The sequence below is a fragment of the Betaproteobacteria bacterium genome (assembly GCA_009377585.1).
Taxonomy (GTDB): Bacteria; Pseudomonadota; Gammaproteobacteria; order Burkholderiales; family WYBJ01; genus WYBJ01.
Genome location: WHTS01000045.1, coordinates 1 through 45,134 on the forward strand (window position 1 = coordinate 1; position 45,134 = coordinate 45,134).

General features: G+C 61.8%; 38 protein-coding genes and 3 pseudogenes. 12 read left to right on the top strand and 29 right to left on the bottom strand.

What is annotated here, in order from left to right; translation table 11 throughout:
- Nucleotides 1–124 precede the first annotated feature (124 nt).
- From GEV05_15305 to GEV05_15315, 3 genes are read right to left on the bottom strand one after another with little or no spacing between them, the layout of a single operon-like run.
- Complete coding sequence (locus GEV05_15305; protein MPZ44737.1) at nt 125–670, bottom strand: hypothetical protein; 546 nt, start codon at nt 668–670, stop codon at nt 125–127.
- Nucleotides 671–694: 24 nt separating this feature from the next.
- Nucleotides 695–1,930, bottom strand: coding sequence for an ImmA/IrrE family metallo-endopeptidase (locus GEV05_15310; GenBank protein MPZ44738.1), 1,236 nt, complete (start codon nt 1,928–1,930; stop codon nt 695–697).
- 45 nt (nt 1,931–1,975) lie between these two features.
- Nucleotides 1,976–2,197: a hypothetical protein gene (locus tag GEV05_15315; GenBank protein MPZ44739.1), complete on the bottom strand. Its 222-nt coding sequence runs from the start codon at nt 2,195–2,197 to the stop codon at nt 1,976–1,978.
- A gap of 186 nt (nt 2,198–2,383) precedes the next feature.
- Between GEV05_15315 and GEV05_15320 the strand changes: the two genes are divergently transcribed.
- Genes GEV05_15320 through GEV05_15330 form a run of 3 tightly spaced genes read left to right on the top strand, consistent with a single transcriptional unit; the run spans nt 2,384 to nt 5,106 of the window.
- Entirely contained in the window at nt 2,384–3,586 is a 1,203-nt protein-coding gene (locus GEV05_15320) for a nucleotidyltransferase (GenBank protein MPZ44740.1), read from the top strand.
- Nucleotide 3,587: 1 nt separating this feature from the next.
- On the top strand, nt 3,588–4,022 hold the full coding sequence (locus GEV05_15325) for a hypothetical protein (GenBank protein MPZ44741.1): 435 nt from the start codon (nt 3,588–3,590) through the stop codon (nt 4,020–4,022).
- On the top strand, nt 3,985–5,106 hold the full coding sequence (locus tag GEV05_15330; GenBank protein MPZ44742.1) for a patatin: 1,122 nt from the start codon (nt 3,985–3,987) through the stop codon (nt 5,104–5,106). The genes GEV05_15325 and GEV05_15330 overlap by 38 nt, the downstream gene beginning before the upstream one ends.
- 410 nt (nt 5,107–5,516) lie before the next feature.
- Here GEV05_15330 and GEV05_15335 read toward each other — a convergent pair.
- The 15 genes and pseudogenes from GEV05_15335 to GEV05_15405 form a co-directional block, all read right to left on the bottom strand.
- Nucleotides 5,517–5,633: pseudogene (locus tag GEV05_15335) on the bottom strand (transcriptional regulator).
- A 15-nt stretch (nt 5,634–5,648) separates the two neighbouring features.
- Nucleotides 5,649–5,972 (bottom strand): hypothetical protein, encoded by a 324-nt coding sequence (locus GEV05_15340; protein MPZ44743.1) that lies wholly within the window; start codon nt 5,970–5,972, stop codon nt 5,649–5,651.
- 18 nt (nt 5,973–5,990) lie between these two features.
- A complete protein-coding gene (locus GEV05_15345; GenBank protein MPZ44744.1) occupies nt 5,991–7,151 on the bottom strand; it encodes a hypothetical protein in 1,161 nt (386 codons plus the stop codon).
- A 91-nt stretch (nt 7,152–7,242) separates the two neighbouring features.
- Nucleotides 7,243–9,588, bottom strand: coding sequence for a DEAD/DEAH box helicase (locus tag GEV05_15350; GenBank protein MPZ44745.1), 2,346 nt, complete (start codon nt 9,586–9,588; stop codon nt 7,243–7,245).
- A gap of 35 nt (nt 9,589–9,623) precedes the next feature.
- On the bottom strand, nt 9,624–10,514 hold the full coding sequence (locus GEV05_15355; GenBank protein MPZ44746.1) for a nucleotidyl transferase AbiEii/AbiGii toxin family protein: 891 nt from the start codon (nt 10,512–10,514) through the stop codon (nt 9,624–9,626).
- The gene (locus GEV05_15360; protein MPZ44747.1) at nt 10,511–11,329 is read right to left on the bottom strand and encodes a hypothetical protein; all 819 of its coding nucleotides are present in this window, start codon (nt 11,327–11,329) and stop codon (nt 10,511–10,513) included. Before GEV05_15360 ends, GEV05_15355 begins: the two co-directional genes overlap by 4 nt.
- A gap of 492 nt (nt 11,330–11,821) precedes the next feature.
- The gene (locus tag GEV05_15365) at nt 11,822–14,098 is read right to left on the bottom strand and encodes a DUF559 domain-containing protein (protein ID MPZ44748.1); all 2,277 of its coding nucleotides are present in this window, start codon (nt 14,096–14,098) and stop codon (nt 11,822–11,824) included.
- An 81-nt stretch (nt 14,099–14,179) separates the two neighbouring features.
- Nucleotides 14,180–16,228, bottom strand: a complete 2,049-nt coding sequence (locus tag GEV05_15370; protein MPZ44749.1) for a diguanylate cyclase — start codon at nt 16,226–16,228, stop codon at nt 14,180–14,182.
- A gap of 225 nt (nt 16,229–16,453) precedes the next feature.
- On the bottom strand, nt 16,454–16,798 hold the full coding sequence (locus GEV05_15375) for a transcriptional regulator (GenBank protein ID MPZ44750.1): 345 nt from the start codon (nt 16,796–16,798) through the stop codon (nt 16,454–16,456).
- On the bottom strand, nt 16,795–17,139 hold the full coding sequence (locus GEV05_15380; GenBank protein MPZ44751.1) for a toxin: 345 nt from the start codon (nt 17,137–17,139) through the stop codon (nt 16,795–16,797). The genes GEV05_15375 and GEV05_15380 overlap by 4 nt, the downstream gene beginning before the upstream one ends.
- Before the next feature lie 718 nt (nt 17,140–17,857).
- The gene (locus GEV05_15385) at nt 17,858–18,184 is read right to left on the bottom strand and encodes a hypothetical protein (protein MPZ44752.1); all 327 of its coding nucleotides are present in this window, start codon (nt 18,182–18,184) and stop codon (nt 17,858–17,860) included.
- 427 nt (nt 18,185–18,611) lie between these two features.
- Entirely contained in the window at nt 18,612–19,985 is a 1,374-nt protein-coding gene (locus tag GEV05_15390) for a hypothetical protein (protein MPZ44753.1), read from the bottom strand.
- A gap of 107 nt (nt 19,986–20,092) precedes the next feature.
- Complete coding sequence (locus GEV05_15395; protein ID MPZ44754.1) at nt 20,093–20,464, bottom strand: hypothetical protein; 372 nt, start codon at nt 20,462–20,464, stop codon at nt 20,093–20,095.
- Nucleotides 20,307–21,044 (bottom strand): hypothetical protein, encoded by a 738-nt coding sequence (locus GEV05_15400; GenBank protein MPZ44755.1) that lies wholly within the window; start codon nt 21,042–21,044, stop codon nt 20,307–20,309. The genes GEV05_15395 and GEV05_15400 overlap by 158 nt, the downstream gene beginning before the upstream one ends.
- Nucleotides 21,045–21,109: 65 nt before the next feature.
- Nucleotides 21,110–23,236: a CoA-binding protein gene (locus tag GEV05_15405; protein MPZ44756.1), complete on the bottom strand. Its 2,127-nt coding sequence runs from the start codon at nt 23,234–23,236 to the stop codon at nt 21,110–21,112.
- 71 nt (nt 23,237–23,307) lie between these two features.
- Here GEV05_15405 and GEV05_15410 point away from each other — a divergent pair, with 71 nt between their 5' ends.
- Together GEV05_15410 and GEV05_15415 are read left to right on the top strand one after the other, a co-directional pair.
- On the top strand, nt 23,308–23,628 hold the full coding sequence (locus GEV05_15410; protein ID MPZ44757.1) for a hypothetical protein: 321 nt from the start codon (nt 23,308–23,310) through the stop codon (nt 23,626–23,628).
- 18 nt (nt 23,629–23,646) lie between these two features.
- Nucleotides 23,647–25,020 carry a hypothetical protein gene (locus tag GEV05_15415; protein MPZ44758.1) on the top strand — a complete coding sequence of 458 codons (1,374 nt, stop codon included), beginning with the start codon at nt 23,647–23,649 and terminating at the stop codon, nt 25,018–25,020.
- Between the two features lie 30 nt (nt 25,021–25,050).
- Here GEV05_15415 and GEV05_15420 read toward each other — a convergent pair whose 3' ends face one another.
- A complete protein-coding gene (locus tag GEV05_15420) occupies nt 25,051–26,019 on the bottom strand; it encodes a tripartite tricarboxylate transporter substrate binding protein (GenBank protein MPZ44759.1) in 969 nt (322 codons plus the stop codon).
- Nucleotides 26,020–26,691: 672 nt separating this feature from the next.
- Here GEV05_15420 and GEV05_15425 point away from each other — a divergent pair.
- Together GEV05_15425 and GEV05_15430 are read left to right on the top strand one after the other, a co-directional pair.
- On the top strand, nt 26,692–26,982 hold the full coding sequence (locus tag GEV05_15425) for a hypothetical protein (protein MPZ44760.1): 291 nt from the start codon (nt 26,692–26,694) through the stop codon (nt 26,980–26,982).
- 240 nt (nt 26,983–27,222) lie between these two features.
- A complete protein-coding gene (locus GEV05_15430) occupies nt 27,223–28,302 on the top strand; it encodes a hypothetical protein (GenBank protein ID MPZ44761.1) in 1,080 nt (359 codons plus the stop codon).
- 164 nt (nt 28,303–28,466) lie between these two features.
- Here the strand turns inward: GEV05_15430 and GEV05_15435 are convergent, their stop codons facing one another.
- Complete coding sequence (locus GEV05_15435) at nt 28,467–29,855, bottom strand: hypothetical protein (protein ID MPZ44762.1); 1,389 nt, start codon at nt 29,853–29,855, stop codon at nt 28,467–28,469.
- 36 nt (nt 29,856–29,891) lie between these two features.
- Entirely contained in the window at nt 29,892–30,230 is a 339-nt protein-coding gene (locus tag GEV05_15440) for a hypothetical protein (GenBank protein MPZ44763.1), read from the bottom strand.
- Between the two features lie 106 nt (nt 30,231–30,336).
- Here GEV05_15440 and GEV05_15445 point away from each other — a divergent pair, with 106 nt between their 5' ends.
- From GEV05_15445 to GEV05_15455, 3 genes are all read left to right on the top strand, one after another.
- Nucleotides 30,337–31,374, top strand: coding sequence for a tripartite tricarboxylate transporter substrate binding protein (locus tag GEV05_15445; protein MPZ44764.1), 1,038 nt, complete (start codon nt 30,337–30,339; stop codon nt 31,372–31,374).
- Nucleotides 31,375–31,393: 19 nt separating this feature from the next.
- The gene (locus GEV05_15450) at nt 31,394–31,678 is read left to right on the top strand and encodes a hypothetical protein (GenBank protein ID MPZ44765.1); all 285 of its coding nucleotides are present in this window, start codon (nt 31,394–31,396) and stop codon (nt 31,676–31,678) included.
- 210 nt (nt 31,679–31,888) lie between these two features.
- The gene (locus tag GEV05_15455) at nt 31,889–33,001 is read left to right on the top strand and encodes a hypothetical protein (protein MPZ44766.1); all 1,113 of its coding nucleotides are present in this window, start codon (nt 31,889–31,891) and stop codon (nt 32,999–33,001) included.
- A 129-nt stretch (nt 33,002–33,130) separates the two neighbouring features.
- Here the strand turns inward: GEV05_15455 and GEV05_15460 are convergent.
- From GEV05_15460 to GEV05_15490, 7 genes and pseudogenes are all read right to left on the bottom strand, one after another.
- Nucleotides 33,131–33,262: pseudogene (locus GEV05_15460) on the bottom strand (IS3 family transposase).
- 167 nt (nt 33,263–33,429) lie between these two features.
- Nucleotides 33,430–33,657, bottom strand: a complete 228-nt coding sequence (locus tag GEV05_15465) for a hypothetical protein (protein ID MPZ44767.1) — start codon at nt 33,655–33,657, stop codon at nt 33,430–33,432.
- 106 nt (nt 33,658–33,763) lie between these two features.
- Nucleotides 33,764–34,765 (bottom strand): tripartite tricarboxylate transporter substrate binding protein, encoded by a 1,002-nt coding sequence (locus GEV05_15470; GenBank protein ID MPZ44768.1) that lies wholly within the window; start codon nt 34,763–34,765, stop codon nt 33,764–33,766.
- Nucleotides 34,766–34,910: 145 nt separating this feature from the next.
- The gene (locus GEV05_15475; protein MPZ44769.1) at nt 34,911–36,344 is read right to left on the bottom strand and encodes an Asp-tRNA(Asn)/Glu-tRNA(Gln) amidotransferase GatCAB subunit A; all 1,434 of its coding nucleotides are present in this window, start codon (nt 36,342–36,344) and stop codon (nt 34,911–34,913) included.
- A gap of 178 nt (nt 36,345–36,522) precedes the next feature.
- On the bottom strand, nt 36,523–37,500 hold the full coding sequence (locus GEV05_15480; GenBank protein ID MPZ44770.1) for a tripartite tricarboxylate transporter substrate binding protein: 978 nt from the start codon (nt 37,498–37,500) through the stop codon (nt 36,523–36,525).
- 398 nt (nt 37,501–37,898) lie between these two features.
- On the bottom strand, nt 37,899–39,587 hold the full coding sequence (locus GEV05_15485) for an amidase (GenBank protein ID MPZ44771.1): 1,689 nt from the start codon (nt 39,585–39,587) through the stop codon (nt 37,899–37,901).
- Nucleotides 39,588–40,275: 688 nt separating this feature from the next.
- Nucleotides 40,276–41,247, bottom strand: coding sequence for a tripartite tricarboxylate transporter substrate binding protein (locus tag GEV05_15490; GenBank protein ID MPZ44772.1), 972 nt, complete (start codon nt 41,245–41,247; stop codon nt 40,276–40,278).
- 308 nt (nt 41,248–41,555) lie between these two features.
- Between GEV05_15490 and GEV05_15495 the strand changes: the two genes are divergently transcribed.
- Entirely contained in the window at nt 41,556–42,524 is a 969-nt protein-coding gene (locus GEV05_15495; protein ID MPZ44773.1) for a tripartite tricarboxylate transporter substrate binding protein, read from the top strand.
- A 1,291-nt stretch (nt 42,525–43,815) separates the two neighbouring features.
- Here the strand turns inward: GEV05_15495 and GEV05_15500 are convergent.
- Nucleotides 43,816–44,171, bottom strand: a pseudogene (locus GEV05_15500) (integrase).
- 637 nt (nt 44,172–44,808) lie between these two features.
- Here GEV05_15500 and GEV05_15505 point away from each other — a divergent pair.
- On the top strand, nt 44,809–45,134 hold a 326-nt coding region (locus GEV05_15505), incomplete at its 3' end, for a tripartite tricarboxylate transporter substrate binding protein (protein ID MPZ44774.1).

Consider the following 45,134-nt stretch of genomic DNA (forward strand, 5'->3'; position numbering starts at 1 on the left):
CAGCTAAAGCTGACCGGCTAAAGCCGGTGGCTTAAACCTTGTGATCGATAGTGAAGCGAAAAAATCTGGCGGCAGCGAGTCCCGTTGTAAAGGACTGCCGCTCGTCCCGACGCCAAGGTCTGATTCAGCGTCTCGCGCAACTTTCCAAACTGAAAAACCACGCAGACTTTTCCCTTGTCACTGCCGTTCGCATAGTGCCTCCATAGATGGTCCGAGTTCTCCATAGAAAGGCAGCATGCGTAGGTTCGCGTCCGCGCGCGGGCGTAGCTTCGAGGAGTATCGATTCGGTGCGGAGAATGCGAGCCTCTCCGATCAGCTCGATGGCGCGCCGGCGAAATCGCTTCTTCTCGTCCGATGCAATGTAACATCCCGTGGTCGCAGCGAGTGCCAGGCACGCCGCTTCTCCCCGCCCCATCACATCGCGCAACTCGGCGAAGAGTGCCAGGGCTTCGATCGTGTCGACGACTATCTGCCCGAGATGGCCCGCAGCTATCGCCGCGGCGAGAGTGTCCTGCTGCGCCTGGTTCGTGATTTCCCCCACCACTTCCTCGGGTACGAGGAAGCGATAAACATCGAGCTTGCCGAGAAGCGGTAGCTGACCGATTCGCAGCAGATTGATGAGAACGTTCGCGTCGGTGATGACGACGACTGTCTCGGCGTTCGTGGCCATTGATTACGCTCGCGCCGAGGCGGGTCAATCCAGTTTCGCAGAAGCAAGGGTGACATCGAGATCGTTCTGACCTAAGTGAACCATGGCCGCTAGTTCAGCAAGCTTCGTGCGCGTGATCTCGTCTCGACGATAGGCTTCCAGCGCAAGAGCAAGAAAGCGCCGACGGAAATCGTCGCGCGACAAGTCTTCCAGCGGAGCTTCCGGTGCTGCGAGGAAGTTCGCGATCGTCTGCCCCGCTCCGCTGTCTTCTTCGGCCTTGAGGCGCTGGAATTCGCGCTCGTCGATCAGCCGAAGGTTCTTGATGCGATACAACGCCGAGATCCGGCTCGCCCCGAAGTGGTGAGCGAGCAATGCAACATCGTAGAGTTGGATGTCCTGGGATCCGGGCGCGGCGCGTTGCTCGACCTGCACCGCCTCGGCTTCGTCGAACACGGCGATCTGCGCGCGGCTTGCCCCTCCCTTGCCAAACGCGAGCACGAACTGCGCGACACCGTCGGCCGGCATCAGAAACTCCGCGGCGAATGCGTTCGCGCGAACTTCGAGGAGATCCGAACGATTCTCCGCGCGGCTGATGGCACCGGCTCGGTCCCGATCCAGCAGCACGTGACCGTACTCGTGAGCCAGGGAGAAACGCTGGCGGACCGCCGCATGTTTCGCGTTGATCACGACGAACACGCCGATCGTGCTGTCGACAAGCGTCAATCCCGAGATATTTTCAGGGAGCGCGACAACCGCGGTGCGAATCCCCTGAGACTCGAGCAAATCGCTCAAGTCACCGATTGGCGCCACGCCGAGCCCCAGCCTCTGCCGTTCCTCGGTGGCGACCTTTTGGCCCTGCTGAATGGCGTCCCAGCGCGATTTCGGAGCAGGCAATTCGTAAGACGCGGTGAGCAGCTGAACCCTGTCTATTTCGAGCAAACGCTCGAGATTGGTCATCTCGTGGCCTAGCGCCAGGCTGTCTTGCAACGCCTTCACTAGATCGGCCTGCTCTGCGAGCTCGGCATCGGAACGAAAAAGCGCTGCGAGCGCATCGCGCTCGACGAAGGAATCTGCAAAGAAAGACTTGATGTCGCGCCCCACGGCGTGAGCGATTCGATCCAGCTCCAGACTGGAAACCGAGCGCGTCCCAGCCTCGATCTGCCCAATCGCCACCCGGTTCAGCCCTGCGAATTCGCCCAGTTGCTCCTGCGTAAGTCCGCAACTTTCCCTGGCGGACCGAATCCGCCGCCCTAGCTCCTCTCTCGTCAGTTCCATTCGCATCCCCCGAATTGGCCTTGCGCATGATGTATTATCTTGCTAGTATTGTCAATAAATGGATTCAATGAAAGGCATCATGACATGAGCGCAGCCATACACCAGTGGACCGCCGCCCTCGCCACAGGGGCCGTTTTGCGCTCTCGTGAAGTAGACCGCGGCGAGGCGACCGCCGCTTGGCCGCTCGCGGGTGGCGGCCTCGCCGCCCTGCTCACGAAGCTGCCGGATGTGCTTGAACCCGCCGCCTATCCACACCACCGCCAGTTCTTCCACAGCGTGGCCTTCGCGGCCGTCGTGGCGGCAGGCTGGAAGGCGATTACGAGTGGCAGCCGCAATCCGATGAAGGCCGCTTCTGGCGCAAGGTCGGGATGATCGGAGCCTACCTCTGCCACCTCGCCCTCGATGCGCTGGCGGCGCGTTCGCTTCCGCTGGTGGGGCGGTGAATATAGGAGCATCGCGATGCACGCCGATCCCAAGTTGACCGAACTCACCTCGCACAAGCGGCGGTTACTGGTCGGAACACTCGATGCGCTGTTCGCGCAGATCGATTTGACCGACAGCCAGTACGAGACAGCGAAAAACCGGTACGAAGCCGTGAGCGCCTGGCTTGCAGAAGGCGAATCGCCGTTTCTGAAGGTCGCCTCGATCTACGCGCAGGGGTCAATTGCAGTTGGCACTGCCAACAAGCCGATCGGGCGCGCCGAATTCGACGTAGACCTTGTATGCCATCTGCCCTCCGTGGGTGCTACCTCCAATCCAGCTGCGGTCAAGGCACTGATCGGCGATCGACTGAAAGCCCATGCCACCTACGCTTCGATGCTCGAACAGAAGCGGCGCTGCTGGCGCCTGTGCTACGCGAACGAGTTCCACCTCGACATCACGCCGTCAATTCCCAACCCAGCATGCGGCAATGGCGGTGAGTTGGTGCCGGACAGGGCGCTGTCGGTGTGGAAGCCTACCAATCCAAAGGGATACGCGGCACGGTTCGAGCAGTATGCAGCGTTGCGGCCGAGGCTCTATCTGCGCGAGGCCGCGGTTGCGGCGAAACGCGCGGAGGTGGAGGACTTTCCAGAGCAGGAAATGCGCAAGCCTGCCTTGAAGCGGATTGTGCAGCTTCTGAAGCGGCATCGCGACGTGTGGTTTGCCGCCGCCAAGCGCAGCGAGCTCGCGCCCATCAGCATCATCCTGACGACCCTCGCAGCGCGGTCCTACGCACATTGCACCGCCCGGTTCGCCTACGCGGACACCTACGAACTGATTCTCGACGTGGTGCGCCGCATCTCCGATTTCATCGTGGTCGAGGAGCGAAACGGAAGGCCGTTCTACTTCATCGAGAACGAGACAACTGCCGGCGAGAACTTCGCCGACAAGTGGAATCTCGACCAGCTCCTTCCTCAAACCTTCTATGTCTGGCACAGGGATGCCATCGCCATGCTCGAAGAACTGGTCGGCATCGACGGAAAGGATCGACTCGGCCAAGTGCTTCAGAAATCCTTTGGCGCGAGTCAGGATGCTGTTCGGGGTGCAATGGCCCCGCTTGCTTCCGCAGTCGGCAATGCGCGGGCGGCAGGATCGCTGCTCATCGCGCCGAGCTTGGGCGTCGTCACGTCGCCTGCGGCTGGGCGCGTAGGCGTTCGCCCGAATACGTTCTTCGGCCGGTAGCGTGCGAAAAGTCCACGACCCCTGGCTCAGCCCTGAACAGCAGTGGTTGCGTCTTCGGGCAAGCGCAGTCTGCCGTGGGCACGGCGTCGCGCGGCGGGGTGAACTGGTCTGGGACATGCAGATCCGGCCGTCGCCACTCAGCCGGCTGTACGCCGTCCGCATTCGCTACCGGCGCGGCGATACGCCCGACGTAGTGGTCGTCTCACCGGACCTCAATGAGTTGGCAGACGGTCGGTATCTGCCGCACGTGTACTCGACGAAACCGGTGCGGCTCTGCCTCTTCGATCCGCAATCCGCGGAATGGTCCCCCAGCGCCTCGATCGCGGACACGATCGTGCCCTGGACCTACCTGTGGCTTTTCTTCTTCGAGGAATGGCTGGTAACGGACGAGTGGAAAGGTGGCGGCCGCCATCCGGAGGTTCGCGATGCGGCCTAAACGGCGAGTCCTCGCGATCGACGGTGGAGGGATCAAGGGCATGCTCGCTGCGGCATTTCTCAACACTGTCGAGACCACAACCGGAAAGCGGATCGCCCACCATTTCGACTTGATCGCTGGCACGTCGACCGGGGGCATCATCGCGCTCGCCCTGGGGTTGGGTCTGTCAGCGCGCGAGATCGTCGACTTCTACGTCCGGGAGGGGCCTCGCATTTTCGATCAGACGGACACGACAAGGGCGAAGGGAGTTGTGCAAGGATGGTTGGCCAAGATGCGTGCGTGGAGACGCCGCGGCCAACAGTTTGCCTGGCCGAAGTACGAGCCGGAAGCCCTTCGTGAAGCGCTGACGACAGCCTTCGGGTCAAGGACTCTTGGCGATAGCACGTTACGTCTCGTGATTCCCGCCTACCATGGCGACAAGGACGATCTCTACGTCTTCAAGACTCGCCATCATCCCCGTCTGCAGGTGGACTGGCGGGAACGAGCAGTCGACGTCGCGCTGGCGACCGCGGCGGCGCCGACCTACTTTCGAGCGCACGTCATGCCGAACGGTGCGCCACTGATCGATGGTGGCATCTGGGCCAACAACCCCGCAGGTGTCGCCGCTGTCGAAGCACGGAGCGTGCTGGGCTGGAAGGACGATGACCTGTTCGTCTTGAGCTTGGGCTGCACCGAGGAGATCTTCGATGTCCCAACGTCAGCCGGCTACAAAGACCTATTGCTGAGGTCGACGGAGCTTTTCATGCGCGGGCAATCTCGAGCCTCGGCAGGCACTGCGAAACTATTGTGCGGCCACACGGAGATGGCACCGCGGTATTTCCGATACCAGCCCGTCGTCCCTCAAGGAAAGTTCGCGCTGGATAGCGTCGCGATGATCGACCGTCTACGAGGCCTTGGGGCGAGCTGTGCACGAGACGCTCTGCCGCCCCTTGAGGCATTCTTCTTGGACACGCGCGCTGAACCGTTCGTCGCGGTCGATCGTGCCGCTCCTCATGAGCGTTCATCAGCTTTGAACACGGGCGATCAAGTCGCAACCGGTATTGGGTGGCACGATTCGACTAAGGCACTCCGGGGCGCTCATTGATCTTTTCCGATCTACCGTCAGAAATACCGTCAACGTAGACTTGGTCGGTAAGATTGTTCCTTATAATCAATGCCTGCAATTCTCGTTGATGATGTTAGTTACAAGTGTTCCTCGATAGTAGTCGATAGTCTCCGAAGGCCCCCCTACTCCCACTCAATCATCAACGGCACCGATAAACCGTTGTCACGTATAGAACTTTTTTCAACATGTAGCATTTCTACCGTCAGATCTACCGTCATTTGCATCTGATACCCAAAATTAGCATTCAGCATCTATCGCCTACTATCGAAACCTATCGACGTTCCAACGCGCGTACCCTTCAGGATCTATCGGTACATATCGCTGGCAACGTTTTTCTCGCCATGCAAGCTTTCGGTATCTATCGAGGACCATCGGCAGCGCAAATTCAGCGGCATACACCGGTGGTCGAATTCGCGCAGCGTAACCTGCTCCATCACGCCAACGGCATGCAGCCCCTTGGCCGTCTCGTGTACAGCCTCAAGAATTGCCGATCTGGTCTTGCGCATCGCAATCAACCTCCATCAACTCCCGTACCAGCGACGGTAAGCATCAATCCATTCCGCCCCCTCTGGCCGCGGGTCGGGCATTGGCAGATCGAGGATTGGGATTGCTTGAGTCGCCTTTCCACGCGAGCAAATGGCGACGATTTGGTCGCGCTTGGTGATATCGACCTTGGCAACCGTTACTTCCTGCCCAACCACCTGGGTCACGAATGGAAGGGCGAGATTCTCCTCGATCATCGCGAAGAACCCGCCAGCCTGCTCCGATTCGTCGTAGGCGTCGGTGGTCGCCTCCTCGATCAGCTTATCCAGATATTTCGTGCCAAATTGCGATGTCTTTCTCATTTTCGCCTTCTATCATTGCTACGACTTCTTCCAGAGCCCCGCATCGGCCAGACGCCGGACCAAGGCACCGCGTTTTCCATGCCGGGCCATGAATTGCGCCAATTTCCGGTCGAAGTCGGCTCGGGAGGCGCAAAGCGTATAGGCTTCGGCTAACTCGACGAGAGCGCGTTTTACCTCATCGTAAGCAGAGGCGATGCCACGTTCGGCTCGGGTATCGGCAACTTGCCAGCACTGGTCGAAATCAGCAGCCAGTGTGCGCAGGTAGGTTTCATGCTTGGCCCGCCGCTCAGCTTCAACCTTTCTGCGCTGCACCGCTTCCTGCTTTTTTCTCGTTTCGGCAGCGGACGCAGCCAACTCCTGAAGTTCGGCGACAGTACGCCGGCGCGGTTCAGGTTTTCCAATCGGCTGCTGTTTGCGCTGCCAAGCAAGGAATCGTAATTCCAGCCGACGCTCGGCTTGCTGCGCGTGTCCTGTCAGGAGCAGTTTGAGCACTGCTATTTTCTCTGCCGTTGGAAGTTCGGCGATCCAGGCGTCCGCTTCCGGATCGCTCTTGGTATCGAGGTCGGGTGCTTGCTGGTCAGGCAATCCGGCCGCTGTAATCAGGTCCCGACCGATTTCGAGAAATTCCGCCAGCGATTGCTGGGCAGCGGTCAGTCGTGAAAGACCGCGCGGCGGCGGGGGCTCGGTGGCATCTTCGTCAACTTCGCCGGCGCTCACGCCGGCCAGCCAGCCGAGATACAACGGACGAATGTCGCCACTCAGCAGTTCGTCGCGCAATGGGGCCAGCCGGCCCATCCAGCCACGCCCATCCTCCTCGGCAAAGCGATCGTAGTTGTCACTCTCGCTCAGTGCCCATTCGAACAGCCAATGTGTTTTCGTCTGCTCCACCGAAAAAGCGGATTCAGTTTCAAAGGTCCGGAGAGTCTCAGCATCGAAAGCACCCCTTGGCACCCGCAAGTATAGACTGCAAGTACACCAGTTAGCGACATAGACGTGAGCGTCAAAGTATCGCCGCATCCAGTCGACTGGATCTCCCTTGAGATTGCCCCACTGGTAATCATTGACGAAACTGGTCGGAGTAATGCTGGCGCGAGACGAGCGCGAGCGCAACTCGGCCATTTGCTTCGGCGTCAGTGGTTCATCGATGGCGATGAATTCGTAGTACTGGTACTCGCTCATGCCAATTCACTTTCTTTGAAATCGGGCCATTTCTATTTCAGGTATCTTCATCCTAAATTCGTCGGACTCGAACGATGTGATTGATGATAAGTCACTGCCTGATTCGATACCCCATAGCCTTGTATCCGCGCTGGCGCTTGTCCCACATTCGTAGAAGCGCCGGGTGGTCCGTGTCAACGAAATCGATGATTCGCACGTCTGTCTTGGTGGCATGCTCTCGATGCAAGCGCCCGGCGTATTGCTGCAAGGTTCCCTTCCACGAAACCGGCATCGCCAGAACCAGTGTGTCGAGAGGAGGATGGTCGAAGCCCTCCCCTACCAGCTTGCCGGTCGCAAGCAGTACGCGCGGAGCGTTCGGTGGTAGAGCCTCGAGTTGCCCAATAAGCGCCGCTCGCTGCTTCCGTGACATCCGGCCATGCAGTACGAACGGTGGCGGAATCTTTCCATCCAATACCGCCGAAATGACATCGAGATGGTCGGTGCGCTCGGTCAGCACCAGCACCTTGCGGCCTTGGCTGAACGCGTGTTCGATTTCGGCGGAAATTGCGACCGTTCGAGCCTGATCGTTGGCGAGGTGCCGAAACACATCCTGAATTCCCGCGTCAGTCGGGAGGTCGATGCGTGCATGTAGCGAATACGCCACCACCTCCAGGTCGCGCGGGGCGCCGGCAGGTTTTGCTGCCGTGTGCCGAATCGGGCCACACTGCATGAAGATGATCGGTTGCTGGCCGTCGCGGCGGAACGGTGTGGCGGTCAGGCCGAGCACGTATTTCGCCTTGGTGCGCTTCAGAATGGCGTCAAATGACACCGCGCCGACGTGGTGGCATTCGTCCACGATGACGTGACCGTAGTTCTCGACCAGCGAGTTCACCTCGCCCTGCCGTGACAGAGACTGCATCACCGCTATGTCGATCTTCCCTGTGGGCTTGGCTTTGCCGCCGCCGATTGTTCCGATCGTGCCCTTGCCGATGCCAAGGAAGGCCTGCAGACGCTCCTGCCACTGTTTGAGCAACTCGGTGCGGTGTACCAGTACCAGGACGTTCACGCCACGCTTGGCGATCATCGCTGCCGCCGCGACCGTCTTGCCGAAGGCGGTAGGCGCGCACAGCACGCCAGTGTCATAGCTCAACATTGCGGCAACCGCCGATCGCTGATCGGAACGCAGCTTACCGACGAAGGCGACTTCCAGTGGCTCTCCGCCGTAACGCTCATCACGCAGTTCGCAGCGGATACCGTTGTCCCTCAGCAATTCCTGCACGGCATCCAGGCATCCGCGCGGCAGGGCAATGTGCTGCGGGTAGTTCTCGGCACTGCCAATTACGCGCGGTTTGTCCCAGACCGACATCCGCATCGCCTGTGCCCTGTAGAACTCAGGGTTCTGGAACGCGGCAAGGCGGATCAGGCGGTTGGCCAGCGATTGCGGCAGCTGCGCCTTCTCGAAGTAGATGAGATTGCTCAACGTCACAGTGACTGACTTCGGCATTGTCCCCGGCAGCTGCTTCGTCGACGGGGCCGAACGCTTCCACGGCGTAACCAAGTCTTCTTCGTCGATGAAAGTGACGTCCAGTGGATGCGTCCTGCCCGTGGCACGCAGGATGGTCGGCTCGATGTCGTGCGGTGCCATCGGATGGATGGACGCCAAGAACGCCCACTGGTCGTGGTAGGGATGCAATTCCGCATCAACGAAAACGCTACAGCCGTTCTCACGAGGCAGCTTCTGCAAGGGCAAAGCGATCAGGTTGCCAAAGCCGCCCTTGGGCATCGTGTCCTGATTGGGAAACAGGCGGTCGTAAGACTCCAACTTCAATTGCCGGGTTCGCGAGCAGGTGTGGCTGATGATGGCCGTGCCCAGGCGACGGGCATCGCGGGCCGAGACCCGGCCAGCGAAAAACACCCAGGCATGCGCCCCTTTGCCGGAGCGCGAAATCTCAAGGACAACGGGTACGCCAAGTTCGCCACACGACTGCACGAAGGCGCGGGCGTCCTCTCTCCACTCGGCTTCGTCGAAATCGATGGCAAGGAAATAGCAGGTATCGTCCTCCAGCAGGGGATAAACGCCGACCGTGTGCTCACCAGCCAGATGGTCGTAAAGAACCGCATCCGACAGCGGGATCAGTAGTCGGTTGCTACAGTCCCCGCACTTGATGCGCGGCTTTTCGCAGACACCGGCACGCCACTCGTTGGCGCAGGCCGGCGAGTAACCCGACTTGGCCGTGGTCTTGCTCTCCCAACGGATCGGGTAGACATCCGTGCGTCCCCGGAACAACCGGCGAAACAGCGCAACCTTATCGGTAGTGGAAAGCCGTGAGGGCCCCGGCGTTGAAGCTGGCGGCACGGACTCCGGCAGCGCGCGCCATTGAATGCCGTTCGCTTTCAGTAGTGCGATCAGACGGGCGTTTTCGGCCCTTAATTCCGAAGATGGATCGCGGTCAACCATGGACCAGGTAGCCCGTAATCAAGTCGTCCGCAAGATCACACACGCTGCAACTTATCCCGTGACGTCAGCAGTCCCGGAAATCTTTTCACGCGCAATTCTTCGAGCACCGGTTCCGCGAGCTTCCACCCCTCTCCGCCGATCCTCGCAATCAGCTCGATCCAAACCCGCTCGAACGCATGGATCGCATCCGCCTCTCCAAAACGAATACCCGCCGGCAGCAGTGGCGTGATGTCCTCTGTCAGGCTCCGGGTGAGTTTTTCCAGCATGCGCTGCTCGGCCATCGCGCGGGTGATCGGGTTGCCTTCAAGTGCTAAGTAGTGGTCAAAGCATGCAATGACCTTGTCCGGGGCCAGCGTTAGTTGCTCCAGTCCCTGATGCAAGTCGAACAGGTCGCGGCTCGCGCGTCGCTGCAGCAGCGCGCGCAGCTTCGTGCCGAACAGCTCCTCGGGCTCGAAAGACGCGATCTCGGTGGTTCCTCGGTACCAGTCGTTTTCTAATGCAAAGGGGTACCGCTTGATGCCGAGCAGGTTCGTGTGCTCCCGAGTGTTGATCTCGATCTTGAGCTTGAGCGTTGCCTGCGAATCGACCTCGGGCGTGAACTTGAACACCAGATGCATCGAGTGACCTGCCTGCTCCCTTTGGCATCTTCCAAGCCACGACAATGCGTCGCGAATTGCATCGACCGTTGCACCGATGGGTTCGGCCTGCATCTGCACCAGGTCGATATCTTCCGAATAGCGCAGCGGCTGCTTGAACAGCAGTTTGTGGATGGCCGTTCCGCCGCGGAACGCTATCTTGTCCTTCAACGCCGGCGCATTGAACAGGTCGCACAGCGCGCGACTGATGATCAGATCCTGCTCAACCTGCCTCAAGTCCGGCCAAGGCGCCTTGACACTCCACGCCTGCAGGAAGGCGGTGGGAATCATTCTGTGATCTCCACCTTTTCATTGATCATGAGCTTCCATTTCGCGTTTCTCTCGTGAGCCTGCGCCAGCGCTGCCACGATAGGCTTCGCGGCGGGATCCAGTGGCAGCATCGTCTTGGCTCGCTTGACGAAGGGCTCCAGCGCATGGGCCTGGCGACCATGCCCCACCTGATCAAGCAAATAACCGAGCCGTCGTACCGCCGAATTTTCGTATGCGGCAGCCGCCTTTGCCAGCGAGCGCGGATTGGCTTTGGCGCCGATGTCCTTGGCGATCTGCGCGACTGCGTTAATTCCAGCGGCCTTGTGAAAGTAGCGTACGCAGTCGAGCAGCGTCAGTTCGACGCCGGCTACATTGGCAAATCCGGTGTCGCTCTTCATCTTGCTCACCAGTTTGGGCGTATTGATCTGAGAGAATGACTCGGCAGCCTGGTATAGGAATTGCACGCGGTGACGGCCAAGGTCGAAGTCGCGCAACTGCCTGGGCACAACGATCTGGAAGACCATGGTGGCCTGATGCGATGAGCCGTGGAACGCCGCCGCACGCAGCAACGAAATGCGGTAGTCGATCCCCTGATGCTTCATCAGCGGGTCGATCCACTTCACAGGGTCTGGCGCGCCGGCGATCCGGTCTTCCGGGCGCAGGATGAGATAGAAGCCGTGCCTGGGATTCGCCAGGCGGCGCTTCTTGATCGAGCGCGTGATCGCTGCGGCGAGCGCCGCCGGCTTCAGGTCAAGCGCAGCGAGAGCCTCATCTCCAGAGAAATAGGCGCGGCCGCGAGAGAGCAGATCGTCGAGGTAAGAGTCCAACGTAGCCATTCCATAACATATTCAAAACTCGATGAATTATCAATAGTTTTGCATATGTTTTGGGCTACTCCCACTCAATCATCAACGGCGCATGCAAGCCGTTGTCTCATCTCGAGCTTTGCGCTGCGAGTAAGAATTTTACCGTCAGATTTACCGTCAATCCCAATGGCATACCCGAAAACTGCATTCACCATCTATCGGCATTTATCGAGGACGATCGGCGCTCGGGCATAGGCCACCATTCGAGATGTATCGAGATCTATCGGTCGCGGCAGGGCTTGTTGACGGCGTCAACCAGCCCTGTTGCTGATCGAAAATGGCGCTGAAAACATGCCGGCATCAAATGACATAACTCATTGTTGCGAAGCGCCTATTCGTGAAGGTTTTTACCGTCACGGGCGCACTCTGAAGGCAGCTGCGTGCCGAAAAATAGCAAAAATGGCCGCCATCAAATGCCTTAACCGATTGCCACACAATGAGTTTTTGAGCATTTTTTTACCGTCAGGTCAGTCGGGCTGGGGCATTGTGTTTGAGTGACCGCAGAATTCCGTCCAGCACGAGGTCCAACTCCTTGCCTACGTCTTCGGCAAGAAAGCGCAACACCAAGTATCCGTTCTGCTGCAACAGCTGATCCTTACGGCGGTCGCGTCGGTATACAACGGGATCGCCGAGATGCTGCGCGCCGTCCAACTCAACCGCCACACGGGAATCGGCGCACAGGAGATCGACCTCGAGTCTTCCGACAGCATCGAACGCGATCGGCAGCGAAACGTTGAGGCGGAAACGGCCTTTGGTTTCCGACAGGGTCTCCAACCGTCTGTAGAGAAACGCTTCGCTCGCGCTCCGGGCTCGGGCGGCACCGTCGGAATCTGGAAGCACCGTCTGAGCAGCATGCAGGAACAGACTTGCGAGCGACGTGTCAACTCCATCGCGCACGAGCCTGCGTACGCTGCCAGAGTAATCGCGCTTCCAGAGTGGATCGGTCGGTAGCGGCACATCGGCAGGCCACCCCGGGATGGCGCTGGCAGGCAGGAGGATCCTGTAGCCAATTCCTTCATAGCCACGACAACGCCGGTCGAACATCCGCGCCAGCATAGGCACATTGAGGTCTGCGTAGTCGTAGATGCGGACGTCGCGCTTGCCCTCGTAGAGACGGTGCAGCCGGCCGGCGTACTGGGCGATGGTGCCTCGCCACGAAACAGGAAGCGTCAGAAACAACGTATCCAGTCGTGGATCGTCAAAGCCCTCTCCCACGTGCTTACCCGTTGCCAGGATTACCCTGGCTTCCTCGCGGGGGATGGTCGCCAGCCGGGCGGCCATCGCCTGTCGCTGTTTTTTTCCCATCCCCGCGCGCAGTACCACCACGTGAGGGACGCTTGTCGCGAGCCCGCGCTCGAGGCGATCGAGGTGGTCGTTCCGCTCGGTGAGCACGAGTGGCGAGCGCCCGCTACGCACGGACTCGACGACATCCTCGCAGATGCGTCGAGTGCGCGGCTCGTCGCCGACCAGGTCCTGGTATAGAGTCAGAAATTCGACCCGCTTGTCCGGGTCAGCTTCCTTGATCGGCTGAAAGTTCGTCGGTTGCACGATCACAATGTGCTCAAAGGGCCGGATTGCCGCCTGTACCCTTGCGTTCACGCGATGGCGAACGGGTCCGCACTGCATGAAGATGATCGGATGGTGTCCATCCTTGCGGGCCAAGGTAGCAGACAATCCCAAGACAAACCGCGCCTTGACCTGACGCGCCACCTGCTCAAAACCCGGCGCCGACACGTGATGACACTCATCGACTATCACGTGACCATACTCGCCCACGCGATCATCGACGACGCCTTTTCTTACGAGACTCTGAATGACGGCCACATCGAGCTGCCCGTTTGGTCGGCTTCGCCCACCGCCGATTTGACCGATTGCTTGTGCGGGCACGCCAAGGAACGCTGCGAGTCGCTCGATCCATTGGTCGAGCAGTTGCCGTCGATGCACGAGCACGAGCGAATTGACAGCGCGCTCTGCGATGAGCCAAGCCGCGATCACGGTCTTCCCGAACGCCGTCGTGGCTGCCAGCACGCCTGTGTCGTGCGCCAGCATCGCGTCCGCCGCGGTTCTTTGCTCAGGGCGCAGTTCGCCCTGGAAGCTCACCTGCAGAGGCTGTCCGCCGTAACGCTCGTCGCGAATGGCGGGCTGAATACGCAGATCGGCGAGCGTATCGTGAACGTCGTCGAAGCAGCCTCGCGGCAGGCCGATATGATGCGGGTGATCCTCGGCACAGGCGATCACGCGCCGCTTGCCATACGTGGGCAAGCGCATCGCCTGCGCCTTGTAGAACTCCGGATTCTGAAACGCCGCCAACCGAAGCAGCCGGTTCCGCAGAGCCGGATATAGCCCTTCTTTGGCGATATAGATCTGATTGCCGAGAACCAGCCGCAGGGTACGAGGCAGTTCGCCCGCGATCGGCGCTTCCCTGCGGCGGCGCGAGGGAGGTGCTGTCCACGGCTCTTCTTCTCCGTCGTCCTGGGGCGGCAGGCGCACGCCGAGGACGCGACCACGTCGTTCCGCTTCCTGGACAACCCCTTCTATTTGATCTCGGCCTATCCTCCGCACGCTTGCAAGAAACGCCCATTGGTCTGCCCAAGGGACCAGGCCGTAAGGCTCTGCAGGAACGTGAGTTTTGGGCGGTTGCATACGTTGGATACCGTCGAGACTACCGCTACCTACGAAGGCATGCTCGAAAGCGCATGCCATCGTACGGAGCGAGACCCTGCACCCCACTTCGAACATGGCTCGTCGGCGATGTCGTCCCAGAGGCACTTGCCGTCCTCCGGCACGAAGGCGTCGAGGTACACGAGCGTCCCGAGGATCTCAGGCGGAGCGGGAGCGAAACGCGTTCCTGCCTTCGGCCTTCGACCGATACATCGCCTCGTCCGCGCTCCGCAGCAGCGCGCCGGCATCCTCGCCGTCCTCGGGGTAGCGGCTGATGCCGATGCTCGCGGTCACCCGGCATTCCTGCCCGGCGGCGAGGGGGACCGGCCGCGCCACGGCGTCGAGGAGCTTGCGCGCGACCTTGGCGGGCCTTTCGGGCTCGCCGGATTCCTCCACGAGCACCACGAACTCGTCTCCTCCCATTCGCCCGACGACGTCGCCCGCGCGCAGGCTCGAGCGCAGCCGCGCGGCGATTTCCTTGAGCACCGCGTCGCCGGCGCCGTGACCGAGGGTATCGTTGACCGGCTTGAAACCATCGAGATCGATGAACAGCAGCGCGACCTGGCGGTGGTGGCGTTGCGCCAGAGCGAGCGTCTGTTCGAGCCGCTCCACGAAGGCGGCACGGTTGGCGAGCCCGGTCAGCGGATCGTGATAGGCGCCAAAGCGAAGTTTTTCCTCCGCCGCCTTGCGCGCGAGAAATTGTCCGATCTGGCTGCCGAGATCGTGCGCCAGCCGCAGCAGGTCCTCGTCGCGCGGGCGCTTCTCCCGCGCATACAGCTCCAGCACGCCGAAGAATCCCCCGGAAAGGAGGATCGGAAACGCCAGCACGCTCGCGAGTCCGGCCGCGAGCGCGGCCAGGCCGCGCCGGAAGGTCGCAAGGCGGCCGATATCCTCCACCCAGATCGGCGTGCCGCCGCGCCACACCTGCTGTACGATGCCGCCACCGTCCGCGCGCGGGGGCGCAGCATAGTTGCGCGTGGCTTCGAGGAAGGCATTGACCGCAGGCTCCTCCGCGCCCCAGGTCTCCAGGCAGCGCAGCAGGTTCGCCTGCGCATCGACGATCCAGCGCGCGCCGCAGGCGAAATTCAGCGTCTGGCACAGATTGCGTATGACCCCTTGCACGGCCTCCTCCACCGCGTCCGCGTCGGCGAGCAGCGCGGTGATACTGGCCTGCAGTTCCTGGCGCAGCGCGGCGTTCCTGCGCTCGGTGATGTCGGTGAAGCTGACGAGCAGGCAGTCCTCGTTCTCGTAGCGGATGGCCCGGCCGGACATCAGCGCCCAGAAACGGCGCCCTTCGTAATCCTTCAACTCGATCTCCCGTTCGCGCGTAACCCCGCCCTCGAGCGCCTGGCGGACCAGCTGCGCGCGATCTCCCGGGTCGGCGTAGAAGCTCCGCGCGAGCTGCCCGCTGCGTACCTCCGACGGCACCCGGGTCTGCTCCCGGGCGCGGCGGTTGGTATAGAGCAGCGCGCCGTCCCTCAGGCGCGAGATCACTATGGCGTAGGGCGCGTCGCGCAGCATCCCGCTCAAGCGCGCTTCGCTTTCCTCGAGCGCCTGCTGGCGCTGGATCTTCCGGTCGTAGGCGACGATCCGCCGCAAAAGCAACCCGCCCCCGAGCAGCGAGGCGAGCCCGGTGAACAGCACCAGCGCGGAAAGCGCGCGCTGGGCAAAGCGCGCGGCTTCGCCTATCGCGGCGGAGAATCGTATCTCGAGCAGTGTAAGCTGGTCATTGAGGGCGTGGATTTCGTCGAGCACAGGCCGGGTGCGCGCCGCGGACTCGCCCCCGCGCAACCGCATGGCCGCATCGTCCATCTGCGCGATCAGCCGGTCGCCCTCGGCCCAGATGTCGATCGCTTCGCTGATGTAAGGGGCATGGCGAAACCAGCGAAAAACCATGGCGAGGCGGGCCAGATCGTCCGGATGGTTTCCGCCCTGCAGCAAGCCGCGGTAGGCGGCCTCCCGGTCAAGGCGCGGCTTTTCCAGCTCGATACGCGCCGCGCGGTCTCCCAGGGTGACGGCGATGCGCTTGCGGTACGCGCGGAAATCGGCTTCGTCGCGCGTGGCGGTATAGCGCACGAGGTGATGCATCGCGTCCTTCTGCGCCTTCGACCAGAGGCTTTCCCCGGCCATGTAGGCCGTCGTGGCGGCGAGAAACTCCATGCTCGCGATCGCCACGGCGACCAGAACGCCGACGATCGCGACCAGCATCCAGACGATCAGGAACGAGCGATTGCCGTCCAGAATCTTGCCAAGAGCTTGCCGCCAAGCCGCCACGCGTCCTCCCCAGGCTGAGCGAGTGCTATTCTATTCTTCTTATCCCTCCGTCCGGCCGCTCCTTCAGTAAGCATCTACGGCGAACGTAGGCTGACCACGGCGGCGGGAGTCAGCGCGTTGCCTGCCGCGCCGTTCGGCCTCGACGATGCGGCCTGCCGTTTAGATCGCGGCGAGCCGCTCGACCGTATCCGGGAAGCGTTTCACGAGATTGATGAGCAATGCCGCCTGTGCATTGGGTTTCGCCCGCCCCTGTTCCCAGTTCTCCAGGGTGCGTACGTTCGTGCGCAGATAGGCGGCAAACAGCCCCCTCGAGACTTTGAGACGTTGGCGAACGCGCACCAGCTCCCGGGGAGTGACCTCGGGAGCGGGCTTAAAGTCGACCGCATGCGTGCGAAGGGTGCGCCTGCCTTGCCGCGCCTGTGCGAGCGCCGACATGCCTTCCGTCAATTCGGCAAACAGATTGCGCTTGTGTGTACGAGCCCGCTTGGACCTTGCCCTTGTCATGTCGCTCTCCTTGCTTCCAACTCCGCCTTGAGCATCTCCTTCAATGCCTTGCGCTGCTTCGGCGTCAAATCGTCCATTTCATCCTTGTCGTAGAGCGTATACAGCCAAAACTGCCTACCGGCGCTCCACCAGTAGTAGATGACGCGCAGCCCGCCGCGCTTGCCCTTTCCGCGCCGCTTGTCCGCAAACCGCAACTTACGGAGGCCGCCCGTATCCTTGATCACTTCGCCGGCTTCGGGATTCTTCAGCATCTGCTGCTGCAGCTCGCCGAACGCCGCGTCGTCGAGGTACTCGGCACGATGACGCGCGAAAGCGGGCAGCTCGACGAAAACAGCCTTCACAGGCAGATTATACGCGATCTACGTATATACGCTAGTTGCGTATAAATACCCCTCACTCCCACTCGATCATCAACGGCTCCTCCAAGCCATTGTCCTACCGAGTGTTTTTGTCACCGAGTAGACCTTATACCGTCATATTTACCGTCAATCGCATTGGCATACCCGAAAACTGCATTCACCATCTATCGACATCTATCGAGGACGATCGGCGCTTACGAACAGGCCACCTTTCGAGATGTATCGACATCTATCGGACGCAGCGCCGTTCTTGAGCGACGCCAGCGAGCCCTCCTGCGGGTCGAAAGGGCCCGGAAAAAGTGCCGGCATCAACTGAAATAACTCATTGTCATTCCATACTTATTCGTTAACTTTTTTACCGTCACAACACCCATTTGAAGGCGCCAGGATCTCGAAAGCCAAAAGAAATGGCTGCCATCAAACGCCTTAATTGATTGCCACATCTTGACTTTCCGACCAAATTTTTACCGTCAGATCGCCCACTGCGAATTGAAAATACCAATGGCGGGCAACCAACCATCGTGCAGCACATGCTGCCCAACCTTCAGCATGGGTCTGCGCGTGGGCGGCGATTCTTCGGGAGTAAAGCTACCCCGCTTGCCGCAGAAAGGCGTGAGTCAGACAATCTTCAATCTCCGGAATTCGTTGCGCAGTGCCTGCACGAGTTCACCCAGGCCAATGGCATCAAGTTTGTTCTTTGTTACGAAGACTCGCCATGCGCCAGCTTACCGGCATCCGTGGCGAACGCGTCGCTCAATTCCACGGGCACGCCTCGGGGTAGCGGGGTTCGACGGCGGGTGAAAGTGGCTTGGATTGCATGCGCTAATTCCTCATCATCCAGATCGCCGTCGCACAGCAGCATCCAGAGGTCGAAATAATCATTCATGCGGCTGTTCGCCATGCTGAGCGCGCACAGCGCCTGAAACTTCTCGGCGAGGACCGTGTACTTGGAATATGCCCGCAGTCTGGGCGCAGGGAGGTCATCCAGCAAGATGGGGTAATTGACGGTCTCCGGCGCCGGCGTCACAACGTCGGTCCACCTGCAGCGAGAGCCGTGCGCCGTCGAGCGTCGCCTTGCATACCGGGCGCTGCGTCGTGACTAAGGGCGAGCCCGTCAATCGGCGCCCGTCCGATAAAGTGCGGGCGAAGTTCTTCGAGCTCGGCGAGTCAGTGTGGAGCAAGGACTTCACACGTCCCTGCATGAAGGCTTGATGGGGCTTAAGTCTATCGGAAACGTTCGGGACTTCGCGGATCGCTTCGAACTGTACTGCTTCGCACTCGATCAGACGAGCCGCGGTCTCCTGCACAAGGTCCGACCTCGACCGCATCGCCCGCACGGTCAAGGATCGAGTGGGCCCCGTGTTCGATCTGGCTCGTTACTACGAAAGGCATATGACCCGCCAATTCGACCGAGGCATGTAGTTTGAACTCCGTGTTTATGTAACCAACCCCTGTCAGCAGCTGGGCCTTGTTCTCAACAGACGCGTCAGCTCCTTCACATCGGCGAGCTTGTCCAGCCCTGCTAATATGTCGCCCAGCCGTGCCACGTCTTCCTCATGCATCACCAGTCCAGCACATTCCCCGTACTTGCCGAGCAATTCGGCCTTAGTCAATGGATTGTCAGCATGGCCCTTCGCTATCGCAACCGCATGGCTAATTTGCTTGCCCCCCTTAAGCGTGACAGTGACCGCATCCGGATGATCGAGCGGGATATCGCTTCCCTCCATGATTCTGTGCTCGCTCATCGTGACCCGCTTCATCAAGCCCCGGATGCGGGCATCGTTCACCTTCGCATCGGTGAATTGCGCAAGTCTCAGCCCGCGGTCGATGATTGCCGCGGCCATGAAGAACTGCATACTGAACTTGGCCTCCAAGCCGGTTTGCGGGCTCGTATGAAACAGAATTTTCGTCACGCGGTCAGGTACAAGGCAGTGCACGGAGATTACATCATCAGGCTCGAAGTCAAACTCATCGATCAGGTGCAGCACGGCGTCTATGCACTTGTGAGCAGAGTAGTAGCACGGATACCGCTTCACATTGATACCGGGTCGAACGACAGCAAACGGTGCGCCGAGGTCCTCGACCATGCTTGCCGGATCCGTCGCGCCGGTTCCGCACAGCGCAGCCGGAAGTCCGAAGTTGCCTTCGAGGACCTCGCGTGTGGCAGTCAAGCCTTCCGACACGAGCATCGCAGCAATAATGCCCCCTCGAGCCGCATTTCCGGCATGGAACGGCTTTGCCATAGTTCCTAGGTTCTGGATCAAGCCGGCCGCATGCGAGCCACCCAGACCCAGCACCATGGTAGTTTGGTCAACATCGAGCCGCATAAGCTTCGACGCGGCGACTGCCGCCCCAAGTGCACCGAAAATGCCAGTTGGATGCCAGCCCAGTGTATGCAGGCGCGGCATGGCGCGAGCAATCTTCAGCCATACTTCGACGCCGAGAACATACGCTTCGATTACTTCCCGGCCCGATCGCCCCAGTGCCTCGCCTAACGCTAGTACGGTCGGAACAATCACGGCGCTGGGATGTCCGTAACCCACACCGATGTCGTCGTCGTAGTCGAGTGCGTGCGCCATCACGCCGTTAGCAAGCGCGGCGTTCGACGGGGAGGTACGCAAAGGGGCTCCGAAGAGGCTTGCGCTTGGTTGCCCTCCCAGATTGGCTACGACCTTTGCGACTATTTTGGCAGATTGCTCTCGCGTCCCGGACAGCGCTACCCCGAGGGTGTCCAGAATCGCACGCTTCGCGGCAGCGATGGCGTCAGGCGGTATCTCGTCGAATCCGGTCTCTACAATGAACCGCGCCAGCTTTGCGCTAACTTCCATCAGATATGTCTCTCACGATCTTGCCAAGAAGGACAACTGAAAGCGCAGGCACGAGGTAGCTAAAGCCAAGCTACTCGCGCAATGCGGTTCTCGCGCTTTGCGTTCATTTACCGCACGCCCGCGCCCATCGCCCTCACCAGCCCAACCCATTTCGTCTGCTCTTCCCGGATGAAATCGCCGAACTGTCGAGGTGTGTTGCCCACAGTCGGGGCCCCCAGTCCGGCGAAGCGTTCCTGCATGGCCGGGTCCTTGAGTGATTGCACGATGAGCGCGCTCAAGCGTTCGATCGCGCTTTCTGGCGCTCCCCCGGTCGTGCAGATCCTAGACCAGGTGCTCGCCTCGTGACCTTGAACGCCGCTCTCGTGGATGGTCGGCACTTCGGACATCAGCGGAAACCGCTCGAGCGTGGAGACGCCGAGAATTTGCACCTTTCCCGTCTTCAGGATGCGGAGCGCCGCCGGACCAGCCTCGAATAGCATCCATCGTCAAGTGACCTCCTGCGAGCTCCGCCGCCGCCTGGGAACTCCCCTTGTACGGCACGTGTACCAACTCGATCTTCGCCAGAGAGGCAAAGAGGGCTGCCGCGAAATACGAGGTCGTGGCAGGTCCCGCCGACCCGTAATTGAGCTTGCCGGGATTCGCCCTCGCCAGGGAGATCAACTCCTTGACCGACGAAGGGCCGCTGGCGTGGGCAAGGAGGAGGTAGGGGATCGTCACCACGAGCGAAACGGGCGCGACGTCGCTTTGCGGATCGTAGGGTAGCTTTCGGCCGAGCGCCGGACGGTCCGCCACTGCAAAGAAGCAGGCTGGGTGTCCGTCCGGCGTCGCCTTGGCAACCAGTCCCGTTCCAATCGATCCCCCCGGCCGGTTGCCGATGACGACCGGCTGACCCACCTGCTCCCAGAGTCGCTCGCCTACCAATCGGGCAACGATGTCGGTCGGTCCGTCGGGAGCATACGGGACGATGATCCGCAAAGGCCGGGTCGGAACCGCCTCCGAAGCGGTGGACCCTGCGACGAGGGCAATCATGCACGCGAAAGAACCGGCGAGCGCACCCACAACACGAGATCACCCTTCATCTGTTTTCTGCGCTCGTTGGAATCGAGGTTGATCGCGCAGTGGCGCTACTTGAGCATCATCCACGCGTCCGCGGCGATCACGCCCTGTCCCTTGCCTCGAACGAAGATGGGATTGACGTCGATCTCCGCAATCGCATCTCGGTGATCCGCAACCAGCCATGACAGGCGCGACAAGACCGTGGCAAGCGCTTCGAGGTCGCAAGGCTCCGTGTTCCGGTACCCCGCAAGCAAGCGCGCGACGCGTGTCTCGCGGATCATCTCGACCGCCGAATGCTCGTCGAACGGCGCGAAGCGCAACGCCTTGTCGGCAAAGAGCTCGGCAAGCGTTCCTCCGGCGCCGAAGGCCACGACCGGACCGAAGTAGGGATCGTTCAACGCGCCGGCGATCACCTCAACCCCCTGCGCCATCTCCTGCAGCAGCACGCCCGTGATCCGCGGCTGGGGCGCACGACGGGATACGGCTTGCACAACGGCCGTCGCCGCCTGCTTGAGTTCCGGCAGCCCGCGGATGCCGAGCCGCACGCCGCCCGCTTCGGTCTTGTGCGCGATGTCCGGCGAGTCCACCTTGACGGCAAGCGGAAACGGCAAGGGTGCCTGCGTCAACCGATCGATTTCCTGGAGGGTCAGACGCACCTCACGCACGGCGGGAATCTCGTAACGTGCGAGACACCGCTTCGCCTCGTATTCCGAGACAGCCGATCGGGTCGCGTCGATTGGGAGCGCCCGGACATTGAAAGGCCGCCGAAGCGACGCACCGCCATCGCCGTGACGACGCCGCTTGTCCGCGAAATCCGCCAATGCTGCGGCGGCGAAGGCCGCGCGCGCCGGGGTATCGTAGGCGGGGATGCCCGCTTCGGTCAGCACGGACTGAACTCCCGCGATGCTCTCGCGTAGCCCGCTGATGCTCACAAGGATCGGCTTTTCGCCTTTCCGGCCGATTTCGGCGAGCCCAGTCGCCCAGCCCTCCACGCCGCTTCCGGGATAGGAGCGAAGGATCAACTGGTCGAGCGCAGGATCGTCGACGATCGCCTGCGTGGCCGCGTTAAAGCGCTCCGGGTTCTGGGCAAGCTGGGCAGAGAGGTCCATCGGGTTCACCAATGCTGCGAACCCGGGAACGAGCCCTCGCAACCGGGTAACGGTTTCTTCTCCCGGCGCGGGCAACGTCAACCCTCGGCGCGTGCATTCGTCGGCAAGCAGTACACCCGCGCCACCGGATGTGGTCACCACACCGATTGAACGCCCCCGGGGCAGCTTGCGCGGAAGGAATGCATATGCCGCGTCCACAACGTCGTACATCTCGTGCACTTCCACGAAACCGCCGCACCGAAACGTCTCGCGATACAGATCGTAATCCGCGGTCAGGTTCGCCGTGTGGGATGCCGCAGCCTTGCGCCCCACGTTGGTATTGCCGACTTTCCAAACCAGAATCGGCTTCCCGAGCTCGAGCGCCCGCTCGCCCACGGCGCGCAGCCGCTCGCCCCGAGTGACGCCCTCGAGGTAGCACACCACGATCTGCACTTCGGGTTGCTCGATGAGCCAGGCGAGCACTTCGGTGGTATCGATATCGGTTTCGTTGCCGGTGGACACCATGTAGTCGAAGCCGAGCCCGGCGTCCTGCGCAAAGGCAACAACCGAGTATCCGAAGCCGCCGCTTTGCGTGACCATCGCGAGAGGACCGGGCTTGAGGTCCGGATTCCGGAAGCCTGCGCCGAAGCCCGCGAACACCCGCTCTCGCAAGTTGAGCAAGCCGACGCAATTCGGGCCCACAACCCGCACCTTCGAGGCCGAAATCGCTTCACGCAGGCGCATCTCCAGCGCTTCGTTCCCGGTCTCGCGAAAACCGGCGCTGAGCACGATGGCGAACGGGATGCCGCGCGCGCCGCATTGCTCGATCACCTCGGGCGCACCTTCCGCCGGCACGGCAATCAAGGCGAGATCGCACGCCGATGGCACGGCCATTACCGATGGATGACAGATTCGCCCGTGGACACGCTCGCGTTTCGGGTTCACGAGGTGGACCTCGCCTCGAAAGCCGAATTGGGTAAGCGCGACGACCGGCTGCCCGCCGGGACGGCGAGCCTCGTCGGTAGCGCCGACGACGACGATGGAGCTTGGACGAAAGAGCGGCGTGAGATCCATGGCGGAATGCATCGGGGACATCGAGTGAAGCATCAGGAGGCTGCGACTCGGTCGATTATATTAAGATCGAATCGCTTTGTTCTTCCGAAGATGGAGTCGATGCAATGGAGTTATTCGAGGAGCCGCGCGCGGCGGTACTCTGGCCGCTTGCGCGGCGCGCTGTTCGCCGCCGAGAGGCTGCGCCGCGTCTATCCGATCTCAACGGCAAGACGATTTGCGAGCTTTGGGACGTCATCTTTCGCGGCGAGACCATCTATCCCCTCGTGCGCGAGTATCTGCGTAGCCGCTTTCCAGGCTCGCGCTTCGTCGAGTACTCGCAGTTCGGCAACATCTATGGGCCAAAGGAGCGCGACGTGATTGCGTCGCTTCCGGGGAAGTTGCGCCAGCACGGTTGCGATGCCGTGATCGCCGGCATCGGAGCCTGAGGGAGCTGCACGCCCGCCGTGTTGCGGGCCGCAGCGCTGACGGAAAGCGAAGGCATTCCTTCCGCATCGATCATCGGCTCGGGCTTCGTGCGTCAGGCTGAGCTCGTCATGCGCGGGCTGGGCTTGCCGCTCGGCATGGGAGTCTATCCCGGCGCGCCGATGCTGGACAGCGAGCCCGAACTGCAACGCAAGGTGAATGAATCGCTCGGACCCGGCCTGCTCGCCGCATTGACGACGCGGACCGCCATCCAGGACGAGAGCGTCCGCGAGCCGGCACCCGGCGATGTCGTCTTCGACGGCTCGTTCGACGAGATTCAGGAGCATTTTCACCGCAACCGCTGGACGGACGGACTGCCCATCGTGCCGCCGACACCTTCACGCGTGGCGGCCTTTCTCTCCTTCACCGCGCGCGCTTCCGATGAGGTCCTGCGAATCGTTCCCCAGGAGAGTCGCGAAGCGACCATCCACAGCATCGCTGTCAATGGCGTTATGGCCGGATGCCGTCCGGAATACATGCCCTTGCTGATCGCCATCGTGGAGGCCCTGTGCGATCCGCACTTCCGACTCGAAGATGCGGGATCGACCCCGGGATGGGAACCGCTGGTGATCGTGAGCGGGCCGATCGCGCGCGAGCTCGATTTCAATTACGGACAAGGTGTGCTGCGTGTAGGGCGGCGCGCCAACACGAGCGTAGGTCGTTTCGTGCGGCTGTATCTTCGCAACGTCTGCGGCTACCGGATTCCGCCCGGCAGTGGCGACAAGGCAAGCATCGGCCAGAGCTTCCTCGTCGCGCTGGCTGAAGACGAAGCGTGTGCGCGAGCAATCGGCTGGCCTACGTTCGCTATGGAGCGAGGGTTTTCTCACCAGGACAACGTAGTGACCGTGCAGAGCATCGTGGCCATGACTTCGCCCCTCTACAGCTCGGGTGCGGCCGCCGAGGAGCACGTTCGCCATTGGGCCGATGTCATGGCGCAGTCGTTCGCCTACTGGAGTCACAATGGCTTCAAACGCGGCGGCTGGTATCCGCTCATCGTCGCTGGGCCCGGCATCGCGGAAGTCATTGCGGGCGAGTGGAGCAAGGACGACATCCGCCGCTGCCTGCAGCAAAACATGCGGGTTACGGTGGACCGCATCCTGCATTATGCGCGTATGACGAGCACCCCGACCTTCAGCTTCGAGCAACTCGTGCGCGAGGGAGTTCTTCCGCCGCACTACGCGGAATCGGACGACCCCAAGCGGCTAGTTCCTATGATCATCGATCCCGACACAATTGGCATCCTGGTTGCCGGCGACCCGGATCGAAACCAGTCGCGTTGCTACATGAGCAACCATTTGCAGGGGGCGCCGGTCAGCCGACGCGTGGCATTGCCTGCCGGCTGGCGCGCTACCTGAGCACGCAAGTTTCTTCGTTGTCGAGCAACATCAGCCGGGACGCATGCCGATCTCGCGGATCACCTTCTTCCATTTCTCGACTTCCGCCCTGAGCATGGATTCAAATTCCGCCGAAGTGCTGCCCGCCGGCTCCGCGGCTTGCGTCTGCATACGCTTGCGTACCTCGGGGAGGTGTACCGCTTTGGAAGTTTCCGCTTGTAGCCGCCGGATGATCTCGCTCGGCGTGCCCGCAGGCGCGACGAAACCCCACCAGTTCACCACTTCGTAGCCTTTCACCGTCTCCGCAATGGCGGGAACGTCCGGCAGGGCGGGAGAACGCTTTCCAGTCGTGACACCGAGGGCGCGCAAGCGCCCGCTACGTATGTGGTCCTGGACGAGGATGACGCTGGTCAACATGAGCTGAACATGACCGCCGAGGAGATCGGCCGCCGCAGGGGCGGCCCCCTTGTACGGTACGTGGGTCATTCGCGCGCCGGCGCTGCGCAGGAGTTCGATTCCGAGATGAGTGGGACTGCCGGCGCCTGCGGACGCGAATACGAGTTCCTCCGGGCGCGAGCGCGCAAGCGCGATCAACTCCTTCATGCTTCTCACGGGCAGCGATGGGTGCACCACCATGACGAGCGGAGTCGTCCCGATCAGTGAAATCGCCACGAGATCCCGGAGCGAATCGTAGGGCAGCTTGCGCAGCCCCGGGTTGATCGTGAAGGTCGGAGTTACCAAGAGGAGCGAATAGCCGTCGGGCGCCGAGCGGACGACGCCTTCGGTGCCGATGATGGTGCTTCCTCCGCCGCGATTCTCCACCACGAACTTCTGACCGAGTCCGTCGGCCATCCTTGCCGAGACGAGGCGCCCGATCGTATCGGATGCACCGCCGGGTGCGAACGGAATCACGAGGCGGATCGGCTTCGTCGGATACGCGGTCGTCGCATCTTGTCCCCATGCGGGAGAGGCGACGACGAGGGCCAGAGCGGCACCTGCAAACATCGAACGTTGGTTCATGGCGATCTCCAATACTTATACTTTCGCACTCAAGGCCACTTCAAAGTCGGCGCAGTCCTGGCCGCCATCCGCGCCCACCTGGAACCCGAACCCCAGCCCGCCGCAGCTTTCCGGCCACAGGACGCCGAGCCAGCCGAGGTTGGCGGATCTCCCTCCATAACTCACCGTCCAAGCCGGGGGGTGCCGCGCAGCTTCCGCGCCAGAGGTCCGTATGCCCCGCGCGAGATCCGCGTGCCGGCGAACGCAGCGTTAGATCCGGCCCGCAGGGTTTGGAGCATCCAATCGCCTTCCGCCCCGGCGGCCGCTTGGGTACTCCCCATGAACCGGCCTCCTTGCTTTGTTTCCCGCCGGCGCGGTAAGCGCGAGCGGATGAGCCACGGCAGGCACGCCGGTCTGCTGCGGTGTGGACAGAGAGGCACGCGTCGATGGCGGAAAGTTGCACGGCATCGATGCCTTGGTCCGGGTGAAGCCGGCCAAGCGGTTCGACACGGCCAATTTGCGCATCGATATTCGCGCTCGCAATGCATCGATGTCAAGAACCAACGCCTCTTCCGGAATCGAGGTGGAGGCACGCGTCGCTATGCGGTATGCTGCCGCACCTGGTTGTCATTCATTCACGGTGCGATGCTCGAGAGCAGCAGAGGCCGTGCTTCGAATCAGGAGCGCCTTTCCATGTCCGAACAGATTCTCATCCTCGAGCCCGCCGCGGTCACCGCGAGCAACATCGTCGCCCCTCGCCGTCGCGCACTGGATTTGCACGGCAAGCGCGTCGGCATCATCGACAATACCAAGCCCAATTTCGACCTTCTGGCAGACGACCTGGGAGCGCTGCTCATGCAAGCGTACGGCGTCTCGGGCATCGTGAAGCATCGCAAGCGAGCCCCTTCCGTCCCCGCGACCGCGGCGATGATGCAGGACCTCCAGGACAAGTGCGAGCTGATCATTGCCGGCTCCGGCGACTGAGGGTCGTGCACGTCGTGGAGTGTCCACGACAGCATAGAGGCACGAAAGCGGGGCCTCGCATCGGCCGTCGTCTGCTCGACTGCCTTCGAAAGCCTGGGACGGGCGCAAGCGAAGGCACTCGGCGCTCCGACCCTGCCGATCGCTTTGGTCCCGCATCCTTTCGGCGCCCGTACTCGTGACGAGATCCGGGCCATTGCTCGCGATTGCGCGGCCGAAATTGTCCGGGTGGTACAGGAAGAGGTGCCCGATTCGAGCGAATCGGGCTCTATCGACACGGCGCTCGAAACCCGCCTGATCCGCGTTCCGCGCGAGCAGGAGTCGTTCGACGCGTTCTGCCGGGAACATCACTGGAGCGACGGCTTCCCGCTCGTCTCGCCGACCCCCGATCGCGTCGAGCGCATGCTTCGGGGTACGCGACGCGGGCGCCAGGAGGTCATCGCAGCGATCCCGCCTTCGTTCGCCGCCGCGACGATCGAGCGAATCGCAGCCAACGCAGTCATGGCGGGTTGCGCACCGAGCTTCCTGCCGGTTCTCATTGCCGCAGTCGAGGCCACCTGCGACTCGGCCTTCAACCTTCAGGGCGTGCAAACGACCACGAATCCGGCCACCGCCTGGATCATCGTGAACGGGCCGATTGCCGGCGTGCTCGGCATCAATGCAGGCGTGAATTGCCTCGGTCAGGGCGCGTGGCCGAACGCGACGATCGGACGGGCCCTGCGGCTCGTGCTGCAGAATCTCGGCGGCGCCGTCCCCGGAACGATGGATCGGGCGACGCAAGGCCAGCCAGGCAAGTACAGCTTCTGCTGTGCGGAGAACGAAGCGGCGAATCCCTGGGAACCACTCCACGTCGAGCGCGGCCATGCAGCCGGCGCGAGCACTGTGACGCTGGCGGCCGTCGCGGGCACGCTCAATCTGAACAGCCACTCGAAGAACGCCGACGATCTGCTGCGTGTGTTCGCCGATACGCTGGCGCATCCGACGAGCAACGACTACTGGTATGCGGGCGCGCCCTTCGTCGTGCTCGCGCCGGAGCATGCCGAAGTCCTGCATCGCGCCGGACTGAGCAAGGCCGACGTGAAGCGCAGACTCTGGGAGGAATCGCGGTTGCACGCCTCGCGGCTGTCCGCCAAGGACTATACGCGCCCGGAGCACGCCCGGGTCGAGCTCGCTCCCATGACGCCCGATACGCTTATTCCGATCACGACCGACCCAGCCGGGATCGCGATCATCGTTGCCGGGGGACCGGGGACGCATTCGGCCTACGTGCCCGGCTTCGGCAACAGCAGGCCGGTCACACGACCTGTTGAAGTATCTGCCTGATAACTCAACGAGCGCGAGCCAGCGTTTCTCCGCAATGGCGCGCAATGTCAATGCGCACTAAGTTATGCCGGATCTGCTTCAAAGGAAGGCGACTGGGCAAACGCCGCGGGGTCCCGAGCGCGAGCGCATCTGAGCAGGCCTCGGCACAGAAGATGCCTGCTCCCTCATGAGGTGATGTGCTTCGGAACGGGCCGCAACTCGTGCCATTTGCGTGGAAGCGCGATGCGCTTGACGACCGGAAACCCAAGCAGGCCGTTATGAGCAAAGACGTACGCGTTCGTGCGCAGGACATCACCGGACACGGCAATCATATAATGATCTGCTTGCCATACCAGTGGCACCATGCGATCCGGATCGTCGGAATCGCGGAATACCGGCGGGATGCGGCCGCCGCGCACCTCTTCGGCTAGATTCCAGACAGGTTTTACCGTCCAATCGCGTAGGATGCGCTCGAACTCGAATGCAGGAATGCGCGCATGCTCGAACAGGTAGCGCTGAACGTCGGCCTTGGACCACCCCGCTTTTGCAATCGTCCGCGCGAGTATCGGACTGAGCAGGATGAGCGGCCGGAGCGTCCCCATGCCCTGCCCTACCGTGAACATGAGCTGCCACGAGATCTGGCGCACGACCGTATCGGCAAGGTAGGGGAGCATTTGCTCGGGTGTCGTACCCGACACGGACACGATGACGTTGCCGCCGGTGTATCGGGCTGTCGTGATCGCGTTCTCGCCGCGGGCGAGACCCATGTCCATCGCGACCGTCGGCCAGCCGATTTCGTTCAGAACGTCTTCGTTTTCCGCAAGGACCACGCGCCACGTATTGCCGAAGGTACACTTGTCGTTCTTGTGCGGCAGGAAGCCGGCGACGTTGCGTAGGTACAGGCGCCAGAAGCGCCCGATGGACGTGTTCGGCACGAACCCGTCTCGGATGACGCCTTGTGTGTAGTTGAAACCGAGCTCCTTGATGATGGGCCCGTTCAGGGTGATGAGGGTCTCGCCGGCTGGTGTATTGCCGCTGTGCTCGACGCCGTATTGCGGGTCCACCATCGCCTCGATGAGGGCAACCAGTATCGGCATGTATTCCGCCCGGCAGCCCGCCATCACGCCGTTCACCGCAATGCTCCAGATCGTCGCCGGTCGGTTATCCGGCAGGACGATGCCGAGCACTTCGTCCGGATCGCGATCGGTGTACGCAAGAAACTGCTCGATTCGCTCCCGGTTGGGCGGCACGATCGGCAGGCCATCCGCGAGCTCGTTGTCCTGGAAGTAGCGGTTGACGGCGTCGAAATCACCCGCGAATACGATGTGGCGCGAGCCGGGCTCCTCCAGATTGGGGGCGGCGGCCGGTCCTCGTGTAAGGTTCTCTACGATTCGATCGACGGTCAACTCGACGATGTTGCGCCTGAGCTCCTCCGCACTCTGCACTCCTGGATGCCCGGGAACCACGGCGATCGGCATTTGCCGAACGCCCATGCCAAGCGACACGGCAGAAGCCTGACTGGTGAAGCCCTCGGAAACGAGCGACGAGCTGGGAACGCCCTCCGCTTCACACACCGCACTCGCCCGCAACACGGCGGGCGTGCAGCTTCCTCAACACCCCATCCCCGAGATCGCAGCGTCTACGCCGAGCGCTTTGAATCGCTGCGGCAGCTGGGCCAGCACTTCGCGCTCGTCGCTCCCGTGCGTGTTGCCGAATTCCTTCCAGTGAACGAAGCGGACATCCGGAAAGCGCGCCCTCAACGCCTCTTCGATCGCCTCGAACACGAGATCGCCGCGAAAAAGATAGTCCCAGAGCTGCGCGATGGTCTTCCCGTTGAGTGTGTCGAGCCGTGGCGCGAGCCGCAACGCCTTGGTCCGTCGCGGCGTCCTCGGCCAGTACACTTCGTAATGACCATCGTTCCATGTTCTGGACGAACGTCCTCCCTTCATCGCGTGAGCTCCAGTACATACGCAACAGGATTCCGTAGTATATAGTACACGCCACTCGCTGCGCCCTTTGGTGGACGCCCAACGATTATCTCGATGTCATAGGAAGATGCGGAGGATGGCAAGAATGCCCGACGACCTAACACATTCGTCGACGTGCCCGGTGCGCCGAGCGTGCGCTGTCCTCGCGCTCGCGGCCTTGATGCTGCAGCCCGCTTGTGGGCGCGCTCAGGGTGAAGGGGCAACTGAAGCTTATCCCGCGAAGCCGGTGCGCCTGATCGTGCCTTACGCACCGGGCGGACCCACGGACACGCTGTCGCGTATCGTCGCCAAGGCTCTTGCAGAGCGCTGGAAGCAGCAGGTCGTGGTCGACAACCGGGCCGGCGCGAACGGCATTATCGGAGCGACGTACGCCGCTCGGGCGGCGCCCGATGGCTACACGCTGTTCCTCGGCAACTCCGGCGTCCTCACCAGCAATCCCGCCCTGTACTCGAAGCTGCCCTACGACCCGCTCAAGGACTTTGCGCCCGTAAGCAATCTTGCCGCGGCGCCTCTGATGCTGGTCGCGCATCCCTCGCTACATATCTCGACGATCCCGCAACTCGTGAAGCTTGCAAAATCGCATCCAGGTGAACTCACGTTCGCCTCCGGCGGAGCCGGTGGTGTCGCGCATCTGGCAGGAGAGCTTCTCAATTCAATGAGCGGTATCAAGACGGTCCACATCGCGTACAAAGGTGCGGCTCCGGCGCTTACGGCCCTCTTGGGTGGCCAAGTGTCTTTCAATTACACGAGCATTGTCACTGCGCTGCCTCACGTGAAAGCTGGGCGTATCGTCGGCGTCGCCGTGACTACCGAGAAGCGCTCGCCGGCGCTGCCGAATATCCCAGCGATCGGCGAAAGCATACCAGGTTACGAAGTGACAGCATGGTACGGAATCGTGCTGCCGGCTGGGGCGCAGCCGGCTCTGATCCAACGCATCAACACGGATCTCGTCGCGGTGCTTCACGACAAGGCAATCGAAGAGCGCGTCGTCACCGACGGTGGTGCGATCGCAGCGGGCTCCCCCGAGTCCTTCCGCAAGCTGATCCGGTCCGACATCGCAAAGTGGATGCGGCTCGCGAAGTCCGCGCAGCTCAAGCTCGACTGATCTCAATGAGGACTGTGCAGTGACGCAATCCCTTCTGATACTCGATCCCGTGGCGCCACCGCGGCACGCGCGTGCGCGAGCCCAGGCAATCACGTCGCTCGCAGGAAAAAGGGTCGGCTTCATCGACAACTCGAAACCCAATTTCCACCATCTGGTCGACGACCTCGCAGAGCTGCTCGTGCAGCGGCACGGCGCCGCAGCCGTCATCAAGCGCCGTAAGCGGGCGGCCTCAATACCGGCACCCGCCGACATCATGCGCGAAATGGGTCAATGTGACCTGATCATAAGCGGGTCCGGCGATTGAGGGTCTTGCACGTCGTGGAGTGTCCACGACTGTGTCGAGGCAACGAAGCTCGGCCTGCCGGCAATCGTCATCTGCTCGACCGCGTTCACTACGCTCGCACATGCGCAGTCGAAGGCGCTCGGCTGCGCCGAGCTGCCCACTCTCGTGATGCCACACCCCTTCGGCTCGCAGCCGCGCGAAGCGGTCCACGCCATCGCCGATAACCTCGTTTTGCAGATCGAGCGCGTGCTGCGGGAGTGGCCTGCGCAGGCGGACAGCGCGCCCGAGGCGACGTTTCTGGAGAGCGAACGCGCCACGCGCATGGAGGCCCCGCCCGATCAGGAAAGTTTCGACCGGCTGGCGCGCGATCGCTGCTGGACCGATGGGCTGCCTCTTGTGCCGCCCACCCTCCCGCGCGTCGAGACGCGCATTGCCGCAGGAGGGTACGACCGCGACGAGGTCATCGCGCATGTCGCGCCTGCATTCGGTGCAGCAACGATCGAGCGCATCGCGGTGAACGCCGCGATGGCCGGTTGCCCGCCAGAAGCAATGCCGGTACTGATAGCCGCCATCGAAGCGCTTTGCGATCCGGGGTTCAACCTACAAGGCATTCAAGCCACCACCAATCCGGCCACTGCATGCATCATCGTAAACGGTCCTGTCGTCGAACGGCTGAGTTTCAACGCGGGCATCAACTGCCTCGGCCAAGGCTCCTGGGCGAATGCAACTGTCGGTCGGGCACTGCGCCTCGTCATGCAGAACATTGGCGGCGCGCGGCCTGGTGAAATGGACCGCGCAACGCACGGTCAACCCGGAAAATACAGCTTGTGTTGCGCGGAGAACGAAGCAGCGAATCCCTGGGAACCACTGCATGTCGAGCGCGGCTATGGCCCCGGTGAAAGCACGGTCACGGTGATCGGTGTTTCCGGCACGCTCAACATGAACACACACGCGAAAGATGCCGACGATCTCTTGCGCGTGCTTGCCGATACGATTGCCTATCCCACCAGCAACGACTACTGGTTCGGCGGGGAGCCGTGGCTGATTCTCTCACCGGAGCACGCGGAGATTCTTGCGAACGCTAGACTGACGAAAGCAGAGGTCAAAGCGCGTCTGTGGGAGGAATCCAAGATGGCAGCGAGCCGACTATCCAGGAAGGATCACACTCGTACTCAGCACACTCGCCGTGCGGAACTCGGTGACTTTGCTCCGCACACGCATCTGCCAGTATCGACGAAATCGGAAGACATCGGCCTAATCGTAGCGGGGGGTGCGGGTACCCACTCGGTTTACATGCCGACGTTCGGCAATACTCGCTCTGTGACACGGCCGATTCGCGCATAGTTTGTGGTATTGCGCCAACCCGCTGTCGCCGTTACACCCACTGTGCGGAGTGAACCGCCTCGGCCTTCTTGGAAAGCTCCGGGTTTGAGTCAGGCTGCCGTCGGCACTGACCTGTGGACCGATAGTAGGCTCGACCGGCGGGATGTCGCCGATGGGTTCGAGGAGGCGCCGGTTGTTGAACCGGTCGACCAATTCGAGCGTAGCGTACTCCACCGCTTCGAGATTGCGGCACGGGCCGGGTCGGTGAATTACCTCGGTCTTCGTGCCCTGTGCGCCGAATCCCACGAGATCTGGCTCGAGGACAGCCGCTATCTGAACATGGACCTGCTACGCGAGCACCGAAAGGGGCAGCTCAAGAAAGCCGCTTAGCCCCTAACCATGACCGCACAATTTGCACAACTTCACGGACACAACCTGATGGCAGCGCATCAAGGTATCAGGGTGACGATTGTGTCGAGCTCCAATAGAGCCTTGCGCCCCACTGCCTTCGCCTTACGGGCTAGCATCGCCCGTTCTGAGTCGCTGAACTGGATGGGCTTGCCTCGTAGGCGCTGCTTCAGTAGTCGAATCTCGGCCTGAAGGACCCCGATGACGACCAGTTCCTTCCACCGGATCCAAGCGGATACCATCATCAGGAGCGGCGGCACGGTTCCCATTCAGAGGTCCACCGCCAGATGTCGTCCGAATAAATGGACACTACGGGCACGGAACCCATGCCGAAGCTCACCGTGGACGGCGTTCGAATTGTTGGATACCACCGGGTCAATCCAGGCGGATGCCTGCGACCTCGATGATTCTGGTCCAGCGCGCGTGCTCGGACTTCATGTAGTCGGACAATTCGCGCGGGGTGCTCGGAAACGGTTCGGCGCCCTGGGTGAGCAGTCGCTGTGACAACTCTCGGCTGGCGAGCGCTTTGGCGACGTGCTGATTGAGTAGGTCGATAATCCGGGACGAGGTGCCCCGTGGCGCGAACAGGCCGAACCAGACCGTGTCGTCGTAGCCCGGCACGCCGGACTCCGCGATCGTGGGCACGTCGGGCAGCAGGGCCGAGCGCTGGGGGCTCCCCACGCCGAGGATCTTCAGCCTTCCGGCCTTGATGTGCGACATCACGGTGGGAAGGCTGGTGAGCTGCAGTTGGACGTTGCCGGCGAGGAGATCCACCAGCGCAGGCGCCGCGCCCTTGTAGGGGACGTGAACGATGTCGATGGCTGCGAGATGCTTGAGCATCTCCGCACCGACGTGGTTGGAGGAGCCGCGGCCAGGCGATGCAATGTTCAACTGACCGGGCTTGGCCTTTGCCAACGCGATCAGTTCCTTGACGTTGTTCGCCGGCAGCGAAAGCGTGGCCACGAGCGCCTGTGCGTTGCGATTGAGTCGAATGACCGGATCGAAGTCCCTGAACGGGTCGTAGGGCAGCTTTGCGTGTAGCAGCGGATTGGTCACCATGCCGGAGGAGCTGCCGAGCAGCAGCGTGTAGCCGTCCGGCGCCGCTTTCGCCGCGAGCATCGTGCCAATGACCGCACCCGCGCCGCCGCGATTGTCTACCACCACCTGATGTCCGAGCGACCCCGCGAGGCTGTGCGCCACCGCTCGGCCGACGAAGTCGGTCGAACCGCCGGGCGGAAACGGCACGATCAGCCGCACCGGCTTCGTCGGATAGGGCTGCGCCGAGAGCTGCGCTGGTCCCAGAGCAAGGAAGAACGCAAGCAGGCATACGTGTGGCCTTATGCGTGGAGTCAGGTTCGTGTGCGGATTTGCTTGCATTCTGGATCGATGCTCCTAAGGAATATTCGCCGGCGCACAAGCGGCGCTGATTAGCAGGATCGGGCAGTGATGGGATCCGCATCTGCTCGCCCGAAAGTGGCTGCGCCCCGAGGCACCCGCTTGGTATCGAATGCGGTGCATGGCCTTACAGCGGTGGATGCCGCTTGTGCCACTCGGTTGCCTGCTCGTAGGCATGAGCCACGCGATAGAGCAGCGCTTCTTGCAGCGGACGTCCGTGCAGCATCAGACCGATCGGAAACGTGTCGTCGAGACCGAAACCGCACGGGACGGAAATATCCGGATGCCCCGTCAGAGACGCCATCGCATTCCGATAAACCGCTCTGGACCGGGCCGGTGCTATGCGACCGCGAATGGGCACGGTCTCGGCATCCCAGTCGTCGCCGAAGGTGCTGCCCGTCGGCATGGCGATTACGTCTACCTGGCGCAGCACTGCCGTTATTTCCTGGCAGATCGAGGCTCGCGCCTGTTGCGCATGCAGGTAATCAGCAAACGATTGCGAGCGTCCCTGCGTCAATCGGGGGTGCCACTCGGGCCAGGCGGCAATCTGCGCCGCCGTATAGTTGTCTTCCAGGTAGACCTGGGCTTCGGATGCCGTGAGGACATGCAGGATCACGCGACCCTGTGCCGTCCGAGGCAGTCCGACGTCGATCAGCGATGCACCCAATGACACGAGCACGTCGAGCGCCTCGCGAACCACGGCTTCCTCTTCTTCGCCGAGCCACTCTTTCCAGATCCAGTCGTCGACGGGTACACCGATGCGCATGCCCTCGATGCCACCGCGCAGTCCGGCTCGATACGCTTCGCGCGGCAGGTTTAGGCTCACCGGATCTCTGGGGTCGTACACGCCCAGGAGTTCCAGCAGCAGCGCGTTGTCTTCTACGGTGCGCGTCAGCGGGCCCGCCTGATCGGACGTCCAAGACGAGGCCCATACCCCGAAACGGCTGATGCGACCGAAGCTCGCCTTCATCCCCACCAGGCCGCTGTTGCTGGCCGGATGGCGAACCGAGCCGCCGGTGTCGGTACCGATCGAGGCGAATCCCAACCATGCTGCCACCGCAGAGGCGGAACCGCTGCTCGAGGTGCCCGGACTGCGCCGCGTGTCCCAGGGGTTCCGGCATCCGACGGGGCCCGTCGGATGCCTGCCAATTTCGGACACAACCTTGCCCAGCAGGATCCCTCCGGCGTCCTCGAGTAATGTGTGTACCGTAGCACTTTCGCGCGGACGATAGTCAACCCCCTTGGGATCGCCGAAGGTGGTGCGAATGCCCTTCGTGGCCACGACGTCCTTAAGCGTGTAGGGAATACCATGCAACGGACCGCGATAGCGTCCATGCGCGATCTCGTGTTCGGCTTCGCGCGCGCGCTGCAAGGCATATTCGGCAACCACAGTAGTGAAACAAGCTAGGCGCGGCTGCAACGCCTCGATGCGCTCGAGAGTGGCCATCGTCAATTCGACCGGGGATAGCTCGCCCTGTCGTAGGCGCTCGCTCGTTTCCACGATCGATGCCGATAGGATGTCGGTCTTGCTAGTACTCATCCTCGCCCTCCTCGGCTTCACCAGCGTGCGTTGTTGATCCGTTTCAGGCGCGCCGGTTGGCAGTGGCGCCCAGAAGCGCTGTGAGCCGGTACGAACCTACCCGAACAGGCGATTCTCTGACATCCGTGGCTTTCTCGAAAACTGCCTCCCCTCGTTCGTGCGCGATACGTCATCCAGGGTCGCCGCCCGCGACGGTCGTTCACTGCTCGACCTTAATATTGGCCGTTTTGATGATGTCCGCGAACTTCGTCCTTTCCGCCTTGATAAGTGCGGCAAACTGATCGGGTGTCAATGCGAAGGGTTCCATCCCGAGCGCGCCCAGCTTGTCCCGGAAGTCGGGCAATGCCAGCACTCGGCCGATCTCTGCAGATAGCACGCTAACGGTGGCCTGCGGGGTGCCGACCGGTGCCAACATCCCGAACCATGAGTTGGACAGGAAATTCGGCAGACCCGATTCGGCGAATGTAGCCACATGTGGAAAGGCGGGTAGGCGTTTATCGCCGGTGATGGCGATCGCCCGGAGTCGACCCGCTTTCAAATAAGGAATCGCCGAGACGATCGGTTGTAGGGACAACTCCACATGGCCGCCGACCAGATCGGCGAAAGCCGGACCACCGCCCTTGTAATTGACCATCTGCACATCGATCTTGGCCATAGCCTTGAGCAGTTCGCCCGCCAGATGAAGCGCCGATCCGAAGTTGGTGGCGTAATTGAGCTGGCCCGGCCGCGCTTTCGCCAAGGCGATCCACTCCCGCAGGTTGTTGACGGGAAGCGACGGGTGGACGAGCAGAAGCCACTCGGACCGTGTGAGACCACCAACCGGGGCGAAATCCTTGACGATGTCGTAGGGCGTCGAATACAGCAGTGAAGAAATGACGAACGTGCGGCTCATCACCATCACCGTGTAGCCGTCGGGCTTCGATCTCGCCAAGGCGTCGGTGCCGATGATCGTGTTGCCGCCTGCACGGTTGTCCACGATGAAGCGTTGACTCAAACCCTCGCTCATCCTTTCGGCAACGAGACGAGCCAGCGGATCCACGCTCCCGCCCGGGGGAAACGGCACGATCATGCGGACGGGTCTGGTCGGGTAGGACTGCTGAGCCGCCGCAGGGAGTGCGAGCAGCATGGTCAGTGTGGAAACTTCAAGCAACTGCGTCGGCGTGATGCGGAATCTCATCGTTGCTTCGCTCAGTTGGCGATGTAGACTCGTCTCGCGGCAGCAAAATCGTGCGCAAGCTGCATACGTCCTTCGGCGACAATGCAGCTTTGCAATATCGTCTGTCCGACGACGCTCCCCATCAGGGAATCGCCAGCGCGGCGTAGCCTGAGGTCTCGCCCACCGGCAAATTCGCCGAGCTGCCCTGCGTGGATTGCAGCAATTGGGCGTACGTCTCCATGGGAAGCATACAGGTTCTGCACCGTCCCGACGAATGCTCGCCCGGCGCCAGCCTGGAAATGCGGGCGCCGCGGCCTTCGGCAAGCAGCACTCGCCTCAACGAGGCGCTCAAGTTGGTACGTTTGGCGTCGCGCGGCACGGCACAAATACCGGTGTGTCGCGTGCAGCGAATCTGCGGCTTAGGACACAACGCCCATCCGGAACGTCGCCGCTTGCCCAGCGGTCCAGGGCAGGTCGCGGCGGATGCGCTGCACGAGTTCCAGTGCATAAGGGGCGGTCTCGAGCAGCAGCGCGAGTTGAGCCGGCGGCAGGGTGAGGCCGGCACGATACGCCATCGTTTCCACCATGGCGCGCGTCGCGTCGTCGAGCGTGATACGAATGTCGTCGTCCGAGCCGGGATCGACATGGGGCGCCGAATCTCCGTGGCGAAGCCGTGGACGGCGCTCGCGCCACGGTGTGGCCCGCTCGTACGCATGGCCGATGCGCAGCACGGTCGCGTCTTCGAACGGTCGGCCGGCGATTTGGAAGCCGAGCGGTAATCCGGTGGCACCATAGCCGCAGCACAAGGCAAGCGCGGGCGCACCGGTGACGCTGAACAAGGTGCCCATGCCCGGACGTAGAAACTTGTCCGCACCGCCGATCTGCTTGTGTGCCTGCAGGCCGGGTGCGGAACCGGCGCCGACCGTGACGAGGGCATCGTACTTCGAGTACACCGACTGCATCTCGTCAAGGATGCGCAGCCGCTGGCGCTGTGCCCAGATGTAGTCCGCGGCTGTGTAGAGACAGGCAGGAAGACAGCGCGACAGGAAGTGACGGCCGTAGTCCTGCACGCGTTCCCGCAACTGCGGCTGGTGCAAGGCGTACAGTTCCGACTCCGTGAGCATGAGGCGCACTGCGTAGTACTCGTGCAGCGGACGCAGGCGCACCGTTTCGACCGCCGCGCCGAGGGCGCGCAGCACCTCGATCGCTGCATCAGTCGCACGAGCCAGTTCCGCGCTTACATCGAGGTCCTCCTCCCAGAAGTGCCGAACGACGCCGAGCTTCATGCCCCGCAGATCGCTCGTGAACCGTTCACGTATCGGCGGTAGGGTGAAGCACGCGCTGCCGCTGTCGTGCGGATCCGGACCGGCGATGGCCTCCAGCAACAGCGCACAGTCTTCGACGTTCCAGGTCATCGGCCCGACATGGTCGCAGCTGGACGAAAACGGAACCAGTCCGGTGCGCCCAATCAGACCGAAGGTCGGTTTGAGGCCCACCGTGCCGCAGAACCAGGAGGGACTGCGCACCGATCCGCCCGTATCGCTGCCCAGGGCGCACATCGTAAGACCCGCGGCGACCGCAGCCGCCGAACCGCTGCTCGAGCCCCCCGTGAAATGTAGCGTGTTCCAAGGGTTTCGGGCCGGCGGCCACGGTAGATCGAAGGAGGGACCGCCGTGGGCGAACTCGTGCGTGGTCGTCTTGCCGAGCAAAACCGCACCGGCCGCGTACAACTTGCGCACGACGTGCGCATCGCACTGCGGCACGTTGTCCTCGAGCAGCCGCGATTGCGCAGTGGTGCGGATGCCGGCGGTATCGAAGTTGTCCTTGAGTGCGAACGGAATTCCGTGTAGCGCGCCGCGATATTTACCGCGCATGATTTCAGACTCCGCTTCCTTCGCAAGGCGCCGCGCATGCTCCGCGGTGACCGTGAGGTAGGCATGGAGCTGCGGATCGAAGGTCTCGATTCGGGCGAGAAACGCGTCGGTCAGCGCGGTGGGAGAAAGCTCGCGGCGCCGAATCAGCTCGGCCGCGCGGGCGATGCCGAGAAAGCAGAGGTCTTCCTGCATGAGCGTCGTCCGTTCTGGGGATGTCGTCATTGTAAGCGCCATCGCGCGTCCGTACTGTCCGAATTCTCAGCCGAACGTTTACGCCGGGGATCATGACAACATCGAAATCCCGGCCTTGCCGTGGAAGTCGGCTGCCGCATGTGGCGCAGAAGTAGATCGTGAAGCGCTTGGCCTCGGGCACCTTGAACGATCGCACCTGCTCCTCGCCGCACACCCACTTGAGCAATCCAGGCTGCAAAAACAGATTGTCGCGCGGCCGGTGCCGGTCGCCTTGCCGCAGCGCGAGCAGTGGCAGTGATAGAAACGCGCCGGTCTCCCTGCCGGTCGTGCTCGATGCGGCGTACAGGATGACCACCTAGGCCGATGAGTTCGGCACCTCTCTTCGGACACCGATTGGGCGGTGTCCGAGATGTTCAAGAGCGCGTTGCACCGCTGGCTCCCGCCGGGTCCGCCTGCGGACTTTTCCTATACGCTGACTTCCGGTTCCCGACGTGCTGGCCGAGGAGAAGTATGACCTATCATTGATCTGCGCAAGCTTCGGTAGCACCCTGTCGATTGCGCCTTACTGTCGAGGGCGTGTTTGAGCTTCGGTCCTCATCATTCTGTAGGTAACGCCAGCATCGGGTCCGCTTCCGAGTGCAATTTCACCTCGCCGCGCCGCATCCGCACCCCCTCCTCGAGCTGCCGTCTCGCCGCGTCCAAGGTCGCCTGCAAGGCGACACGTCTGGGGCTAGTCGATCTTGATGTTGGCTTCCTTGATGACCTTTGCCCACTTGCCCATTTCTTCGAGGAGCAACGCGGAAAACTGCTCCGGGGTATTCCCAACCGGTTCGCCACCCAGACTGGTGATCCTGCCCCTCGGCTCCGGAAGCTGCAGTACGCCCGCGATATCCGTATAGAGCTTGTTGATGACTTGAGGCGGTGTGCGTCCCGGAGCCAGCACGCCCCACCAACTCGATGCTTCGTACCCCTCGAGCGCCGCTTCGGAAACCGTGGGCAAGTCGGGAAAGGCCTTGGAGCGCTGCAGGCTCGTGACCGCCAGGGCGCGCATCCTTCCTGCCGCGACTTGAGGCGAGGCCGAGATGATGGTCGCGAACATGACTTGAACGTGCCCACCGACGAGGTCGATTTCCGCAGGGCCGGTCCCCTTGTACGGGACATGCATGATGTCGACTTTCGCCATCGTCTTGAACAGCTCGCCTGCGAGTTGCTGCGGGCCGCCGGTCCCGCTGGAAGCATAGGCCAACTCTCCCTTCTTCGCCCGCGCGAGCTCGATGAGCTCCTTCGTCGTCTTGACGGGAAGAGAGGGATGCACGACCAGCAGGAACGGCGATGTCGCGACCTGTGTAACCGCTGCGAAGTCGTTGATCGTGTCGTAAGGAATCTTCGGGTACAGGCTCGGATTGATCGTGTGGTTGGACGACGACATGATGACCGTGTATCCGTCGGGTGGCGCCTTGGCGACGATTTCCGAGGCGATCATCATGCTCGCACCCGGTCGGTTCTCGATGATGATCGTCTGCCCCCACTTCTCGCTCAGGTGCCGTCCCAGGAGACGCGCCATGAAATCCGTTCCGCCGCCGGGCGGAAACGGCACCAGCATTCGGACCGACTTGGCGGGATAGCTTTGCGCGAGGGCGGTGCTGCACATCGCCGCGGCCCCAATCAATATCCAGCGTACGTGCTTCTTTCGCAGTTGCATGTGCTTTCCTCGATGACGTTATGGCCAATGCCTATGAGGATATGGATAACCAACGATTGTGGCAAAGCGGATTTCGTATGCAGTTGCGAGTCGCGAAGGCGCGCATCGCTCCATGTCGACAGCACTTGACCACGTCTTCGATATACCCCCTTTTCCCGCGTACCTACCAGACGTGAGTTCACTTAGCGAACTTCCCTTCCGCTCGCTTTTTCGCGCTGCACAGGGCAAATAGGAAACAAGATGCGCGTCGTCTGGCAACCTCTGCTACCCTCACGGCAACAGCCACTGAAACACGAGGAGACCATCCAATGAAACGTTCGCTCATGTTGTCGATGGCCTCTCCCTTAGCACTGTTGCTTATTGGCGGGATCGCCTTTGCTCAGGAATACCCGGCGAGAACGGTCCGAATGGTGGTACCTCTCTCACCAGGAGGTGGCACCGACATCGCGGCCCGTGTAACGGCTCAGAAGCTCACGCAGCGTTGGGGGCAGCAGTTTATCGTTGAGAACCGGCCAGGTGCAGGCGGTACGATCGGTACCGAGCTGGTCGCCCGCGCCGCACCCGACGGGTACACGCTGCTGGTATCGAGCCCGAGTGCCATTGTCGTCAATCCGTTTCTGTTCGCGAAGCTGCCTTACGCCCCGAAGGATTTCGTGCCCGTGGTGATGCTTGCGCCAACGTACTACGTCCTTATCGCACACCCGTCCGAGCCTGCCAGATCGGTGCAAGAGCTGATCGAAGTGGCGCGAAAGCAGCCGGGGAAGCTCGTTCTCGCCTCGGGTGGCCTTGGCGCACCCTCCGACCTCATGGGCGAGATGTTCAAGAATCTGGCGAAGATCGATGCCGTAACGGTGCAGTACAAAGGAGGCGGGCAAGCAATAGCAGACGTGGTCGGCGGGCAGGCCAACATGATGTTCGCCGATATGATTGCGGCAACATCCTATATCGATGCCGGACGGGTCATGCTCTTGGCCGTTGCCACCGCCGAGCGCCTACCCCAGCTGCCCGATGTACCGACGCTTGTCGAATCGGGTGTGCCTTATGACGCGATAGGATGGTCCGGCGTGTTCGCGCCCGCCCGCACTCCGACTGCAATCGTGACGAAGCTGAACAACGAATTGCGCAGCATTCTGAAGCTTCCCGATGTCCGGTCAAAGCTGGCCAGTGACGGCAGTGCTTTCGGTTCGAACACGCCCGAATCGCTGGCGATGTTCATCAAGAGCGAGCTCGCCAAGTACGAGACAGCGGTGAAGGTATCAGGGCGGCGGCTAAATTGAGCCATCAGCAAGAAGCTGGAAGCGTATCGCCCTGCTTTCTTGCGCCAACGGCAACCGGCCACCTCGCAGGCGTGCCGATGTGCATGTCGAGCTCGCGCCACATGTTCGCTCGCTTCCCACTGTGAAAGGGAACGTGGCGTGGGCAGCTCGTTTCCGAGGCATTCGCCCCTGAACTTGCGGCCGCCCTGAACGGTAAATGTGAGCAGAACTCGCGGAAGTCAATTGAGACTACAGAGTCGGGCTGCCGGCCTATGAGCCGCAAGGCAATTACCGTCAGAATTACCGTCGGTGCGAACCACTTACCCCCGATAGTCCGCGATAGTCAGCGGAAGGAGTATGACGCTCTCGTTGACGATTTCTTCCCGAACGTTCAGCGAATTGCACTCGTTTCAACGTGCGCACTGATAGCACCCGATAGACCCCGCTAGATGGCGAAACCTACTCCCACTCGATCATCAACGGCTCCTGCAAGCCATTGTCCTACCGAGATTTTTGTTCTGCGAGTAGATCTTTACCGTCAGCTTTACCGTCAATCGCATTGGCATACCCGAAAACTGCATTCACCATCTATCGACATCTATCGAGGACGATCGGCGCTCCTGCACGGGCGACCTTTCGAGATTTATGGGATCTATCAGTCATAGCAGCGCTCGTTGACATCGTCATCGATCCCTGTTCCCGGTCGAAATGACGCGGAAAAAGTAGTGGCATCAAATGACATAACTCATTGTCGCTCGGCGCCTATTCGTCAATTTTTTTACCGTCATTACAGCGCTTTGGGGGTGTCTGCCTCTCCGAAAACAGCGGGTATGGCCGCCGTCAAATGCCTCAACTGTTTGCCACAAAACGAGTTTTCGATCAATTTTTTACCGTCAAGTCGTTCACGATAGCGCTGCCCTGGTCGATCAGAAACCGCCGCCTGCCCTTTCCCCTCCATCCTTTGATCTCCAATCCAGCGTCATTCGACGGCGCCGGCGAGTTCGGACGTGTATTGGATAATCTTGTCCCTCTGCGTTTATCGGGACAACCGCAATCGCTTGCGACCCGAAGAGCGCAGCCAGCGCGGTACGAGCCGCTTCAGCCTGTGCCATCGCGCGCAGCGGAAGACGCAAAGTCAGCCCGCCGTCGGCGTGTTGATGTAGGCCGAACTGTGGCAGTGCCAGTGCGCCGAGCGTATGCGTCACGTCAATGTTGTTGTGCCACGCCCCTTCGGCGTTGCGGAATCGTACCGGCGGCCGGCCGGACAAGCCCGTCAGCAGGGGCGCATCGGGGCCTTGCACGAGCGCGGCGTAGGAATGGCCAGGATCTGCTGAACGAGCAACAGCGCTGGTGGGCATTGCACGGCCACGTACCGGGCGAAGGCCCGAACCGCGGCGAGCCGTGCATTGCGGCTGCGCACGGTGTTGTGACGCTCGGCTTCCAGATGCGCGAGGAAGCCGAGAATCAACTGCGCATCGAAGTGGCCCATGTCAGTTTGGCGGGCGGCTTGCCGAGCCTGCGTTCGGCATAAACCAGCAACAACCGAAAGGCGTCTCGGTATGCTGCCACGGTCCTCGCGCTGACGGCTTGCTGCTGGAGCAGCCGCTCGGCAAAGAAGCGTTGAATCAAGGCGGCGAATTTGGCCGGATCGGCAAGCAGCGCGTTCATGTCGCGCGCCGACGCCGCGCGAGCGCGGATGAGCACGATCGATGGATCGGCACACGCGCACGGGCGCGGGGCGCGGCAAGAGTAGGCGAGTGCTCTCGCGCGGCCGTCTTGGGGCCTCTCCTCCAACCCGCTAGCGATCGAACGCGGACTACTCAAGCATACGATCAAAAATTGGCGGTTGCACCGTTCAACGCGACGATGGCTCGATATGCAGTTCTTCCTTCGGGCGCGCACTGATTTAAGAACTTCGCGCCCTCGCCAAGCCTAATAGCTGGCTCATGCGGTCCGCGCCTCGCCATGGGGCGGACACTCGCTTGCGCGCAAGCAGCGACGGTGCAACGACGGATGTTGGATGTTAGTCGGGAGACGACCCTTTGCTCAAGACGCATCCGCGCATACTGCTATGAAGGCCATGCACAGTGCCGATTCCGCTTTTGCGGACCGAAACGCGAGCGTCGCAAAGAGGACCAATGCTGGGATTCCGTGCCACTTCACTTGGCTATGTGGATGGCATTAAATGCGCTTTCTCATCGCAAATAATGGACTTGCGTTTGATATGTCTTCGCGCATCACGTACAGTGCTTTATTTCCTCATTGCGCTCGGCCTGCTTGATGCTCGCCCGCCCGCAATGCAGCGATGCGATCCGAGCGGAACAAGGAGGAGTATGTGTTAAGGCTCGTATGTGGATTACTTGGGCTTGGTCTGGGTCTATCTGGTTTCGATGCAACTGCACAGACGAATCCGAAGAATAACTATCCTGATCGACCGATTCGTTTGCTTGTCCCGTTCACCGCGGGCGGCACCGCGGACATCGTCGCGCGCAGTCTCGCGCAGAGTGCTAGCGCAAAACTCGGCCAGCAGATCATCGTGGACAATCGCCCCGGAAGCGGGGGAGTGCTGGGCACCGAAATCGGAGCTAACGCGCCGAATGATGGTTACACCCTAAGCCGGCATAGCCGGAA

Excerpts from the sequence above, each read along its gene's own strand:
- GEV05_15305 (MPZ44737.1), bottom strand. The coding sequence starts at position 670 with ATGGCCACGAACGCCGAGACAGTCGTCGTCATCACCGACGCGAACGTT.
- GEV05_15310 (MPZ44738.1), bottom strand. The coding sequence starts at position 1,930 with ATGCGAATGGAACTGACGAGAGAGGAGCTAGGGCGGCGGATTCGGTCC.
- GEV05_15320 (MPZ44740.1), top strand. The coding sequence starts at position 2,384 with ATGCACGCCGATCCCAAGTTGACCGAACTCACCTCGCACAAGCGGCGG.
- GEV05_15340 (MPZ44743.1), bottom strand. The coding sequence starts at position 5,972 with ATGAGAAAGACATCGCAATTTGGCACGAAATATCTGGATAAGCTGATC.
- GEV05_15345 (MPZ44744.1), bottom strand. The coding sequence starts at position 7,151 with ATGAGCGAGTACCAGTACTACGAATTCATCGCCATCGATGAACCACTG.
- GEV05_15350 (MPZ44745.1), bottom strand. The coding sequence starts at position 9,588 with ATGGTTGACCGCGATCCATCTTCGGAATTAAGGGCCGAAAACGCCCGT.
- GEV05_15355 (MPZ44746.1), bottom strand. The coding sequence starts at position 10,514 with ATGATTCCCACCGCCTTCCTGCAGGCGTGGAGTGTCAAGGCGCCTTGG.
- GEV05_15360 (MPZ44747.1), bottom strand. The coding sequence starts at position 11,329 with ATGGCTACGTTGGACTCTTACCTCGACGATCTGCTCTCTCGCGGCCGC.
- GEV05_15365 (MPZ44748.1), bottom strand. The coding sequence starts at position 14,098 with ATGTTCGAAGTGGGGTGCAGGGTCTCGCTCCGTACGATGGCATGCGCT.
- GEV05_15370 (MPZ44749.1), bottom strand. The coding sequence starts at position 16,228 with ATGCTGGTCGCGATCGTCGGCGTTCTGGTCGCCGTGGCGATCGCGAGC.
- GEV05_15375 (MPZ44750.1), bottom strand. The coding sequence starts at position 16,798 with ATGACAAGGGCAAGGTCCAAGCGGGCTCGTACACACAAGCGCAATCTG.
- GEV05_15390 (MPZ44753.1), bottom strand. The coding sequence starts at position 19,985 with ATGGAAGTTAGCGCAAAGCTGGCGCGGTTCATTGTAGAGACCGGATTC.
- GEV05_15395 (MPZ44754.1), bottom strand. The coding sequence starts at position 20,464 with ATGCTATTCGAGGCTGGTCCGGCGGCGCTCCGCATCCTGAAGACGGGA.
- GEV05_15405 (MPZ44756.1), bottom strand. The coding sequence starts at position 23,236 with ATGCTTCACTCGATGTCCCCGATGCATTCCGCCATGGATCTCACGCCG.
- GEV05_15410 (MPZ44757.1), top strand. The coding sequence starts at position 23,308 with ATGGAGTTATTCGAGGAGCCGCGCGCGGCGGTACTCTGGCCGCTTGCG.
- GEV05_15420 (MPZ44759.1), bottom strand. The coding sequence starts at position 26,019 with ATGAACCAACGTTCGATGTTTGCAGGTGCCGCTCTGGCCCTCGTCGTC.
- GEV05_15425 (MPZ44760.1), top strand. The coding sequence starts at position 26,692 with ATGTCCGAACAGATTCTCATCCTCGAGCCCGCCGCGGTCACCGCGAGC.
- GEV05_15440 (MPZ44763.1), bottom strand. The coding sequence starts at position 30,230 with ATGAAGGGAGGACGTTCGTCCAGAACATGGAACGATGGTCATTACGAA.
- GEV05_15445 (MPZ44764.1), top strand. The coding sequence starts at position 30,337 with ATGCGGAGGATGGCAAGAATGCCCGACGACCTAACACATTCGTCGACG.
- GEV05_15465 (MPZ44767.1), bottom strand. The coding sequence starts at position 33,657 with ATGGGAACCGTGCCGCCGCTCCTGATGATGGTATCCGCTTGGATCCGG.
- GEV05_15470 (MPZ44768.1), bottom strand. The coding sequence starts at position 34,765 with ATGCAAGCAAATCCGCACACGAACCTGACTCCACGCATAAGGCCACAC.
- GEV05_15480 (MPZ44770.1), bottom strand. The coding sequence starts at position 37,500 with ATGAGATTCCGCATCACGCCGACGCAGTTGCTTGAAGTTTCCACACTG.
- GEV05_15485 (MPZ44771.1), bottom strand. The coding sequence starts at position 39,587 with ATGGCGCTTACAATGACGACATCCCCAGAACGGACGACGCTCATGCAG.
- GEV05_15490 (MPZ44772.1), bottom strand. The coding sequence starts at position 41,247 with ATGCAACTGCGAAAGAAGCACGTACGCTGGATATTGATTGGGGCCGCG.
- GEV05_15495 (MPZ44773.1), top strand. The coding sequence starts at position 41,556 with ATGAAACGTTCGCTCATGTTGTCGATGGCCTCTCCCTTAGCACTGTTG.